Here is a 57,671-nt window from a genome sequence, read left to right on the forward strand (position 1 = left end):
GCGCCCATTGTGCAATATTCCCCACTGCTGCCTCCCGTAGGAGTCTGGGCCGTATCTCAGTCCCAATGTGGCCGGTCACCCTCTCAGGCCGGCTACCCGTCAACGCCTTGGTGGGCCGTCACCCCGCCAACAAGCTGATAGGACGCGACCCCATCCCATGCCGCAAAAGCCTTTCCCACACCCCCATGCAGGGGCGCGGAGCATCCGGCATTACCACCCGTTTCCAGGAGCTATTCCGGTGCATGGGGCAGGTTGGTCACGCATTACTCACCCGTTCGCCACTCTCACCCCGGCAGCAAGCTGCCAGGGATCCCGTTCGACTTGCATGTGTTAAGCACGCCGCCAGCGTTCATCCTGAGCCAGAATCGAACCCTCCACAAAAAACATTCATGGAGACATCCAACAGATGACTCACAAAAGAAAAAGACGGACCATCCAATAAGGAAGGACGGTCACACAAAAACCCCGACACCCATCAAACCCCCTCGGGTACCACACGGGCGGGCATCGGACTGGCAATCAAAGACCACCACACAACCAACACGAAGTCAGTCGCATGATGAAGTAGTACAGTACACACTATTGAGTTCTCAAACCACCACACACACCCACAACCCGACCAGTCAACCAGACCAGCAAGCCGTGAGCGGCAGCAAGAAGAAAACTTACACCACCCCAAACCAAAACACAAACCCACACCACCAAAACCCAACAAACACAACCCCTCCACGGCGTGTCACAAACCACCACAACCACACCCCAACCCGTCCAGTCCACCCACGCTACGCCCCACCCCAGCGAACGTCACCGGCGCCAACCTCACCAGCCGCGTTCACTCAGCCGGGCCCAGCGAACACCTCGGGCACGAACCGCGCAGGTCATGTTCGCCCGGGCGGCCCCCAGCGAACATCAGCGGGAAGGAACGCACCGGCGGGTATCGGAAACGGCGAAAATCAGGGCGCGACACGCCGAAGAGGCCATCGGATTTGGCAAATCGGCGACCATCGGGTAAGTTTACTTCTCGGCCCGGGCGGTTGGCGCAGTGGTAGCGCACTTCCCTGACACGGAAGGGGTCACAAGTTCGAATCTTGTATCGCCCACGAAACCGGTTTCCGGTTGTCTTTGCGGACATAGCTTAGTTGGTAAAGCGCGACCTTGCCAAGGTCGAGACCGCGGGTTCGAGTCCCGTTGTCCGCTCCACCACAAGCCCCCATTCGGGGGCTTTTCTCATATCCGGAACCGGCCGCCAGTCGCCCCCCCCCTCATTCTTCCCGCATCGCCACATGGCAGAACTGCGGAACCTTGTACCACTTGACCGGGTAGCCGGCGCCGTGCACGCAGAACACCGAATTGGGCGTATGCTCCAGGTCGGCTTCCGGATCGTAGCCGCTCTCCTCCACCACTTCGGCTTCGTTGTGGCATGCGCGGTACCCGGCGAAGGTCAGTGCCAGCCGTCCGCGTCCGTGCGAGTAGGCATGCACGTCCATCGCATAGTCGCGCATCGCGCTGACCGGTGCCACGCCTTCCAAGATCGCGTAGTCGCCGTCGGTCCGCGGCGCCTCGCTTTCGCCGCTCATCCGCTGCACGTCGCTCATCGCGCGACCGATCGATTCCTGCGGCAGCTCAAGACGGAACCGATACCACGGTTCGAGTAGCCTGCAGTTGCCGACTCCCCTGATGCGAGCGCCGCGACGACTAACACCCTCCGCACCGTCCGTACCAACACCATCGCCATCTCCCTCATCCTCGCGCACGTCGCCGCCGAAGCGGCGCGCCACATCGAGTTCGGTACAATCGGTCGGCACGCCGGCGCGCGATTCCATCAGTCCCATGCGCAGCGCGCGGTACGTCGCCTGCCTGAAATCACCGCCTTCGGTGTGCTTGAGATGGCCGCGTCCGCCGATGATCGTGATGCGCATGTCAGTGATCGGCGCGCCGACGAGCACGCCGAGATGTTCACGTTCGCGCAGATGCTGGAGGATGAGCCGCTGCCAGTTGCGGTCGAGTTCGTTTTCGCTCACGTCGCTGGCGAACTGCAGTCCCGCGCCCGCTTCGAGCGGTTCGAGCAGCAGATGCACTTCAGCGTAGTGGCGCAGCGGTTCGAAATGCCCGACGCCTTCGACCGGCGCGCCGATCGTCTCCTTGTACAGGATTGACCCTTCGCCGAATCCGACGTCGAGTCCGAAACGGTCGTGCATGAGCTGTTCGATGACTTCGAGCTGCACGGCGCCCATGAGCTGCACGTGCGCCTCCTGCAGCCGTTCCTGCCAGACGACGTGCAGCAGCGGCTCCTCGTCCTCGAGTTCGCGCAGCGCGAGCAGGCATCGGTGCACATCGTTGTCACCGGGCAGCAGCGTGTACGTGAGCACGGGCTGCAGCGTCGGGTCGCCCGCGTCCTCTTCGATGCCGAATCCCTCCCCCGGGAACGTGCGTTCGGGTCCGCTCACCGCGCACACGGTGCCTGCGGGCGCCGTGTCCGTCGTCGTGCTTTTCGCGCCGGACACGCTGCGCACCTCGTCGACCTTCTCGCCGTCCGCGTCGCCGTCCTTCGCCGGCAGCACCATCTTCGCCTTCAATTCGCCGCCGGTCACCTTCATCCAGCTCAGTCGTCGACCCTGCGCGTCGTGGGAGATCTTGAACACGCGCGCGCCGAAGCGCTGCGGATACCGCGGCTGGCGCGCGTAGTGCGCGAAGCCGCCGAGCAATGCGTCGACGCCGTCCATGTGCAGCGCGGCGCCTTGGTAGACGGGGAACACGCGACGCGCGGCGATGAGCTCGCGGATGAGTTCGACATCGACGACGCCGGTTTCGAGATATGCGTCCATCGCGCGTTCGCTCTGCATCGCGATGTCCTCGAAGCTCTGCGCAGCCAATGCGCCGACATCCTCGGCATCTGCGGGCGTGAAGTCGATGCAGCCGTCACCGAAGCGACTGCGCAGCTGCGCGAGCGTGCGCTCCACATCGGCGCCGGTCGCATCGCTTTTGTTGATGAAGACGAAGGTCGGCACCTCGTACTGTCCGAGCAGGCGGAACAACGTCTGTGTGTGCCCCTGGATGCCGTCGACGGCGGAAACGACGAGGATCGCATAGTCGAGCACCTGCAATGTGCGTTCGGTCTCGGCGGAGAAATCGACGTGCCCGGGCGTGTCGAGCAATGTGAGTTCGAGGTCGCCGTCCGTGATGATCGCCGGCTCCGTGTAGATCGTGATGCCGCGGGCGCGTTCGATCGCGTTCGTATCGAGGAACGCGTCGCCGTGGTCGACACGGCCGAGCCTGCGCGTCACACCGGACGCGTACAGCAGCGCCTCGGACAGCGTCGTCTTGCCCGCGTCCACATGGGCGACGACGCCCGCCACGATTCGTTTCATCCGCGTTCCTTCCATTCATGCCGCGTTCCGCGCGCCCGCCACATGATTCGCCGATCGTATCTGCATAGTCGATTGCGCAAATCAACAGTCGATTGTATGACGACGGCACGCCGCCGGCGTCATCACGCACCTGTGAACAGGCCGACGTGCAGCGTGTACAGCAGCCCGCACATGCCGCCCACAACGATGACGGCGAACAGCGCGCGCTCCTTCACGCTGAACAGCGCGCGCAATCCGACATCCGGAGCATGCTGGCGACGCGCGAGCGTGAAGATTGGCAATCCAGCGGCGAACAACGCGCAGGCGACCATCAGATATTCGAGACCGGCCGCGTAGACGAGGAACAGCGAGAACAGCGAGCCGAGTACGCCGGTCGTCAGGGCGCGCCGACGAGTGACGTCGGCGTGCGCGTCGAACAACGCGCGCTCGCGCACGGCAACCTTCCACAGATACAGGCAGCACAGCAGATAGCACGGCATCGACATGACCGACGTGATTGAGATCATCACGTTCCATGCGTCGCCGCGTACGAAACGGCACAGGATGAACAGCAGCTGGCATGTGCAGGCCGTCAGCAGGATGCCGCCCTTCGGCGCGCCGTGCTGGTTCGTCGTCAGGAACGCGCGCGGCCAGATGCCGTCGCGCGCGCCGAACAGCGGCATCTGGCTGATCATCAGCATCCACACGAGCCATGCGAACAGGACGCTGACGATGACGCCGACGTTGACCATGACGGCACCCCACATGCCGAAACGCTGTTCCATGATCATCGACATCGACGGATTCGCCATGCCGGCGATGCGCTGCTGCCCGTAGACGCCGAGCGGCAGCATCGACACGAGGAAATACAGGACGAGCACGGCGAGGTAGCCGGCGACAGTCGCGCGTGACACGGCCTTCGGCGATCGCGCGCTGCCGGAGACGACGACGGCGCCCTCCATGCCTATGAACAGCCACAGCGTCACGAGCATCGAATCACGCATCTGCGCGAACAGGTCGGAGGCGTGGAACGCGAGCGCCGTGCCGTCGGGCGCCTGCCCCCAGAAGTCGGCGCGCATTATCGCGGGGTTGAACACGGCGCACAGCGCGACGATGAAGACGACGACCGGCACGATCTTGCATATCGTGCCGACGACGTTGATGGCGGTGCCAGTGCGTGTGCCGAGCATCGCAACGGCCGTCATGATCCACAGGATCGCCGACGCGCCGATGATCGAGGCCGTGTTGTTGCCATCGGTGAAGACGCCGGGCATGAAGACGTCGAGCGTCGACATGATGAGTACGCCGTACGCGACGATCGAGAAGCAGTTGCACAGCCAGTACCCGTAGCCGACGAGGAATCCGATGAATCTGCCGAATCCCTGACGCGCGTAGGTGTACAGGCCATCCTTGAGTTCGGGTTTGATTTCGGTGAGCGTGCGGAAGGTGTCGACGATGAACCACATGCCGACGCCGGTGACGGCCCATGCGAGCAGCTGGCCGCCAGCCCCGGCGCGCGCGGCCATGTTCTGCGGGAGGCTGAAGACGCCGCCGCCGACCATCGCGGAGATGACGAGCGCGAACAGTCCGAGGAATCCGACCGATCCCGCCGATCCGCTCGCGTGTTCGGTGTCCTTGTGCATGTCCCGGTGCATGTTCCGCGCCCCGCGTTTCCTTCGACGACCGTTGTTACGCCGCCATCGTAGTGCATCGCGGGACGTTATGCCGACGGCGGGCGCGCAATCGCCGCCGGCGCGCGCCGTCAGTCGTCGACGACGATCTTCATGCGGTCGAAGGCGGCCTTCGCCGCATCCTCGGAGGCGTTGCCTTCCAGGAGGACGACGGTCGCGCTGTCCTTGACCTTGACGACGTAGTTGTGTTCGGTCGCGTCGTCGACGGCTTCCTGCCAGAAGATGAAGTCGTTGCCGTTGCGTTCGCCTTCGTTGAGGATCTCGGCGGTGTCGTCGCCGTCGATCTGCTCACGGTAGAGTTCGTAGCCCTCCTCATGCAGGAACGAGCCCTCGAAGATCTCCTCGCCGTCCTTCGTGACCTCGAAGGGCACCTTGCCGGTGATGTCGTAGCCGTCGGTGACATCGAGCGTGACCTTGATCGCGTCGCCGGTGTCGACGTTGAAGGTGTATGACTTGTCCGCGTGCGCCTTGACGCCGCACGCCCCCATCGTGACGACGACCGCCGCTGCCGCGCACATCGCCGCGATCCTCTTCGCGATCGTTCCGCCTGTGATACGCATCCCTCTGTCTTCCTTTCCTTGACGTCATGGACGTGCGGCCGCTCACGTCCGCGCATTCCGGCGTCGCGGGAGGCCACCGTGCCACCCTACGGCACGGCGCGCGCCTTGCGCCGCCGCGATTCCATCGCGTGGGCACCGCCCGTCCTCATCGCGGACACGTTCGCCCGTCGTGTCACCTATGTCGACGACGTCGCCGACTTCTGCGCCGTCATCTTCCGACGCTTCGCGCGGAGACGACTGAAGACAATCGCGGCGACGAGCAGCACGAGGAAGACGACGACGGCGACGGCCGCGGCGATGAGCCGTCCGTCCTTCTGCGTCGACGCCGGCGCTATCTTCGCCGGGATCGGCTCGCGCACGCCCGTCACGAGCAGCCTGTGCGAGTTGACGCCGAGCGGCGTGCAGGTGACGAGCGTGATCGTCGCCGGACCGTCGCGGTATCGCGAGCGCAGTTCGCGCAACGTCGATTCCATCTGCTCAGGGCGGATCGTGCGGATGTCGCTGACGCGGTAGCCTTGTTCGCCGCCGAGCACGTCCATGTAGAAGACGCCGCCCTTGCGCAGTTCGCCGAGCCGCGTGAACAGCATGCCCTGCACGCCTCCCGAATGCGCGGCGAGCACCGAGTAGGTGTGATCGTCGCCGATCGGCATTGCCGTGCCGTAGATGTGCCCGGCGCCTTCGTCGAGCACATCGTCAAGCGTCGTGTGATAGACGGGGATGTCCACCGAGATCTTCGGGATGAGCAGGCGCGCCATGCCGCCGCGTCCGTCCACGTTGAGCGTGTGCCGGTAGTCCATGTCGAGCGTTTCGACGGCCACGCCTTCCTCGTTTTCGGCGTCCGCCGGGATGCGGCCGTTGAATCGCGTTCCGAGCACGGCGTTGTAGCGTTGCGCGCGCTTGTAGGCGCCCTGACGGCTTTCGTCGGGCCATGTCGCCGGAGCGGATGCGATGTTGGCGGCCGCCTCGCGCGCGAGCATGTCGTTGTGCACGAGCGCGCCGACGACCCAGGCGAGCAAAAGCGCGGCGATGATGTAGCACACCCATCCGGCGATCGCGAAGGCTGCCGTGACCGGGTCGCGTCTGTCGAGGTCACGCCGGATACGCGGCGCGAAGGGAGCGCCGTGCCGCGCGCTACAGTGCCGTTCCCGTCGTCCCATCATCTGCTCCCGTCCGGTCGTCATATGTTGCCGCCGTGCTCCCCACTGTAGCTGCCGCGGCCACTGTAAGCTTCACGCAGCCGTCTGTGCAGCTGACCTGCACAGACGACCTATGCAGCCAATGCAAGGGAAACGGCCCCTCGCAGCGACCCTCGAAAGAGAGGTCGTGCACGAGGGGCCGTCCCGGCGTTTCTGGTAATCGGCTGACTCATGCGTGCTCACGCATGCCGGTCAGCTCTCCGACGCCGCTCGGCTCACGCCCTGTTGCGGCGCATGCGTGCCACGATGAGGCAGACGGCGCCGATGAGCGCGAGCGCGACGACGACGGCGAGCACGATCGTGATCTCACCGCCGGTCTTCGCGAAGTCGGAGGCGTTCGTCGTGTTCTCGACGCGGATCGTCGAACCTTCGAAGCGGGTCGTCGTGACCTGCGTCGTCGTGCCGTCGGCGGCGGTCTTCATCGTCGTGCCGGTCACGACGGTGCCGTTGAGCACGCCGGAGTCGGAGGAGTCAACGAAGTTCGTGAAGTCGGCGCCGCTTGTCGCATTGCCATTGATCTTGTAGGCGACGCCTGTCATCGTGTTCGCCGTGTACTGCGGCGTGACGGTGAGCGTGAACGTGACCGGCGTCTTGCCGAGGATGTAGCCGGTAGGCGCCTTCTGCTCGGTGAAGGTGTAGGTCGTCGGGGCGGTCGAATCGCCGCCGAGGCCGACGAGTTCGACCGATGACGTGTTCGACGTGATCTGGTTCGCGTTCGCGCGCGTTGACGTCGGGTCGACGCTGTAGACGGAGCCGTCGGCGTTCACGTCGAAGTTCACAGGGTTGCCGTTCGTGTCGGTCACGGCGAACACGGCGCCGGAGAGCACTGTCGCCGGCGTGGCGTACTTGATCTTCTGCAGCGGCAGGGCGGCAACGTAGATGTTCTTCGTGTCGTCGGCGCTGCCGTTGCCGTGCCGCGAGCTGTCGGAGGGGCTGTTCGAGAAGTTGACGCTCGCCTTGTTCGTCGTCGTGTCGACCGTCACGTCGGTGACGACGCCGGTGTAGGTGACCTTGATCGAGTCGCCGCTCAGATCAACCGGCTTGGTCAACGTGACGGTGAACCCACCGCCGTCGGTCGGCGTGACCGTATAGTCGGTGTCCTTCGTGAGCGTCGTGGTCTCCGGGGTCGAGCCGTCGGTCTTCGTTGCCGTCACCTTGATCGAATCAATCGCGAGCGTCAGGTTCGTCGGCGCATCGGTGATCGAGAACTTCGGGTTCGTCCAGTTCGTGTATTCGTCGTAGTTCGGCACGTTCGTCGTGATCGTGAACGTGCGTTCCGACTTGGCGCGGGCGAGCTCGTCCTTGATGGCCTTGCCGTCGGCGTCGGTGACGTCCTTGCCGACCACGACCTTTTCGGCCTTGAGGTAGAGCTCACCGAGGTCGTAGGTCGTTGCCGGCGTCGTGGACGTGTCCTCGACCTGATTGATCACCGTACCGTCGGCGCTGTATGCCGTGCCGGTGACCATCGCGCGCGCGATGGTCGATTGGGACTGCGCCGTCGTGGAGGCTTCGGTGATCAGATAGAGGCCTTCGGCCGGGAGGTTCGTGAAGACGACCTTGTCGTCGGAGGTGCCTGTCACCGTTGCGCTCGGGGTCGTGAGCTTGCCGGCTGCGGCCTGCGCGAAGCGGCGCATGAGCGGCTGGTTGGCGTGCGTGTTGCCGTACGCATCGGTGCCGCTGCCGTAGAAGTAGCGCGAGACGAACTGCAGCGGCGTGAGGTTGGCCGCGTTCCCCTTGAACGTGCAGGAGGTGGCGCTCCCGCTGCCGGTGCAGCTCATGACGTCCTTGAGCGTCGAGTCCAGATTGATGCCGGCCACGGACTGGTTGATCCATCCCATGACGTCGCTGTCGCTCACGCTGTTGGCGTTTTTGAGACTGTAGCCGCTGATTGCCGTCTTCGCGGCGTTGAGCGTCACATCTTCGTAAGAGCCGAGTTCGTAGGCGTTGAATGTGCGTCCGTTGACCGATGGGGCGATCATGTTGTTGCCGTTGACGGCCGTAGGCGAATTGATCGTGATCTGAGCCGCCCCGTCATCGGCGGCATAGGCGGTCGAAGCCGTCACGGCTCCGACCGCGAGCATCGCGGCGGCCGCGACGATTGCGGCGGCCGACCTTGCCATTGAATGAGTGTTCATCATGCACCGACTTTCTTCCCGTTATCACTACAGGGTTTCCTCGGCAAATGATGGCCACTCGGCCGTGCGGATTTCTCGTCATCCCCCCGCGGCCTCGCAACGCACACCTTCCGGTGATTCCCATGGTGTCTCCGATGGAGTTCCATCGTTGATTCCAATCGTAGGGAGGTTTGCGTCGGTTTGGGAAACTTGCGGCGGGAGAACAAACTCACCTATTCCGCCGAAAAAACGGCACGATTTCGCCGTTTTCTCACCTGTGGGTGGAATCTGCGGGCACTGTCCGGACATTTCGTCGTCCGGTATCTGATAACGCTGAAGCGTGTCCTCGCGCGCCCCAGAGCACGAGTACGCAAACGGCGAATCACGGCACACGTGCGCCGATTTTCTGCTCCTGCGGCCACGCGCGCACGGCCCGGATATGCGGGCTATGCGGACGGCGGCCCGCATGCACGCCCCCCATCGGGCATGCGCGCGGACCGCCGTCTTGTGGTGGCGATCAGGGCTCAGGCCTTGCTCACCTCGGCCTTGAGGACGTCGCCTTCCTCGAGCTTCATCGATGTGGCGAGCGTCTCGGACGTGATGAGGTCCTTGAACGCCTCGACCTTCGCGACATCGTCCTTCGGCACGCTCAGCGTCAGGTCGATGCGGTCGGTCACGTCGAGTCCGGCGGCCTTGCGCGCGTCCTGCACGGCGCGGATGACGTCGCGCGCGTAGCCTTCAGCGATGAGCGCGTCGTCGAGCGCGAGGTCGAGGATGACGAATCCGCCCGACGGCAGGATCGACGACGCCGAGTTGGCGCGTTCGGACGCGTCCGCCTCCTCGACGCGGCGCGTGATGTCGTATTCGTCGCCCTGCAGCGTGATCTCACCGTCCGGCGTCTCGATGACCGGGTCGCCGGTCTTCGGATCAGCATGCCATGCGCCGCTCTTCGACGCCTTGATTGCGAACTGCACCTGCTTGCCTAGACGCGGGCCAGCGGCGCGCGCGTTGACTTTGAGCTCCTCGACGATCTTGAGGCCGTGTTCGGCCGCCTCGTCGAGCATCAGGTAGTCGATCGCCTTGATGTTGAGCTCGCTCTTGAGCAGCGCGTCGTAGACGTCGACCTGCGACGGTTCATCGACGACGACGGTCAGTTTCGCGAGCGGCTGGCGCACGCGCATCTTGTTGGCCTTGCGCAGCGACAGCGTCGACGAGACGATCTCGCGCACCTTGTCCATCGCGGCGACGAGCGGGCCGTTCTCCTGCAGCACGCGGCCGAGCTCGGTGTCGGCGCCGGTATCCGGGTTGGTCAGGTACGGCCAGTCGCCCAGATGCACCGATTCACCGCCGGTCAGGCCGCGCCACACGGCTTCGGCCTCCATCGGCGCGAGCGGCGCGAGCACACGCATGAACGCCTCAAGGGCCGTATACAGCGTGTTGAACGCGTTCTCGTCCTCGTTCCAGAACCGGTCGCGCGAATTGCGGATGTACCAGTTCGTCAGCATGTCGATGTAGTCGGCGACCGCATCGCAGGCGTCGGAGATCGCGAAGGCGTCCATGTCGCGGGTCACGTCGGCGATGAGCTGGCGCGTGCGGGCGAGCAGGTAGCGGTCCATCTGCTCAAGTCCTTCGACCTCGTCGGCGCGCACGCGGCGCGCGTCGTAGCCGTTGCCGTCGTTCGCGGCGTTCGCATACAGCGTGAAGAAGTAGTACGAGCTCCACACCGGCAGCATGATCTGGCGGACCGTGTCTCGGATGCCTTCGGAGGTGACGATGAGGTTGCCGCCGCGCAGGATCGGCGAGCTCATCAGGAACCAGCGCATCGCATCGGATCCGTACTTGTTGAACACGCCGTTGACGTCCGGGTAGTTGCGCAGGTGCTTGCTCATCTTCTGGCCGTCGTCGCCGAGCACGATGCCATGGCAGATGACGTTCTTGAACGCAGGCTTGTCGAACAGCGCCGTCGCCATGACGTGCAGCAGGTAGAACCAGCCGCGCGTCTGACCGATGTACTCGACGATGAAGTCGGACGGGAAGTGGTGCTCGAAGTACTCCTTGTTCTCGAAGGGGTAATGGAACTGCGCGAAGGGCATCGAACCGGATTCGAACCAGCAGTCGAGCACGTCGGTGATGCGGTGCATCGTCGACTTACCGGTCGGGTCGTCCGGATTCGGACGCGTCAGGTTGTCGATCCACGGGCGGTGCATGTTGATGTTGCCGTCGTTGTCGCGCGGATAGTCGCCGAAGTCGCGCTTGAGCTCGTCGAGCGAGCCGTAGACGTCGACACGCGGGTACTTCGGGTCGTCGCTCACCCACACCGGGATCGGCGAACCCCAGAAGCGGTTGCGCGAGATCGACCAGTCGCGGGCATTCGACAGCCACTTGCCGAACTGGCCGTCCTTGACGTTCTCCGGGATCCAGTTGATCTGCTGGTTGAGTTCGAGCAGGCGCGGCTTGATCTTCGTCACGCTCACGAACCAGCTCGAGACCGGCTTGTAGATCAGCGGCGTGCCGCAACGCCAGCAGTGCGGGTACGAATGCACGTAGCTCTTCTCCTGGAACAGCAGCGCGCGCTCGTTCTCCGGGCGCTCGGCGAGCGGTCCGTCGCCGGCGCGCAGGTTGCGCAGGATCGGCAGGTTCGCGTCGAAGACGAAGAGCCCTTCGTAGTCCGGGCACAGCGACGTGAAGCGGCATGCGGCGTCGAGCACGTCGACACTCTTGATGTCGTGCGCGTTGAGCGTGTTCATATCGTCCTCGCCGTAGGGCGCCTGATGCACGAGGCCGGTGCCTTCGGTCGTGTCGACGTAATCGGCGGTGAGGATCTGGTACGCGTTCGGTCCCGGCGTGCCACCCTCGCCGGTCGCGGCCGCGTCGGCGAAGTACGGGAAGATCGGATAGTAACGCCAGCCGACCATGTCGCGGCCCTTGAGCTCGCGCACGACCTCGTAGTCCTCGCCGAGCTCCTTGTTGTAGGAACCGAGCAGCGCCTTCGCGAAGTAGAACTTCTTGCCGGCGAACTCGCCTTCCTTCGGAGCGACCTCGACGTAGTCGATGTCGTCGCCGACAACGACGGCGAAATTGGTCGGCAGCGTCCACGGCGTCGTCGTCCAGATGACGGCGTAGGCGTCGTCCTCGTCGCGCAGCTTGAGCGCGACCGAGACGGTCGTGTCCTGACGGTCCTGGTAGACGTCGGCGTCCATGCGCAGCTCATGTGCCGAAAGCGGCGTCTGATCCTTCGGGCAGTACGGCAGCACGCGGTAGCCCTTGTATGCCAGTCCCTTGTCGTACAGCGTCTTGAACGCCCACATCACCGACTCCATGTACGGGATGTCGAGCGTCTTGTAGCCGTGCTCGAAGTCGACCCAGCGCGCCTGACGGTGCACGTAGTCACGCCATTCGTTCACGTATTTGAGCACGGAGGCGCGGCAGGCGTCGTTGAACTTGTCGATGCCCATCTTCTCGATCTGGTCGACCGAGTCGATGCCGAGCTCCTTCTGCGCCTCTAGTTCGGCGGGCAGGCCGTGCGTGTCCCATCCGAAGACACGGTTGACGCGGCGTCCCCTCATCGTCTCGTAGCGCGGCACGACGTCCTTCGCATAGCCGGTCAGCAGATGGCCGTAGTGCGGCAGGCCGTTCGCGAAGGGCGGGCCGTCGAAGAACACGAACTCGTTGTCGCTGTTCTCACCGGAGGGATTCTCATCGATGGATTTCTGGAAGGTGTCGTTCGTGTCCCAGTACTGCAGCACGTCCTCTTCGAGCTGGGGAAAATCCGGGTTTGGCGCTACATTGGCGCTCTGTTCGCCGGCTGCTGCCTTGGGGTACACGTGCTTGGGTGTTTCGCTCACCGTTGCTCCTCGTTCTTGCAGACTTCAGTTGCCTGCGAGGACGATGGACGCCTGCGCGGCCATGCGCGTCGCGCGCACGTCCGTGGGGTCGCCACCGCGGTACCACCTCGCTTGCCGCATGCGCGACGCGTTCCGCGACGTGCCTGCGACCGCTTGATTCGGCTATGTCGGGCCGATCCCGTCGGTTCTACTGAGTCCTGCGCACGCGCCGGACCGTTCTTCCGAAGGCTCCCCGCTGATGACGGATCGTCGCCTGTCGTGTGTCACTATAACACCGACGTACAACACCGGCGCGCAATGCCGTATTCCCTTGCGAGATTCCATTGTGAGATTCCCTTATGAGATTTCATTGCGCGCCGGTGTCGTCTGTCATTCTGTCAGTGTCATCGTGACTGTGTCATCATGACCGTGTCATCATGACTGTGTCAGCATGACCGTGTCATCATGACCGTGTCATCATGACTGTGTCAGCATGACCGTGTCAGCATGACCGTGTCAGCATGACCGTGTCAGCATGACCGTGTCATCATGACCGTGTCATCATGACCGTGTCATCATGACTGTGTCAGCATGACTGTGCCGTCGGGGCTGCCCGACGGCACGCATGTCACTGCTGGGCGTCGTCGCCGTTGAGCTCGGCCTTGAGGCGGGCGAGTTCGTCGTCGACCGACGCGCTGCCGCCGGCGAGATACTTGTTCGCGAGTTCCTCCTCGCTCGCCTGCGTATTGAGTTCGGCTGTCGCGTTCGCCTCGTTGAGCATCTGGTCGGCCTTCGCCTCCATGCGGTCGAAGGCGGCCTGGCTGCGCGAGCTCTTCGCCGTGGACTCAGTGGCCTTGTTGACGGTGTTCTGCGCCTTCGCGACGGCGACCTTCGCGTGCACGGCGGCGCGGCGCGCCTGCAGCCCGTTGATGTCGTTGACGAGCTTGTCGTGCATCTGACGCATCTTCGCGGCGTTGTCCTCAGCGACCTGCGCGGCCTGCTCGAGCGACGGCAGCGTGCTCTCGTACTGCTGCTTGCGCGTGAGCAGCTGGCGGGCGTCGTCGTCGGCGCCGGCCTTGACGGCCGCCTTTGCCGCCGCCTCGTACTTCGCGATGTCGGCCTTGCATTCGTTGACCTGCTGACGCGCGCTCGTGGCCGCGGCCATGACGCCGGCGGTCTCCTTCTTGACGGCGGCGAGGTCCTCGTTGAGGTCGAGCAGCATCTGATCCACCATCTTCGCCGGATCCTCCGCCTTGTCGAGCAAAGCGTTGATGTTGGCGCGCATGATGTCGCCGAATCGTTTCAGGATAGCCATTATTGTTGTCCTTTCTGGTCGTCCTGACTATATTTTTTCAAAATCGGGTCCTCCGCCTCCTCAAGCGGGGTGTTGACCATGCGTTCCACGTACTGTTCGTGTTCGCGCCGGCGTTTGAGCACTATCCATACGATGATGCCGGCGATGACGAGCACACCGATGATGATGACGGCGATGATGACCCATCTGAGCACGTCGTTGGTCGTCGTCGTCTTCGTCATGATGCGGTCGGCCGTCGAGTCGAAGGTCTTGACGATCGCGTCGTCGGTGCTCAGTTTGGAGTACCAGTACTGGTCGAAGTACGCCCAGAAGATGTCGATCGCCTGCGCGTCCATCACCGTCGAGATGTCGCGTCCGTTGATGAGCACGCTGTGGCCCATCACGTTCTCAGAGTCCTTGTCGGCGAAGTAGACGAGCAGCAGCGTGTCCTGGTTGTCGATGTGCTGCTTGTACCAGTCGCGCGCCCAGTTCTCGCGCTGTTCGTCGTTCGTGAGGTCCGCGTTGTATTTCGCGAGCAGCACGTAAGGCTGGATGCCGGTCTTGTCGTAGAACGACTTGAGGCCGCGTCCGGTCGCGCGTACGTCCTCGACCCATCCGAGCTCGTCGTCGACGTCGTCGGCGTCGTAGGCGATGCCCGACTTGATCTTCTCGCGGTTGTAGGTGCTCGTCGGAATCGCACCGTCGGAGTCGTTCGAGCCGCCCGAGCATCCGAGGAAGCCGAGCAGCACGACGCAGACGATTGCGATGACGACGGCGACCGCCGTCAGCCAGCTTGGTCCCGATTTCGGGTTGCCCGCGCCGCCGGAGCCGGGGAACGGTCCGGAGCCTGAGCCGTACGAGCCGCCTGAGCCGTACGGGGTGCCCCCATATGGGGCGCCACTGTTGTATGCGCCACCGTTGTAGGCATCCCCGCCGTAGCCGGCGCCGGCCGGCTGCTGCGGCATGCGCATGCTGTCCTCGCTCATATGCGGCACTTCGACGCGCGAGCGTTCGCGCGCACGGCGCTCCTGACTCCTGCCATAGGCGACGCCGATGCCGAAGTTGATCAGATCCCCCAGATCAATGCCCGAACGATGCGGCGGATGATGGCCGTGTCCACGCGGCGCAGGTCCGCCGAAGCCACCGAAACCGCCGAAGCCTCCGAAATCGCCGCCTGTGTCCATGCCCGGGCGTCGTCCGGTGCCACGTGGGCCGTGCGAGCTTGCGCGCAGTCCGTCGTCATGGCTGCTTGCCGACGGTCCTGGACCGTCGCCGCTGCCCGGTCTTGGCATGGCCACCTCCTTCATGGGTTGCCTCTGGATGAGTCGTCTCCGACTGCCCTATCCTCGTTCAGCCGCCTCGCCTGACGCCCTCATCGACGCCGCCGACCGGCCGCATTGCGTACCAATATACGGCAGTTCGCCGCGGCGCGCCCGTGTCACGCGTCGTTTTGAGACCGAATCCGTCAGCGATGCAGACGAATCAGCGATCGATACGGACGAAATACGACAGACGAAATACAGACGAAGAGGCCATGCGCGGATACGCACGGCCTCTTCGTCATTCATGGTTCGATGTCTCGGTCAGCGGGTGACTTCGCGGTCCTCGAGTTCCGGATCCTCCCACTCGTTCGCGTTCTCGGGCTCCTCGGCGACCTCGGCGGCGCGCTCGGTCTTGGCGTCGCCTTCGGCCTTCTTCTCGGCGGACTTGAGCGCGACGCCCAGATCCTCGTGCGGCACGTCCTCGTTCGACTTGCCGGTGACCGGATCGGTGTACGGATGGTCGGTGTCGCGCACGATGTTCTCGAGGTTGTCGAGCTCGGTCGTGCCCATGTCGTCCAGATCGTCGCCGACGTTCTTCTTGTCCTGTGCCATGTCGTCTCCATTCGTGGGTCTTCCATGCGACGTCCTTCGCCGCAGCCGCTATCCTCAATATAACCGTTCGGTGCCGCGCCGCGCCGCGATTTTCCCCCATCGGGCGAATGATTCTCGTTTCATTGGAAATGCCATGTTTTTCATCGCCCGGCACCCACTTGCTCGGCGTCCCGCCCCGTCGCAAGACGTTGGATGAACGTGTAATGAAAACAGGTAGGGGCGCATGTCTCCTACCTGCTATGAACTTGGTTCACAAAGGGTTGGAATACCAACGATTGTGCGAGATTGGCCGTGGTGGTCACACCGTTTGGGAGGTCAGCGAGGCACCTCCTCCATGTTCTCCCACGTATTCGCCGTGTTGAACAGCAGCGATTCCTTGGCGTCGGTGCGCGTCTTCTCTTCCTTGAGCTCCTTGGCGTCCTCGTCGTCCTCGACGTGCTTGTCGAAGCCGTCGTCGGAGTTGCCGTCGGACTTGCCGTTCACCGGGTCGGTGTGCGGATGATCGGTCTCGTCGACGATCTCCTTGAGCGCGTCGATCTGTGCGGTGTCCAGAGCCTCGAGGCCCTCTTTCTTTTCTTCGTCTGCCATATGGGGCTCCTTCCTATCGATGGTCCGTCTTCGACGACGGTACCGTCCATCATAGGCGGATTCCGTCTCCGACGCGCGCAGCGAAAGCACCTTTTCCCAATAATTCCAAAAGCATAAGCGCTTCAGTAACTTCGGACCCGGACGACCGTTTCGCGCTCGCCGTCACGCCCTATGCACGCTCTAACGATGCTCGCGCAGATACTGCCGGTACCATTGACCTTCGTCTGACAGGTCGGATTCGATCGGGTCGCGCGCCTCGTTCGTCGCGAACAGCGCGCTGCCCTCATGCTTGTCGGACATGTTCCAGATGATGTACGAGACGTCGTACCTGTCGAGCATGTCGAGCCATGCGTCGGCGGATTTGACGTCCACGCCGCCGTCGCCGTTCGCTGCGGTCGCGCCGAATTCGCTGACGAATACCGGCGTGCCCGCCTTGATCGCGGCGACGACCTTGTCGCGCAGCCACTGGCCGTGGTCGGCGGCGTAGAAATGCACGGTGTGCATGACGTTGTCCACGCTGAGCGGATCGGCCGTCACCGCTTCGATGTCCTGGCACCAGTTCGGCGTGCCGACGAGCACGACGGCGTCCTTCGCCCGCGCGCGCACGACCGGGATCACCTGCTCGGCGTAGCGTTTGACCTGCGCCCACGTCGTGCCGCCGTTGGGCTCGTTGCAGATCTCGTAGAGCACGTTCGGCACGTCGGCGTATTCGTTGGCGATCTCACCGAAGAACTCCTTCGCCTCGTCGACGTGCATGTTCGGATCGTTGTCCGAGAGCGTATGCCAGTCGACAATGACGTACATGTCGTTCTTGACGGCCGCGTCGATGCCGTCGCGCACCGTCTTCTTGAGCTGCTCCTTGTTGCCATCGGTGCAGTAGCCGCCGCTTTCCGCGCAGTACATCGCGATGCGCGCGGCGTTGATGCCCCAGTCGCGTTTGAGATTTTCGAACAGATCGGCGTTCACGTACTGCGGATACCAGGCGATGCCATGCGTCGACACGCCGCGCAGCTGCATCGTCTTGCCGGCCGAATCAAGCAGTTTCGTGCCTTCGACGTGCAGCGGCGAGACCGTTGTCGTCTCCAGTTCGCCGGCGCTCATCGATGTCTCCGGCGTCGCCTGCCTTGTCTCGCCTTTGCCGCTCGGTGCCGTCGTGATCTCCGATTCGCCGCTCGGCTGCGGCTCCGTGTGCGTCGCAACGCCGCAGCCGGCAAGCAATGCCACGCAAGCCACCAACGTCACGACGGCCGATACCCATTTCCTCATCATCGTCTCGCTTCTCTTCGCGCTCTCACCACCACCGCGCAAGACGCCGCCGTCCCCTAAGACGCGGGCTCCCATTGCGGGCATGGTGTGCGCGATATGGACGACCGGCGCCCGGTGCACCGCTTCCCCGATGCGCCATGCGGGCGTATATGCGTTACGCTAACAAGCGCCCACGCATCCCCTGCCGCACTTTCAGCCCACGGCTGATATGGCTGATATACGAACAGGGCGCGTCGCACAGTGTCCTGTGCGACGCGCCCTGTCATACCCCATGCAAAGGCCCGTCGGCGATACGCCCGACGGTTCGGGAACGGTCAGTGGGTCTGGTGGGTTTCCTCGTCCTTGGCGATCTCGTTCTTGTCGCCCTTCTCGGCACGGGCGGACTCCCAGCCTTCCTTGGCATCCTTGAGCTTGTCGGCGAGCTGCGTGGCCGAATCCCTGATGCCCTCGAAGTCGTCCTTGTGCTCGTCGATGCGCTCCTTGATCTCCTCGAAGTTCTTCTTCATCTGCTCGGTCATGTCGGTCATGATAACCATCCTTCGTTGCGCGGTTGAATATTGCTGTCTTCCATTACAGCACGTCCGGCGCCTGTTCCGCACAATTGCGCAGTTAGGCGAATCGGCGCCCGCCGTCCCGCCGGACAATCAACGGCTCAGTCGGCGCACGTGTAGCGTTCGCGCAACCGTGCGAAGTCGGCGTCCGAGAGACCCACCTTCGCGCGCAGGAAGCCGACGAGGCCGCCGTAGCGCGCCGTCGCGCCGATGAACGCGTGAATGTAGGCGGGCGCCGCCGTCAGGAACTGGTTGACGTCGCCATCGAAACGCGCGCCGAGGACCTCTTCGAGCTTCTGCGCGAGCTTCGACGAGACATGCGGCATGAAACGGTTCGTCTCGAGGTAGTCGTCGACAATGAGCGTCTCACCGACGCCGAGCGAGGCGAGGATGAGCGCCGCGAGCGCACCCGTGCGGTCCTTGCCCTGCGTGCAGTGCCACAGCGTACCACCGTCCTCGTCGAGCAGATGACCAAAGCACTCCTTCCAGCAGTCGACCGCCATCGGCGAGGCGACCATCTGCGGGTACAGGCTTTCGATGAACATGCCCGGATCGGTGATGATCCCCCTGAGCTGCTTGCCGAGCTCCGCGCCCTCATCGAAGACCGGGATCGGCAGGTAGCGCCAATCGGGCAGCAGGCGATCCTCCTCCATATGGCGTTCCTGACGTGTGCGCAGATCGATGACGTTACGCACGCCGAGCCGGTCGAGCGTCGCGAGGTCGGCGTCGCTCGCCTTGTGCAGATTCGCCGAGCGCAACAGCATGCCGGGACGGATCCGGCGCCCGTCCTGCGTCAGGATGCCGCCCATGTCGCGAATATTGCTCACCCCTTCGAGCTCCAGCGGCTTCGAAATGATCCGCCAATCGCCGTCGTCGCGCTCGTTCTCGGATTCGACGTGATTGATCTGCTGGATGATACGCACTTCGTTCTCATGCATACCGCACCATCCTACGCGACCGCACCTGCGCGACACCGGCGCTGAGCCGAGAGGGAAGCACCCGTCGACGGAGGCGGCCGTCTCCGCGCGTCGCGCGGACACGGCCGCCTCCGTCGAAACGGCTGCACGCCAAGGTTCACTCGAGCTCGAGCGAACCGGTGTATAGCTGGTAGTATTCGCCCTTCTCGGCCATCAGCTCGTCATGCGAGCCGCGTTCGATGATGCGACCATGGTCGAGCACCATGATGACATCCGAGTTCCTGACCGTGGACAGGCGGTGCGCGATGACGAACACCGTGCGCCCCTTCATCAGGTTGTCCATGCCGGCCTGCACGACCTCCTCGGTGCGCGTGTCGATCGACGACGTCGCCTCATCGAGGATGAGCGCCGGCGGATCGGCAACGGCGGCGCGCGCGATCGAAATCAGCTGACGCTGCCCCTGCGACAGACCCGAGCCGTCGCCCGACAGCACCGTCTGATACCCGTCGGGCAGCATGCGGATGAACGAATCGGCGTTGACAAGCTTCGCGGCGGCGATGCACTCCTCGTCGGTCGCGTCAAGCTTGCCGTAGCGGATGTTGTCCATCACCGTACCGGTGAACAGGTTCACGTCCTGCAGCACGATGCCGAGCGAACGACGCAGATCCGGCTTCCGGATGCCCTTGACGTTGATGCCGTCATAGAGGATCATGCCCTCCTGCACATCGTAGAAACGGTTGATCAGGTTCGTGATCGTCGTCTTGCCGGCGCCGGTCGCGCCGACGAGCGCGATCTTCTGGCCCGGCTTGGCGAACCACGTGATGTCATGGAGCACCGGCTTGCTCGAATCGTAGCCGAAGGTCACATCGGTGAAGCGCACATCGCCGCGCAACAGCGTGAGCCTGCCGTCCGGCGACGTGACCGCTTCCTCATGCGCCTTCTGCCACACCTCATAGGCGCGTTCGCTGAGCTTCTTCGCGGCCTCGCGCGAACGCGTGCCGTCGTCCGAAGCCTCACGCTTCCACGCCCAATGGCCGGTCTTCTTCGACGTCTCCGTCATCGTACGACCATCCGAGGCGAGCTCGACGTTGACGAGCGTCACTGTGCCGTTGTCCTTCTCGGACGGCTCGTCCATCAGCGCGAAGATGCGCGACGCGCCCGCCAGCGCCATCATGACCATCGTCATCTGCTGCGAGACCTGGCCGATCGGGTTGACGAAGGACCTCGACAACGTCAGCAGCGAAATGATCGTGCCGATTGTGAACGCCGCGCCCGAGAAACTCAGGTTGCCCCAGTTGCCGAGCGCCGCGAGACCACCGAAGATCGCCGACAGCACATAGAGCAGATAGCCCATGTTGCCGACGACCGGCATCAGCACGTTGCCGTAGGTGTTCGCGCTCGCGCTCGCCTGGTAGAGCCGTTCGTTGCGCTCGTCGAAGTCCGCCTGCGTCGCATCCTCGTGGTTGAAGACCTTGATGACCTTCTGTCCGTTGACCGATTCCTCGACGAAGGCGTTCACGTCGCCGAGCTCCTGCTGCTGCACGACGAAGTAACGGCCGGAGCGGCTCACGATCACGCGGATCAGCAGCAACAGCAGCGCCGTGAACACGAGCACAAAGACCGTATACGGAATCGACAGATACAGCATCGAGATGAGTGCGGCGAGCGCGGAGACGCCCGAGGCGAACATCTGCGGCAGCGACTGGCTGATCGCCTGACGCAGCGTGTCGGTGTCATTCGTGTAACGGCTCATGACGTCGCCGTGCTCATGCGTATCGAAATAGGAGATCGGCAGCGTCTGCATATGCTCGAACATCTCGTCTCGGATCTGCTTCATGACGCCCTGTTCGACTCCGACGAGCAGATACGAGTACAGCCACGAGCAGAGGGTGCCAAGCGCGTAGAGGACGCCCATGAACAGCAACGCCTCGATGAGCGGCGCCCACGCCGGATTGCTTTCGCCGACGAGAGGCATGATGTAACGGTCGATCAGCGCCTGCAGGAAGAGCGCCGACCCGGCCTGTGAAATCGCGGACACGATGATCGCGATGATGATGAAGACCATGCGCGCCCGGTATGCGAACACGTATTTGAGCAGTCGCTTGAGCGTGCCCTTCTTCGCCTTCTGACGCGGCATGCCCTGCATGCCGTTCGCGTTCGGCTTGCGCGCGTCGTCGTTGAGTGTCTCCTTGTCGGTGACCTCAGTGCGCGCCGTCGTCGCTGCTGCTGCGCTCATCGTTCCTCACCTCCCTTGATCTGTGCGATGTCGTCCTTGATGTGTTCCTCGCGTATCCGTTCACGTTCCCGTTGCCGCGCGATGATGTCCGCGGTCGACGTGTCCTCGTCGTAGTCCTTGCGGTAGTCGCTGGCTTCCGCCTCCTCCTCGTGCAGGTCTTGCGATTCCTTGCCGAGATCGCGCTGTGTGTGCTGCTGCGTCTGCGACTCGTAGATGCTGCGGTATTCCTCGCAGCGTGCGAGCAGTTCGTCGTTCGTGCCCTGGTCGAGGATGCGTCCCTCGTGCATGACGACGATCTTGTCCGACTCCTCGACGGACGCCACACGCTGCGCGATGATGATCTTCGTCGTGTTCGGGATCTCGTGGTGGAACGCTTCGCGAATCAGCTTGTCTGTCTTCGTGTCCACCGCGGACGTCGAATCGTCGAGGATCAGGATCTTCGGCTTCTTCAGCAGCGCGCGGGCGATGCACAGACGCTGGCGCTGGCCGCCGGAGACGTTCGTACCACCCTGCTCGATGTACGTGTTGTATTTGTCGGGGAACTCCTGGATGAAGCCGTCGGCCTGCGCGAGTTCGCAGGCGTGGCGCAGTTCCTCGTCGGTCGCGTACGGGTTGCCCCAGCGCAGGTTCTCGGCGATTGTGCCAGCGAACAGCACGTTCTTCTGCAGCACCATCGCGACCTCGTCGCGCAACGCCTCGAGTTCGTAGTCGCGCACGTCAACGCCGCCGACCTTGAGTGCGCCGGACGTCACGTCGTACAGTCGCGCAATGAGCTGCACAAGCGACGACTTCGCCGAGCCGGTGCCGCCGACGATGCCGATCGTCTGCCCGGAGCGGATGTGCAGGTCGATGTCGTCGAGCACCGGACGCTCCGAATGTTCGGAGTAGCGGAAGCTCACATGGTCGAAGTCGATCGAGCCGTCGGCGACGGTCGTCACGGGTTCGGCGACCTCGCGGATCGTGCTCTCCTCGGTCAGCACGCCGCAGATGCGTTCGGCGGACGCACGCGAGATGATGACCATGACGAAGATCATCGACAGCATCATCATCGCCATCATGATCTGCATCGCATAGGTGACGAGCGCGGTCAGGTCGCCGGTCGTCAGACCGAACGCGGCGTTGTTGCCGGAGGCGACGATCTGACGGGCGCCGATCCACGCGATCGTGATCAGCGACGCGTACATGCAGACGTTGAACAGCGGCGAATTGATCGACAGCAGTTTCTCGGCCTTGCAGAACTGGTCATAGATTTTCTGAGAGATGCGCCCGAACTTCCTGTCCTCGAAGTCTTCGCGGTTGAAGGATTTGACGACGCGGATGCCCTGCAGGTTCTCGTCGACGACGTTGTTGAGCTCATCATAAGTGTGGAAGACGCGTTCGAAGATCGGATGGACGACGATGATCAGGCCGAACAGACCGACCGCAAGCACCGGAATGCACGCGAGGAACACCATCGAGATCTGCGGGCTGATACGGAACGCGAAGATCCAGGCGACGACGAGCATGACGGGCGCGCGCATACCGACGCGGATGATCATCTGATAGGCGTTCTGCACGTTTGTCACGTCGGTCGTCAGTCGCGTGATGATCGAACCGGTCGAGAAACGGTCGATGTTCGCGAAACTGAACTCCTGCACCTTCCTGAACTCATCGTGACGCAGATTCTTCGCGAAACCGGAGGACGCGACCGCCGCGTACCTACCGGAGAGGAAGCCCGCGCCCAGCGAAACGGCGGCGCAGCAGATCAGAATCAGGCCGTACTTCCAGATGTCGGGCATCGATTTGCCGGTGATGCCCTTGTCGATGAGCACGGCGATGACCGACGGGATCAGGATCTCGATGATGGCCTCGACGATGACGAACAGCGGCGAGAGGATGCTCGCCTTCTTGTATTCTCGCAGCGATTTGCCGAGCGTGCGGATCACATGCTTCTTGCTCGGCGGCCGCTGCGGCTGCTGCGACGACGCCGGCCGCTTCGTGGCGGCGTCGGCCGTGGTGGCGGTTGCGCTCACTGCTGCACTCCTTTCTTCTTCGGTGATTTCTGTGACTTTGGTGATTGGCATTGATGTGGTCGGGACGATCGAGATGCCTAAACCGCTTCATCCGGTTCGGAGGGCCGTTGCGGACACGGACCGGCGGGCGCCACGTGCGTGGGTGCGCGATCGCCGTCCTCTCGGCCCTTGGAGTCGCCCTGCGGCTGCGCGGATGCACATCCCGACGTCTCCCTGCCGACCAATCCGGTGGCATACAGGTTGGCCTTCATTCGTTCGAGGTCGGTGAGGAAACGCCGCTGCTCATCATCGGAGAAGCCTTCGAACAGCGTGCGTTCGAGCTGCCGCGAACGGCGTTGCAGCTCCTCGACGATGCCGCCGGCGGCAGGTGTGAGCTCGATCTTGCGCACGCGCGCGTCCCATTGGACGCCCGTACGGGTGATGAGTCCCTTCTTCTCCATCAGCGCGAGCACACGCGACGCCGTGGAACGTGTAATCGAGAACGCGCGTTCGATGTCGTATTGGAACACGTCCTCATTGCGGTGGTCGTGCAGATACAGGATGATCGGCATGTTCGTGCCTGAGCCAGTGGACTCCGGTGGCGTGACGACGTTCCAGTAGCGCGCGATGAGATGATGCACGGCGCGGATCTCCAGACTCGGCTTGAGCCACGTCTGCGCGTGCCCGCCGTCCGCATTCCCGATGACCACGATCCGCTTCCTTCCCTGCGTCGATTGCCGATGGTGCAGCCGACCGTCGCTGCGCATTGTCGCGTGCATCGATCCGTCGCTCGGCCAGTCTAGAACGTCCAGCATACAACTGTTGCAGATGCAATTGTTGTATGCCAACGGCGTAAGGACGGCGGGACGCGCGGTGGCGGCCTGTATGGATGTGCGCCACGCGCCCCATAGGGCCGCCCCGTGTCCCGTTTCATCAGCGGAATCGACGAACCTGGACGCAATCAGGACCGTCCGCGGGTCAGATCGTCGACGACATCGGCAAAACGGGACGCAGACGGGGTCGTTTGCGGGATGGTTCGTCGATCACGTCGACAAAACAGGACACAGACGGAGGCGGGTGCGGATCGCAAGATATGGGACGACCCGCGCAGCTCGGCGGGAGATGCGCGGGTCGGCGTCGGAATCAGTCATCCGCGACAATGCGCGGACAGGAAGTTCACTTCACTTCGTTTTCGGAGATGAAGGTCAGGAAGTCCTCGGCCTGCGTGCGCAGCGCCTCCTGATCGGCGGAGGTCATCGCCCAGTCGCCGGTCTGCACGGCCTCAGCCGGGACGGACAGGCCGACCTCGACCGGGAAGAGACGCATGCCGGCATCCTCAAGCAGGTCGCCGACCATGATGCGCGGGTGGAGCTCCTCGAAGCCGCCGACACCGGAGATCGCGACCGGCTTCTGGTTGAGCACGTTCTCGCCTTCCTCGTCCTTCGTGGACGGCAGCGACAGCCAGTCGAAGAGGTTGCGCAGCGAATCCGGGATCGTCTTCTTGTACTCGGAGACGACGACCCAGACGGCATCCGCGTTGCCGAGCTTGTCACGCACGGCGAGCGCGGCCTCCGGCAGCGGGTACTCCGGGGATTCGCCGGCGAGCGGCAGATCCTCGTAGTCGAGGGTGATCGTCTCGGCGCGATCGCCGACGATGCTCATGATCTCCTTGGCGAGGTCCGCCTCGAACGAACCGTCGGTGAGCGAAGTCTCGACGAATGCAATGGTTGGCTTATCTGCCATGGTGTCCTCCTATTGGTGGTTCAGGCACGGAACACGTGCGGCGCGCGCCGCCGCTTCCGTCTTGCTGAGTACCATCTTCGTGCCGCCGACGATGTTTGGGAACCGGAAATAGCCACCGGTGAACAAATGCGGCGCACGGTATGCGGAAGGTGGGCGCTGCGCACGCTCACGCACCGCGCATCAGTCGCTCGAGGGGTCACGCAGACGTTCGTCGAGCGCCGCCACGAGATCCCCGTAGCCCTCCTCGGCCATCCTCCCGCGCGGCACGAACCGCAACGACGCAGAATTCATGCAATACCGCAGGCCGCCGCGCTCACGTGGACCATCCGTGAACACATGTCCCAAATGGCTGTTGGAGTGCACGGCCCGCACTTCGACGCGTGGATGCAGCGGCAGACTGTCATCCCTGACGCCGCGCACCGCATCCTGACTGATCGGCGCGCTGAACGACGGCCAGCCGCATCCGGAATCGAATTTGTCGGTGGAGAAGAACAGCGGTTCGCCGCTGACGCGGTCCACATAGATGCCGGGATCGAACAGGCGGTCGTATGCGTTGGCGAACGGCGGTTCGGTGGCGGAGCGCTGCGTGACGGCGTATTGCTCCGGCGTGAGTTCCCAGATGCGCTCGATGTAACGCTGACGCTCCCGCATATGGTTGATCGCATCCATCGGGATATGGCAATATCCATTTGGATTGACGAGCAGATAGTCCTGATGCTCGGGCTCCGCAGGTGTGAAATCGCGCAGTTCCTCGATCTCGACGGCCGGGGTCTCTCCCACCCGCCGCCCGAGGTCCTTCAACGCCTGTTCATACACCGCACGCTGTTCGTCTGCGTCTTCGCCGGACGGATACAGGCCGGAACGGTACTGCCGGCCGACGTCATTGCCCTGACGGTCGACGCTGAACGGATCGATGACGTCAAGGAACAACAGCGTCAGCGTCCGCAAGCTCACCCGGGTCGGATCGAAATCGATGCGCACGGTCTCGACGGCATCGGTCGCCCCGGAGCACACCTGACGGTAGGTGGGGTTCGGCGTGCGCGACTGCGCATATCCCACCGCCGTGTCGACGACCCCATCGACGTTCTGCATGGCGCGCTCAAGCCCCCAGAAGCATCCTCCGGCCATGTACGCCGTCTGCGTTCCGACTCGCGGCGTAGCCTCCTCTTGCCCGGTACGGCCCACCGGCTCTCCCTCTCCCGCGGCCACGTGCGGCGCGCCGGCGACATCCTGCGAACCATAAGCCGTGCCACGTATGGGATCGATGTACTGCTCCTTCGTCATCATCCGCTCCTTCGACGCTATCCACAATTACGACAATCACAAATTGCCATACACAGCGTACGCACGCGCGATGCAAGACGCCGACGGCACAAAATCAGCGTCGCGCATACACTTCACGATACGAAGCGTGGATGCCGTCGTCGGCTTCGTCGGCATCCACAACAGGTCCCTATAGCAGCATGCCGAGGACCAGCATGCCCAGCTCGGGTGGGTAGACCGGCCAAGTGGCGCCTCGTTCATTGCTTCTGGCCTCGACGCCCAGCTTCCTGCCGTAGTCAGTGGGAATCCAGTAGCCCTGCTCCGTATGGATGATCAGCCCTTTGGCGGCCAGAATCGGATTGGCCTTCTGCGCGGTCATGGATTTGTCCAGAAGACCTTCATCATGAAGAGGTTGCAGGAGACGGGTCAACGCGACCTTCCCATCAGCCTGTACAGCGGACTGCGCAGGGGGCGTCGAAGGTCCGGCCGGCGCGACCGCGGCGGCAACGGGCCCGGTTTGGACAGCAGGGGCCGAAACCACGGTCGGATTCTGCCCACCATGGTTCCCCTCATCCTCTTCCGTATTTGCGGATGCATCGGAAACGGCCATGCTCCTCTCTTCGACAGAGACGACTTGAGCCGACTCCTGCATCCGCTCCGCCGTTTCGGCAACCGCACCCGGGTTGTCCACGCGCTTGCGAGGAGCACAAATCGGTGAACGCCTTCATGAACCCGCTCAGGGGATCACCCCCGCGATTGCGGGGGCAAACGACGTGGCTAACTCAAACAAGCGGCGTCTGTTCGGATCATCCCCGCGCGTGCGGGGCAAACGTGCGATTGCCGACCGCCGCGGCCACGACTGTTTGTGTTCAATTGGGGATTGAGGTTTTGAGGTGATGCCGATTTGACAAAATACAAACATAATCTCGACCGGGATCATCCCCGCGCTTGCGGGGAGCGCCAATCCGGCACCTTTTCATCATGGATGATTCATCCGAAGGACTGTGGGAGATGACACTGGAATGAGAGAAGGGAGCCAATCCCGCGCTTTCCAACTGTTATTCCAAGCCAGCACGGGGACTCCCTTTACTTCAGAGTATACAACACCCGGTGGATTGCCCCAGTAGCCGACCGGAGCCGACTGTAAATCGGCCGCCATTGAGCCGCGCAGGTGCGAATCCTGCATCCACCACGGGATCATCCCCGCGCTTGCGGGGAGCACAAGCACGCCAATCTCGCCAACTGGCTCGGGTGGGGATCATCCCCGCGCTTGCGGGGAGCACGCCGTCGCGGTGCCTGCCGGTCGTGCGTGGCGGGGATCATCCCCGCGCTTGCGGGGAGCACGGCAAGGATGGCCACCTTGTCACAGTGGGAAAGGGATCATCCCCGCGCTTGCGGGGAGCACGTGGGAGACGCAGGTCGATGATTGGAGCCTGCGGGATCATCCCCGCGCTTGCGGGGAGCACGCCGACATCTTCGACGTGAGCGTGGATTACCTGGGATCATCCCCGCGCTTGCGGGGAGCACGGCGTGGGCGACGGCGCCGGCGTGGGCCGTACGGGATCATCCCCGCGCTTGCGGGGAGCACCCGAACACCACGGCCGCCGTCGCGAATGGCGCGGGATCATCCCCGCGCTTGCGGGGAGCACTTCCAGCGCGTTATCGACCGCGCGAACCAACTGGGATCATCCCCGCGCTTGCGGGGAGCACCAGACCGAGACCGGCCGGCAGGCATGGCAGTCGGGATCATCCCCGCGCTTGCGGGGAGCACGCGTCCTATGTGGGCAAGCGTGGGGGGCGCATGGGATCATCCCCGCGCTTGCGGGGAGCACACGGTCACGGTTGATGTGCCGCGCGGCGCCAAGGGATCATCCCCGCGCTTGCGGGGAGCACACGACGCGACGTTCGGTCATGCACCCATGCCAGGGATCATCCCCGCGCTTGCGGGGAGCACCGAAACTGTGGTACGTGTGGCTCGCGTCCAATGGGATCATCCCCGCGCTTGCGGGGAGCACGGCCGGAATTCCCGTCACGCTGACCTCGAAGAGGGATCATCCCCGCGCTTGCGGGGAGCACGTCATGGCGCTCGGGTCGAGGAACACGGCCGTGGGATCATCCCCGCGCTTGCGGGGAGCACCAGACACAAACGCCCCCGCAGTTCGCGAGGGCGGGATCATCCCCGCGCTTGCGGGGAGCACACGGCGGACGACGTCCACGTCGCCGTATCGTCGGGATCATCCCCGCGCTTGCGGGGAGCACCATACGGCGTGTTTGATTGCGTTGAGGTCGTTGGGATCATCCCCGCGCTTGCGGGGAGCACTTTTGAAGCGCCGCAAAGCCGTTGACATTGCCGGGATCATCCCCGCGCTTGCGGGGAGCACCATTCGGCCTTGCGGGTGCGTTCGCCGTGCACGGGATCATCCCCGCGCTTGCGGGGAGCACTCGGCAGAATCGGCGGCTTCTTCAGCGGCCTCGGGATCATCCCCGCGCTTGCGGGGAGCACTTCAACTATTGTTTCCGTGGCGCGTGGGAGACGGGATCATCCCCGCGCTTGCGGGGAGCACGGTCATGATGCCTCCTGTGTGTGAATGAATTGGGGATCATCCCCGCGCTTGCGGGGAGCACGGCTCAGGTCACGCACTATCTGGCTGTCACCGGGGATCATCCCCGCGCTTGCGGGGAGCACCAGACCGAGACCGGCCGCGAACAGTGGGCCACGGGATCATCCCCGCGCTTGCGGGGAGCACCCGGCGATGCGGTCGGGCACGCCACTGAACCAGGGATCATCCCCGCGCTTGCGGGGAGCACCGCATGCCGCATCCGCGTCCGCATCCGGCGTTGGGATCATCCCCGCGCTTGCGGGGAGCACCACGCCGCTCGCCGGCTACCCGCTCATGCAGAGGGATCATCCCCGCGCTTGCGGGGAGCACCACACCCAACTGCTCCGACAAGGTCCTTGTTTGGGATCATCCCCGCGCTTGCGGGGAGCACCGCTCGTTCGCCGCGGAGCATGCGCAGGCCGCGGGATCATCCCCGCGCTTGCGGGGAGCACGTTCCATGCCATGGCCGCCCCCTCGATGTTCGGGGATCATCCCCGCGCTTGCGGGGAGCACGCCTGTTCGCCGCTCTACGGGTCGTTTGAAACGGGATCATCCCCGCGCTTGCGGGGAGCACCTAACCGTTTCCAACGGAACGTCTTGCTCGATAGGATCATCCCCGCGCTTGCGGGGAGCACTTCGATGCCGAACGTGTCGAGCATGACGGCCAGGGATCATCCCCGCGCTTGCGGGGAGCACGGCCGTTCGCTGACTACTATTGCGCTGACTGAGGGATCATCCCCGCGCTTGCGGGGAGCACGTCAAGGCTGAGCAGGCGGGCGAACCGGTCGAGGGATCATCCCCGCGCTTGCGGGGAGCACTACGCACGACTGCAACAGCTGGGCGTGAACTGGGGATCATCCCCGCGCTTGCGGGGAGCACGTGGCCGTGCCATTCAATCGCGAATACGTGATGGGATCATCCCCGCGCTTGCGGGGAGCACCGCGGACATATCGGCATCGCCAACGACAAGTCGGGATCATCCCCGCGCTTGCGGGGAGCACGTCGTATCGGAAGCTGCCCGTCGTTTCGTCGAGGGATCATCCCCGCGCTTGCGGGGAGCACATCGACACGCGCATCAGGCCCAAGACGATCACGGGATCATCCCCGCGCTTGCGGGGAGCACTCGGTGCGTTCGAGCAGGTCGTGCAGCGGCGCGGGATCATCCCCGCGCTTGCGGGGAGCACAACGGCCGCCGGCCACCAAGACCCCGCGCCCAGGGATCATCCCCGCGCTTGCGGGGAGCACACTAAGAAATCCCTGTGTTTCCAACATATCATTGATCAGCGAGAAGCATTTTCATTCACTTTTCACGGCGCACTTCGCATCTCCTCCTCCGCTGTATCATTCTCCCGGTCTCTTCCCATATCGTCGCGCACGTCGGTATTTCGCAGCATTGCTCCAGCCGCGTCGCGGTTTGCCGGCAAATGTCTCGAGGGACTCCTGCTCATCAGACTCATTAGGATGCTTGATCAGCTGCAGACCGTCACAGTCGACCGGCTGCCAATCCGATCTGAACACGCGAAAATCCATATGCTGTTCGTTGCGCGCAGAGAAGACCATGATGGCTCGCCCATCCTTCAGTGTATCCACTATGCGTTCCCATAACCGATCACGAACACGAGCAGTGACATGTCCCACGAACACGCCCGGTGCGATTTCCAACAGCCATCTGCTCACATCGCCGCGTAAGCCGGTCGGGCAAGCGGTCAACACGATAACTACCATTGCGACCCTCCCCACTCATCATCGATGACGCCATACGCCTTCCCCGCTTCCACTTCCTGCAGTTTCTCATCCCACAGTCCTACATGATCCCTCGGCTCTTCGTCTTCGCCGTCTTCGCCGCCAACGTCGAGCAGTATGCGGATGTCCTTCACCATCCGATCCAGAATCGAGAAATCATACACCGCATCCCGCATCGCCTTCCTCACTGCGGAACCAATGTCCTCCGGCTCATCCGCCGCGGTTCGAAAAGCAATCGGTATCGATGATTCCGCCTTATACAAATCGGCGACATCATAGACGAACGAACGTTCATGCCCCACATGCACGAACCCCAATCCCGGCGAACATCCCAATGACACAATCGCCGCATGCGCCAACGCATACAAGCATGTGTGCGCGGCCGACAAAGCCTTGTTGATTTCGTTTCCCGCGTCATAATCATCCGGATTGTACGTTCGCTTGTCCCATGCGACTCCGGTTTCCTGCGACAATGTGCGGTAGACCTTGCGGATGCGCGCTCCCTCACGGCCACGCAGCTGCTGCATCGTCAGCGCGCTCACGTCCTCCCCCGGGAAGCGCATCTGATACATCTCCCGTGCCACGGCAAGCCGCGACCTCGTGTTGCTGACAAGTCTCGCCTGCTGCTGCAGCAATCTCGATGAATGGGTGAGCGGCTTCCCGAATGCATACGTCCGCACGCCGCGCTCACCTACCCATATGACCGTCGCCCCGTTCTCCCCGATGACGGTCATCGCCTGATGCGTCACATTCGTCCCCGGACCGAGCATGAGCACGCTGAGCGACGCCGCAGGCACGAAGACCGTCCCCGTACGATCCGTAACGGTGATCGCGTTGTCTTTCCGATTGATCACGCAGTGCTCGAAGTACGCGAATGATATTCGGTCCTCGAAGCGAACGAGCTCACCGAGTTCGGGTGCTTTGGCACCCTTTCCTGGCCTTCCTGCATTCCGAGAGCGGAGCTTTGCCCCCGAACCCGATGAGACCTCATTCATGCGAGACACTCCTCTCTTGCTATTCCTCTGCTGACGATACGATCATCGGCGCTATCGTCATCAGACCGCAGCCGAAGCCTTTTGCCGGGCCGATTCCGTGACACAGCGCATGGCGGAACCGGTCTGCGTCCGTGATTCGCAGACAACCATCGAACGCTGCCGTCGACAGCGTGACTTTGGAGCCACCCCGATTGAACTGTTCGCGTTTGCGTTGCGTCACTCGCAGCGCAGGTCCGCTCTCCTCCTCCAACACTTCGAATCCGTTGGCTTCGGCGCGGCGCAACAACCAATCGATTTGTTGGCTGACCGTCACATATCCCTGTCGTTTCCCGATGATCTGTTCAGGCGTCCTTCGGCTGTGTTCCGCGCGATCATGGGCGGCTTTGCGCACCGGATTCGCACGCAGACGGAAATTCCATTGCTGTCCAACGGCAAGTCGGTCAAGCAGCTTGGAGTACTCCCGTGTTTCCCATTTGCATCGGCTGGGCCATCCCGCCTGTTCGACGAGATGCGTGAAATCAGGCGTCTCGGGACTGACCACGTACAGCACCGTACTATGACTCTGCTCGTTATGGTCGATGCGCCACAGCACACGTCCCCGCTCGTCGTTTCTGACCGCATCCGGCGGGAACGCATGTTCTACGGCCGCATGCATGCGGTACGGCGAGGCGATGAGCTGCTTCGCCTCAAACCGCGCCAGATTCAACTGCATTCGTGATAGGTACATATCCTTCTCCTTTAGAAGAACATCGGATCATGCGCGTCCAACACATCCGCGTCAACGTCATGCATTGCGGCACTTGGATTATCGATGTAGTACCGATGCACAGGACGTCCGCTGTATTCACGATGACGCTGGCTGAAGGTCACCGGCAGATCATTCTGCACGTCGCCGGACTCTCCGGCAAGCGCATCACGCACGATTTCCAATCGCTCGCCGGAGTGGCTTCTGCGATACCAATCGGATGCCTGCCATGGATGCCGTTCGAGCGCATCTTCAATGCTCTCGTATTCATCGTGCACGCCAAGGTTGAATGGGTATGCGGGCGGGCACGACCGGCGTCCGAGATACAACGGCCAGCGGGGATGCCGCAGCGCATCGTCGAGCGCATCCAATGTGTCCCTCGGCGCACCGACCGCCACCAGAAACATCGCATCGGCAAGATAGAACCGATTCGTCACCGGTAGCACCTTCGCGAAGCTTGTCGAGTTGCGTTTGCGATCGAGGGACTTCTCGGTCTGATAATCCCTCATGACGAGTCCTTTTTGCTCGATGCGCACGCCGAAGGACAGTTGGAGCAGATCCTCGATCGGATCTTCCCTTGTCCGTCCCTGAGCGCTGGCCAGCAACCCTATTACCGCGCTTTTCGTAGGTTCCGTTCGCGTCTCGCGCCGGTTGAATCGCGAGGCGTCGCCCCATGATTGCATCGGCCCCGCGAGGCGAAGCAACAACACTCCAGAGCTCATGGCAATCTCATCCTTCAAACATCTCGGTGAGATACCGCTCAAGGCGATCATGGAGTTCTGGAAGCGTGACAGCCTCCCCCAGATCGCCGACCTTGTCCGCAAGATCACCGACTCCCATGACCCAGCTGCGTTCCGGCGTTTCCCCATAGGTGTCCTGCAGGTCACGCAGATGGGCGCCCAGCCTGACGGCCGCCTGTTCGGTAATCGAGGCATCGTCCTTCGGATACACAGGCTTTTCAAAAGCGTTGACGGCGTTGATCGGCTGGTCGTCACGGATCATCGCCACGCATACGCTCGGCAACGTCCGGTTCGCGAATGTGTTCTGCTTACCTGTGGGCATTGAGCGAACGAATGCCTCGACGAATGCAACGATGCCCTGCACCGCCGCAGCATCGTCCCCCAGCTGCTTGCGCAGCGAGTCGATGTTGACGTTGGCGTAGCGGTACAGCGTCGACGAGTTGAAACCCACCGTATCAAGCATCGCCGCGCCCGCGTTATCTTTCGACGCGCAATCGTCGATTGCCGTGTAATAGTCGTATTCCGGAGTGATCTGATCCACCGAGATCGCATGCGCGACCTGCGAGGACGCATCGGTGTTCAGTGCCGGCGCATCGGCGAGCATACGGCCGAACAAGGCGATGTCGATGGCCTGCTTGCCATGGAACGCCGCTTGCGATTCAGCCTTCATCTCCTTCGTGGGTTTACCGATCGGCTGCCCGTCGTCCGCCCACTGTATTGCGAGATCGGCGAGCGCCTGAATTTCCGAATGGGCGATGAAAATGAGGTAGCTCGTCGCATCACGTCCCGCGTCGGCGCCGCTACGCTTGGATTCCTTGATTTCCACGCCGATGGAGCCCAGCACGGCCTTTGCGAGCGTTGCCGCATCGGATGCCAGATCGGGGCGTTTCTCGCCGATAGCCTCTGCGATAAGCGATGCGGCCATCTTGGTGCGTACGCCGAGTTCATCCGACTTGAGCATCGTGGGGAACATCTCGCGCATCGCGCGCTTCCAGGACTGGCTGGAGACGCGTGCGCGCAGCTTGCCGCCGTAGTGGCCCACCTTCGGATTGCCGGTGTCGTCGCGGTTGATATTGCTTGCAGGCACGTTCTGGATGATGTGCACATCGAGATAGGACATGGTGATTAATTCCTCTTTTCTTAATTATTTGATTGTTATCTATTGTTTGACTGTGTTATTTACTTGTGTTGCGCGTGGATGCTGGCCGATAGTAGAAATCGCAGCTCCAGCGTTGGAACACCTGATTGGCGTATTCGGGGAACTGCAGCAGATACAGATCCTGCGCAAAACGCCGATAGTCGAGGCTGATGTCGCGGCCGGACGCGCGCATGAGCATGATGAGCGCTCTGAGGAACCACACGATGCCTTCGAAGGTCGGCGCGCTTTCCGCCGCGCTGAGACGTCGCACGATGCCTTTGGCCGCGTCGTCGTTCATGCCGCTATCGGGGTCCGTCACGATTTGCCTGCATGCGGCGCCGAACGAGATGGAGCGCGTTTCCAGCGTATCGACCTGCGCGACCGCGGTCGTCTTCGATTGCTGGTGCAACGCGTACAGCCCCAGCGCCGTACTTACGGCCGCGACCGCGCGCGGGTTGCGATCGGGATCGCCCAACGATTCAGTCGGCCAGTCGCCGTACAAATCATTGCCGATGTCCATCCAATTTGTCCCCCTGCCGTCGATATCGGCACGCAGCCGCGCCAATGTCGCTTTCGCGGCAGGGTTTTCCGCGAGGACGCCCCGTTGCAGCGGCATGATTTTCCCGTTGACGTAGCAACCGATTGCGGCGGTCATGTCACTGGCCATTGTCGTCTCCTTCCAGTTTGTTGTCGTCCGATACCGTTTCGGAAACGGCGATGGCGCCAAGGATGCCGTTCAGCGCTCCCCTGAGTTCGAGGAGGGCCCTGCCTGACGTCATAGGGCTGCCTTTGCCGCCTCTGTTGTCCGGTATGTGCACTCCGAAAGCCTGCGCCGGCGATTGGTCAAGATATCGCTGCGCCATCGCCAGCAATGACCGGTGCACATCATCCTGCCATCGTTTTCCATAGAGCTCCGCATCCCGGTCCTCGGTGAACCGTGCGATGCGGTCACGGAACATCGCGTCCATCTGGGCGTAGGCCATTTCGACCACATCATCTCGGGCCGCTTGGGAGTTCGTACATTGACCGGACGCGATATGCAGATTCCTCACGAAATCGGCAAGCGTCCTGACGGATTCCTCTGTTTTATCGATGACTTCGAGCAGCACTTTCACACCGTCGTAGTCATGGCGGAACATCACCGAGTCAATCCGCAGGGAATCATCGACGCTTGCGTCGAATATCGAACTCTGCGTGCCATAGGTCATGCCTTGGGCGTGCAGGGTCACCCGTCCCAGCAAATGCTCATCGGAACGCCAACCCGCATACCGCTGCATCTCCTCAAGCCAGCCGATAACGCCGGGACGCAATTCACGGTGCCGTCCTCCGGACGCCTGCAGCACCGGGGCCAATCCCCGCCACAAGTTCCTGCTTGCAATATGGGTCCGAGGCATCATCGGTTCGTTGCCGTTGTTCCGTCCCAGCTTCTTCGCCTGGTTCGCGCTCAGATACCATGCGGTCATCTGCTCGCTCCTGTTGTTGTCATAGGCGCGCACGATATCGCCGTAGCAGACCACGCATCCTGTGACGCGACCGTGTTCCTCGTCAACGACGAGTCGTACGCGACGCGCCTGCAGCGTCAAGGCATCGACTACGCCGTGGAAAGATCCCTGCAGCACCATGTCGGTCGTCGGCGCATCGTCCTTTTGCCAAGGTGCCTCATCGCCGTCCCTGCCCAGCAGCACATCCGCGTCGTCGCCAGTCGACGGATCATACAGCACCCAGTTGAGCACGAGAGTCTGGAAGAGGTTGTCCCCTTCCACGAAGATGCCGCCGATGGCTCCGAGCCATCCGGTGCCTACGGCTCCTTTCGGTGCGTAGACCTTGCTGTTCGTCACATGCGTGTTGCCCACGACCGGCGATTTGATGCCCGCCGTGTCGTACGCTTGCACAAACGCCAGCCAGCGTGCCGCTTCGGCGAACGACACGGAAGCGACACCGCTGCCCGACCTCATCGAGAACAGCGTGCGATCGGCCTTCGGCACATCGGCGATGATCGCCTCGAGCGGATCGACATCCTTCGCCGTGTACTGCAAATCAGGCGTCTGGAAGAACGGCCTGCGTTCGTCGAGCAGATCGAAGCGGTCTTCATATCGGGACAGGTAGGCATCAATACGCGCCATGTCGAATCCGTCGCTCTCCCATACTTCCATCCACAGCTCGCACATCTCGTCGCAGTCTCCCCGACGATCCGCATACGCGCCGTACAGCACCGCCAAGGCGATGCGCAGCATCGGCATGACCTGCTGCGGAATATCGCCGGTGACACCTCGGATGGCCGTAGCTTGCGCGAACAGCTCGCGCAATGACAGTTCGATCGGTTCACCGTCGGCGGCCACGCATGGAATCCAAGGTTCTCGGATCAAATTGAAATGGCACACAACTTCTCCTTTCTTGTTTCATCGAATTGTTTCCTCATTGAGATTTATCGTCTCTCGATATGACGCTCAGCCCCTCCCTCCTTGAATAGACGACGTTCCATTGATTGATGCAAGCCGAATACGACACATCCTCGGCGAGCGCTTCATCGGATGCCCCATCCTGTGTCAACACAAGCGCAAGACGTCCGGCAAGCCACGGGGATTCCTGCCATTGCGCGACGATGTCCTCACATTGCTTCTCCAACGCGTCGATCAACGCATCAATGTCCCATTGTCGGCACATTTTCGCCGGCAAGCGTACCGAGGAGCGACTTACCGTTTTCGCGAGCGCGGCTCTAGGCGTCGATTGGATCGGTATGGATGCGCCTTGGTCGACGCCATGCGCCGTGTCACCGATCCAAGGCAGCAAGTGGATGACGTCCCCCTGTCGGCATACCAGCATGACTTCGATGGTCTCCTGGGTGTCGCGTACGGCCCGGTTGCCCGCGTCGTCGCTGAGCGAATGCGCATCGTCTATCTTCATGTCGAAGAAATCGAGCAGCGACGCGCGTCTGCCACGCATCGCGCTCAACGACTTCATCAGATAGGTCTGTGCTCGTTCCCTTTGATCGGACTCCTTATGGTCGCGTTCGACGGCCAGCTCATCGTAGGTATCGACCCACCGCTCCGGAATAAGCCCTCGGATCAAATCGGAATCGTAGGCGGTACGCACGGTGCGCGCGATGTCCTCCGGCAGATGCGCGACGCAGCTCGTTCCCGCTCTTGTCAATCCCAACACGGCGAGCGCATCCATCAACGACGCACTTTCGTATACCCGATCGACGTTGCGCGCGAAAGGGGGACCGTCCGGCGTCCATTCCTCGATGCCACGCACATAGCAGACCGCCTGACGCATCCGTTCGGGACGGTCGCATTGGCCGTCGCCACGCATATGTCGATGCACGCGTCCTACGCGCTGCATCAATAGATCGATTGGCGCGATGTCGCTGACCATGACATCGAAGTCGATGTCCAGCGATTGTTCGAGCACCTGCGTTCCGACGACGATCAACCGTTTCGGACGTTTGCCGTTCGCTTTCGTCGCCCGAGGTCCCAACAGTCGGCGCAGGCGTTCCTCGTTGTCCATCCGGTCCTCGTCGACGAACCTCGAATGGGTGAGGATGACGTCATCCGCGCCGAAACGGGTGCACGCGCATCTCGCGAGCGCCTGCGCCCTGTCCACGGTGTCGCAGACCACGCCCGCACATCCGCCATCAACGAGCAAACGGTCGAGCAATGCCATGATGGATTCGTCGTCATCGTCGACGAGGCGGAACTCCATATCGACTCGCCGCACCGACGGATGCACGTCCTTATGACGGACCGTGCCGGAATCGGTATAGGTGATCAGCGGATAGGACTCATCGACGACGCTCTCCCCCATATTGTCGTCGTCCATGACGGTGGTACGAGCAGCACCGTCACGCCCCTGCATATAGGCATCGACGAAGGAATCGCGAATGGCGCGCGGCAACGTCGCCGACAGCATGACGACCGGCACATGGAAGCCGCCCAGCCATTCGAGCACACGCTTGAGGTATTCCCGCATGTACGAGTCATAGGCGTGGCATTCGTCGATGACGACGACCTTGTTCGCGAGCGCCAACTGCCTGAGCATCACATGCTTGACGCGGAGTGCGCCCATCAGCACCTGATCCACCGTGCATACGAGGAAGTTTGCAAGGACTCCCTTTTTGCGCCCTTGCAGCCATTCGGACACCACCGTCTCCGCTGCGACGCGCTCCTCGAATCCGTTGCCGCCGTCACCGTCGTCGATGGAGGACAGGCGCATGCTCGACGTGCGGATGATGTCGGAGAATTCGTCATTGAGCTGCGCTTTGCCGTGTGAGAGCCAGATGTTCTTTTCGGTCTCTCCCCGCTCCTGCGGGAGCGCGTCGAGCCATGCACGCACGCGGCCGAACATCGCGTCGGTCGTCGCCATCGTCGGCAGCGCGACGCATACGCCGCCTCTGCCGGTACGCACTCCCAGAATTTCGGCGGCGGCGAGTGCGGCTTCGGTCTTGCCTTCACCCATCGGAGCTTCGATGATGAACAGACCGGGGTCCTTTGTTTCCGCGCACAGGCGGACGATGTCCCGCTGGACGGGTCGCGGATGCGCACCTTCCGGAAGACGGAAACGCGCTGCGTAGAACGCGTTGGCATCGGCGGCGTCCCGCAGCGTACTCCCGTCGCTCGTCCATGCTGACGGCAGATGCACATGGCGCCATCCGCGCTCGGCACGCCGGATCAGTCCCGCTTCCGTGGTGATGTCCGTTTGGGCGCTCCCCTCAGAAGGCAGCACGGGAACCAACGGGAATAGATCGTCATCGCTGTTGCTGGCGATCCAATCGGCCATGATGACAATCGCGGTGATCAGCACCTGCGACTGCGCACTGAGCGGATGGCGTCCAAGCCATGCGAACAATGCATCGTCGATGCCGGCGATATCGGCGACATAAGCGATGAGCTCATGCTGCACGTCGGACCATGCGGCGTCGTCCGCGCCGATGCGGCGTCTGGTGATGCCGCTGCAACGCGCATCCTGAAGCGCATGGTGCGTCAGCGGTTTGCCGTGGTGCGAACCCACGACGCCTGCGTATCCTTCGCTTACGCGCGCCTTCCAATGATGACGGGTGGCCAGATAGCGATCCAAGAGGAATGCGCCGGCTTCGGGATGCGTCGGCGTGGCGTGATCGGTCATCACCGGAATCTCAAGTCCCACCTCCCGCACGATCCATGACATCGACGCCCCATCACCGTAGCGAATCGGCTTGTCCTGAAATACGGGTGTGGCTTTGCCTAAGTCATGAACACCGGCGAGAAACATGACGATTTTCTTCGCGACGTCCTCACGTCCCTCCAAGTCACAAGCGATGATCTCACGCGTCCCCTCAGGAAGCCAATCATCCCAGATATGTGCAGCCACACGTGCGGAATCTGACATATGCACATAGAGCGGCAGCCACTCCTCGCCGTCTTCCCTGTCTGTTTTCCCCCAAATCGAACATGCAGCCCGTGAAAGCCGCGTGTCTCCTATCTTCGGATGTTGTCCTTCTCTCATCGCCCCACCCCTTTTGGTTGTCATCGCCTATGATGGTTAGCAACCATAGCGTGCGGGAAATAAGAAGTCTAGAATCGTCTCAGAATGTGAGATATACTAATTTTGTTATGTTCTCTATTTTAAGTTCCATGATTCAACCATGAGAGTCTTTCTCCATAACCAATTCTTCTGGTACGCTCGTGTGTGTCGGCCTCATTCCCCTTCCACATGAGACGCGGCCAACGCCCCATCATCAAGGGGATGATCCGTTAAATTAGGCCACATAACGGTGCTCCCCGCAAGCGCGGGGATTCTTGCCCCGGTATGATTTCCACCGGTGTAACGACAGGGCATCCTGCGCCACCACTACACGCGGGATGCCCTTTATCATTCCTCAGATCGCACCGATATAAGTACTCCCCTCACCCCTGCCTTACCTCCGGCCTTCTCGCATCTCCGGGCACCTGCTCGAGCGTATCCTCAACGCCCAAGACCTCCGCCCAGTACTCCATCGGCTGATCATACGGCTTCGCGTCTCCCCCGCGCGACTGCAGCACGGCCTTCGCGGCGTGCACGTCCTCGCCGGTCAGTCCGCTGAAATACGATTCGAGCCTGCCGCGGCGCTCCGGGTCGTAGAACAGGTCGCCGACGATCTGCGTGAGCCGCTCGGCGCGCTCCACCGGCAGCGAATCCCAATGCCGCATCTCGATGAAGTTCTTCAGACGCACGTCGTTGAAATGCGTCGAGAGTACATGGTTGATCTCATAGGCGTTGAGCTCGCGGTCCGGGTAGACGTCGGCCGCGTTCGAGGAGAACGCGGCGAACTCGAGCTCGTGCTCCGGTCGCCCCTTGTATTCGGGCGTATGCGTCAGGTCGGCGAACATGAGCGGCGTGCTGAGCACGTCCGCCGCGTAGTCCTCCCAGCCGAAACGCTCGTCGTAGAGTCCCGGCGTCACGTTCGTGCGCTGCACGTCGAGATAGTCCCACATCCGCTGGCGGCACAGCGGCCATGGGTTGCGTTCGCCTTCGAAATACGGGGTATTGCGGAAGAACCATGCGAGAATCGGGCCGATCGCGGTGCCGAGCCGCATCTTCGCGATCGCGTCGCGTTCGCTCGTGTAGTCAATGCTCACCTGCGTCGACGCCGATGCGCGCATCATGCACGGCCCGAACTGGCCGATGCGTCCCAAGTATTCGTTCATCGCCGCATAGCGCCGTTTCGGGTTGAGCGGAATATCCGCGTACGACGTCTTCGGCTGGTACCCGTAGTTGACGAGGCGGAAGCCGAGTTCGTCGAGGATCGGCTGCGCCTCCTCGATAAATCGTCCGTGCAGCGCGAGCAGATCCTCCGGCTTGCGCAGGATGCCAATCGATGTTTCGATCTGGCCGCCGGGTTCCAAAGACACTGCAAGTCCCTCACGGCCCAATCCGACCAAATGGTCGTCCTGCCAGTATTCCTGATCGGCGTCGTAGTACGGCCGCAGACGCCGAAGCAGCTCCTCGACGCCGTCCGGCTCACCGTAGGTGACGGCCGTGTCGTCGGCGTTGTGCACCGGCAGATGCTCGATCTCCACGCCGAATCCCCCGGTTCCCGGCGCGGAGCATCCCTGCTCAAAGAAACGGACAAGACTGCGCACATGCTTCGGATTCGGCTCGACGAGCAGATGCGCGTATGAGACTCGTGGTGTTGTCATAAGTGCCCATAGTAACGCGCGCGACCCGTGACACGACGTCGATGTTCTAAAACTTCCTGATAACCTGTACAAATTGCCGAGCATTGCGAGCGCGGGCGCCGTCGTCCATCCGTCCGTGCGTTACGGCGTCCGGTCCGCGCGCACGGTTTCATCGACCCGTCCGCCGCCGACGCGGAGCGGCGGCAACGGCCGCGCGTCAGCGACGCGCAGCCTTCTTCGCCGCGGCGATCATCAGCTTGATTCTGTTGAGCTGGTTCGCCTCGCTCGCGCCCGGGTCGTAGTCGATCGACACGATGTTCGCCTCCGGGTACATCCTGCGGATCTTGCCGAACATGCCACGTCCGGTCACATGGTTCGGCAGGCAGGCGAAGGGCTGCGCGCAGATGACGTTCGGGCAGCCGGATTCGATGAGTTCGACAATTTCGCCGCTCAGCAGCCATCCTTCGCCGGCCTGCACGCCAATCGACGTGACGGTCGCCGCCTTCTTCACGAGCTCGTCCATCGGCAGATCCTTTTCGAACTTGCCGCCGCTGAGGTCGAGCGCGTCATGCACCGGCTTCATATACATGTGGATGACGCCCTTGAACGCGCCCATCAGCGCCTTGTTGCGTCCCATGCCGATGTTGCGCTCGTTCCATTCGTTGATGTACGGACGCATCGTCATGAAGTCGATGATGCCCGGCACGACGGCCTCGCAGTCCTGCGATTCGATGACGTCGACGACGTGGTTGTTCGCGTCCGGATGGTATTTGACGAGGATCTCGCCGACGACGCCGACACGTACCTTGCGCGGCACGTCGCGCAGCGGCAATGCGTCGAAACTGCGCACGATGGCCTTGACGAGCGCCGCGTAGCTCCAGTGCCCACGCCCGTAGAGCATCTTCGCGGTCCTTGAGTTGCCGTGGTTGAGCAGCGTTTCGCGCACGATCGTGTTCCACCGTTCGTACAGCCGGTTCGCACTGCCCGACCGCTGTTCGTACGGGCGCACACGGTAGAGGCATTTCATCAGCAGATCGCCGATGATCAGCGCCTTCGCCGCCCGATGCAGCAATGGCACCGTCGGCGTGAAGCCGGGGTTGTCGACGAATCCCTGCGTCGAGATCGCGAGCACCGGGATCTGCGGATATCCGGCGTCGATGAGCGCCTTGCGAATCAGGCCGTAGTAGTTCGTCGCCCTGCACATACCGCCGGTCTGCGAGATCGCAAGCGCCGTCGTGTCCGGATCGTAGCGTCCGGATTTGATGGCTTCGACAAGCTGACCGACCGTCATGATCGCCGGGTAGCAGGCGTCGTTGTTCACGTATTTGAGTCCGGTTTCCACGTCGGCCTTGTCGGCGTGTGCAAGCACATCGAATTTGTATCCGCTGGCGCGCACGGCGGCTTCAACGAGGCTGAAGTGGATCGGGCTCATCTGCGGCGCAACGATCGTGTGCGTCTTGCGCATCGCCTTGGTGAACGGCGTGTGCTGCGCGTAGTTGCTCATCGTGGCCTTCTGCGTGCGATGACCTTGCTGATTGCGCTTGCCGTCGTCGCGAGCGCCCATGATCGCGTCGAGCATCGCCTGCCGTCCGGGCGTCGGCGCCATCATGCCGGTTTTGCGGAATGTCGTCGACGACGTCGCCACAGTGGTCGCAGAGGCGTCGGCTGTGGCCGCCGCGGCGGCTTCGCGCGCGTGCTGGTTGCGTTCGCGTTCCTCGACGGCAGCCTTGAGCGAACGCAGTCGTATCTTCGCGGCGCCGAGGTTGCTCACTTCGTCGATTTTGAGCATCGTGTACACGTCGGCCTTGTCGGCGAGGATCTCGGCGACCTGATCGGTCGTGATCGCATCGAGGCCGCAGCCGAAGGAGTTGAGCTGCACGAGTTCGAGTCCGGGCCAGTGTGCGACAAAGTCTGCGGCCTTGTACAGGCGCGCATGGTAGGCCCACTGGTTCATGACGCGCAGCGGCAGTTGCGTGACCTTGCGGTCGTCAACGTGGCGGAAGCCGTCGGCACTGCACGCATGCGGGTCGGCTTCCCCTTCGGCAAGGTACGCGGTCAGGTCGAGCTTGTCGGCCGGATCGATCCAGCTGACGGAATCCTCGGAAAGGACGACCATGCCGAGCGAGCAGATCGTCTCGGGGATGCCGTGGTTGATTTCGGGGTCGACGTGGTAGGGGCGGCCGGCGAGCACGATGCCGCGGCAGTCGTGCTCCTTCATGTAGGCGAGCGCGCGCAGACCCTCCATCTGCACGTCGTGCTTGAACACCTTGTCCTCGGCATAGGCAGCGGCGACGGCCAGTTCGGCCTCATCGCGCGTGACGCCCGCCCAGGCGAACTCCTCGACGATGCGGTTGACCATGAGATCATGCTTGGACAGGTTGAAGTACGGTTTCATGAACCGCACGCCGTCCTCGCGCAGCCGCGGCATGTTCGCATCGACGACGACCGGATAGTTGGCGACGATCGGACAGTTGAAATGATTGTCCGATTCGGGCACGAGATCGTCCTCGAAGCTCACGCATGGGTAGAAGATCGTGCGAATGCCCTTGTCGAGCAGCCATGTGATGTGCCCGTGGACGAGCTTCGCCGGGTAGCAGATGTTCTCGGACGCGATCGATTCGATACCGCTTTCGAACAGTTCGTGGTTGCTGCGCCCGGAGATGACGACCTTGAAGCCGAGCGACGTGAGCAATGTGAACCAGAACGGATAGTTCTCGTACATGTTGAGCACGCGCGGAATGCCGATCTCGCCGCGCGTCGCCTTCTTGTCGGTGAGTCTGCGGTAAGCGAAGGCGCGCTTGTACTTGTAGTCGTAGAGGTTCGGACGGTCGCTGCGCTTGCGTTTCGCGTCGCCGCCGCGCTCGCAGCGGTTGCCGGTCACATAGCGTGAACCGTCGTGGAACGTCGTGATCGTCAGTTTGCAGTGGTTCTGGCACAGCTTGCACACATCGCGTTCGGTCGTCATGCTCAGCTCGTCGAGCGCGGCGCCCGACAGGATGCTCGAGACGGTGTGCTCGACGCCATTGACCTGCACGACATGCGCCGCGGCGTCCGCGGTGTCACCGTCGGTATCGTCGGCGACGTCGTCGTAATGCATGCGCGCGGTCAGGGCGGCGCCGTACGCGCCCATCAGGCCGGCGATGTTCGGACGCGTCACCTCGCGCTCGGTGAGCAGTTCGAAGGCGCGCAGCACGGCGTCGTTGAGGAAGGTGCCGCCCTGCACGACGACGTTGTCGCCAAGCTCGCCCGAGTCGCGCAGCTTGATCACCTTGTACAACGCGTTGCGCACGACCGAATAGCATAGGCCGGCGGCGATGTCCTCGATGCTTGCGCCTTCCTTCTGCGCCTGCTTGACGGACGAGTTCATGAACACGGTGCAGCGCGATCCGAGGTCGACGGGAGCCGTGGAATTCAACGCGGCCTGTGTGAACTCCTCGATCGACAATCCCATCGACTGCGCGAAGGTCTGCAGGAACGAGCCGCAACCCGACGAACAGGCCTCGTTGACGGCGATCGAATCGATGACGCCGTCGCTGATTGCAAGGTACTTCATATCCTGGCCGCCGATGTCGATGACGGCGGTGACGCCCGGGCACGTCATCTCGGCACCGCGGTAGTGCGCCATTGTCTCGACGACGCCCTCGTCCAGATGCAGACCGGTCGTGATCAGGCCCTCGCCGTAGCCGGTCGCGCAGCTGCGCGCGATCCACGCGTCCTCGGGCAGATCGCGCTGGATGCGCCGGACGATGTCGATCGCCGCGGTCAGCGGCGAGCCGTCGTTCGTCGCGTATGAACTCCATACGATCTCGCGGTCGTCGTTGACGAGTGTCGCCTTGATCGTCGTCGAACCGGCGTCGATGCCGAGGAAATGCGGGCCGTGCGCGCCGTCGAGCGTGCCGACGTGCACATGTTCGCGGTGGTGGCGCTCGTCGAAGGCCTCACGGTCTGCCTCGGTGGCGAACAGCGGCGGCATCGTCGCCGTGTTCGCACCCAGGTTGCTCAGCTCGGCGAGCGCGGCGATGATCTCGTCGAGCGTGCGCGGCGGATAATCCTCGGCGTGTTCGATCTGGTCGGGTTCGCCGACGGCGAGCGCGGCGCCGTACGCGACGTACAGGTGGGCGTCCTCGGGGGTGACGAATTCGTCGACCTTGCCGTCAAGCGCACGGCGGAACGCCTCGCGCAGCTCCGACATGAAGAACAGCGGGCCGCCGAGGAAGACGACGGTGCCGTGGATCGGACGGCCGGCGGCGAGGCCGGCGATCGTCTGCGTCGCGACGGCCGTGAAGATCGACGCGGCGAGGTCGGGTTTCGCGGCGCCGTCATTGATGAGCGGCTGCAGATCCGTCTTCGCGAAGACGCCGCAGCGCGACGCGATCGGATACAGGTGTTCGTACGCGCGCGCCATCTCGTTGAGGCCGGCGGCGTCGGTGTCCAGCAGTGTTGACATCTGATCGATGAACGCGCCGGTGCCGCCTGCGCACGAACCGTTCATGCGCTGCTCGGGCGTGGGCTTGAGGTAGGTGATCTTCGCGTCCTCGCCGCCCAGCTCGATGATGACGTCGGCCTGCGGGATCTGCTCGTCGATCGCACGCGTCTCGGCGATGACCTCCTGGACGAAGGGCACATGGATCGCGTCGGCGAGCGCGAGGCCGCCGGAACCGGTGATCGCCAGACGCACCGGCTCGTCGGCGCGGCCCAGTTCGGCGAGGCGTGCGCGCACGTCGCGCAACAGCTCCTCCATCGTGGCGCGCACATTCGCGTGGTGGCGGCGGTAGTCGGCGAACAGCGGTGCGTCGAGCGCGTTGGAATTGTCGAGGACGACGGCTTTGACGGTCGTCGAGCCGATGTCGAGGCCGATGCGCGGCACGGAAGGCTCCGGACGCGCCCCGGTCGCGGATGCGAACTGCGATGCGGCCGCCGGCTTGCGCCTCCCCCTCGTCGCATCGTCGTTCGGCATCTGCTCCTTCGGATGAACCATCGTTACCTCACTCGCTCATGGTGCCCGGCAATGGCGGAATTGCGCCGCTGCCGCAGTGGACGTCCGACTTCGCGCCCCTGCAGGACCTGCATAGGGCAATCACCCCAGCATAGTCAGGCCTCGGTACGTTCGTCGCGGTGCGCGCAGGGCCGGTTCGGGGCGCCGCATACGTGTGCAACGCCCCTTTGCGGATGTATCTGCTGAGGGAGAGCGTCTTCTCGGCATTGGGTGAGTATCCGCGGTTTTCGGCGTTGGAACCATGCGGTTCCCCGGGCACATACTCGCCATATTCGTACATGTTGCTCTCCCTCAGCGCAGATACATGCCGGCAGGGGCCGTCGATGGCCCTGCATGCCGGCAATTCCATGCCGATGGCCAAGCGGCGCTGCTAGAATCACCGGTATCGCGCAGCCAGGCATCGGTCCGGGCGGCGGACAGGCACGCTACCGACGCGGAGACGCCGGGCGATGGCGCGCACAGAAGACGTACGTAGACCACATAGACATAGATAGACAGCAGACTGACAACAGACCAGCATACGGGGGTGCCCATGTCCGAACGCAGATACGAACCGACCGAGCAGGAGGCGCCGACGGAGGCTATGCCGCAGTCGATGCCGACGACGCGCATCGACATCGAGACGCAGGTCAGCGAGGGGCCGATCACGGCCGCATTGCCGCCGCGCCCCGCCGCGCCAACCCCCGCCAGCTTCCCGCCGACGCAGCCGCCGACATCCCACGACGGCGACAATGCCGACACAGAGGGGGACGACGACGGGAAACCCAGGAAGACGGGCAGGAAGTGGCCGATCGTCACGGCGGTCGTGGTCGTCGTCGCGCTCATCGCCGGCGTGTGCGGCGCGATCGTCTACAGTAACAAGCATTCCGAAGCGCTGGTGCGGTGCCGCGCAGCGGTCAGCGATTTCAGCGCCGCACGCAAGAAACTCGTCGACACGACGCAGAACCTGTCGTCGGCGCAGCAGTGGGTGCTCGACGCGCTCGGCGTCAACGGCATGATTGACGCGGTCGCGGATGCGGCGGCCGCCGCCGAACAGACCGTCTCGACCGAGGGTTGCGCGACGAACGCGACGATCACGCAGCTCAACCTCGTCACCGACACCGTCAACAACACGACCGCTTCACTCAACAAGTCGGTCGACGAAATCACGAAACAGCAGAAGGCACAGCGCGATTTGCTCGGCAGCGGCGACTGGAAGAAGAAGGCGATGGAGTGGATCGGCGGCTCCGCCTCGAACGAGTCGAGCAGCACGAAGACCGACGGCTCGATCACCGACGGGTCGGCCGGATCCGACGGCGGCGAGGCCGGTGACGACACGACCGCGGCGAAGAAGGGATTCAAGGATTCGCTCGAACATGCGAAGGGGCTGCTCGCGTCCGTCAAGCAGCAGTTCGGTTCCTCCGAGGCGGGCAAACGGATCTGCGATGGCCTGCAGTCGGCGATCGACGCAGCTGAGAAGCTTGACCTGTCGCCGATCACGAATTCGAAGATCTACAAGGCCGCCAAGGTGACGCTCGACGAGGCAATCTCCACCGTCAACCACTGGATCGACTCGCAGGCCGAGAAAGCGCAGTGACGGCGGACACCAAAACCAGAAGCCTCATCCGTCCGCCCGCACACGTCAGCTCGCGTCGCCTTCGCCGGCGGCGCGCTCCTTGCCGTAGATCTCCGGGATGAAGCGCTCCTGGTCGTGCAGTTTGCTCCAGATGACGACGTCGCCGCGCTTAAAGCTCGCCGGTACGTCGATGATCCGCTGGTTGCGCGAGCCGCGGAACTGCAGCAGCGAATCGTGCTGATCCTTGAGATACCGGCCGTCGACGAGGATGTCGATTTCGCGCAGCAGCGCCATCTTGTCTTCGCTCTCCCCTGCGCGCATCAGTTCCTCCCATGTGTATCCGGTCCAGCACCAGATGTCCTTGCTGTGCCCGAAGCGTTCGCGAATCTTGCGCGCGAGCGGCAGCAGCACGCCGGTGTTGAGCAGCGGCTCGCCGCCGAGGAACGTGATGCCCTGCACGAAGCTCTGCGCAAGATCGTCCATGATCTGCGCCTCGAGACGGTCGTTGTATTCGTGCCCGGCCTGGAAATCCCAGATCGACGCGTTGTAGCACTGCTCGCAGTGGAACGGACATCCGGAGACGTACAGCGAGCAGCGGATGCCTTCGCCGTCGGTCATCAGGAAACGCTTGTAGTCGGCGATCATGTTGTGGCTCATCCGCTCGCTCGTCCACTGTCCAGCCTTCGGATTGTTCGCGAGCGCCGTCGGAATCCCCGGCCCGCGTCCGCTTTCCCCTGCCGCGAAGTCATGCACCCGCGGCCTCCTGTCGGCCGCCGCGTTCGTCGGGACCGTCTGCGGCGCGTCTTCCGCGGGCGTTCCGGGGAGCTGCGTCATCGGTTCCGTCGATGATTCGACGACGCTCGCCGAACCGTCCGCGCTCGTCGTGCCTTCCGTCCTACGCCATTCCTGCGTCATGTTTCGTCCTCCATTGCGCGTCCGCCGCGCATCCCAACCGATTGTAGACCGACCGATTGCTGACCGACCTGTTTTCCGCTGCCCGATTGCCGCTGCCCGATTGCCGCCCGTCGTCGGCCGCGAAAAAGGGGCGGCCGTGCAGCCGCCCCGTTGTGTTTCCTGTTTCAGCCGATGCCGTCCGTGCGCGCCGATGTCACCGGCGCGCACGGCATCACAGGTTTACTTGACCTCTTCGAACCATTCGCGCGTCTCGCCGTCGGCGAGCGTGACGTGGCCGGTTTCGCCGGACATGTGCTTGACGCGGTGCGCGATCTCCTCGTGGCGGCCGTGCACCATCGGACGCTGCACCGGGTTGCCGAGATAGCCGCAGGTGCGCTTCGTCACGTTGCACTTGTCGGGGTCGGAGTTGCCGCACTCGGGGCACTTGAAGCCCTCCTCGGTCGGCTCGAAGTCGCCCTGGAAGCCGCATTCGAAGCAGTGGTCGATCGGCGTGTTCGTGCCGAGGTAGCCGATGCCGATGTTGTACGCGTAGTCCCACACCGCCTCGAGCGCCTTCGGGTTGGCCTGCAGGCACGGGAACTCGCAGTAGTTGATGAAGCCGCCGGACGCGTAGTACGGGAAGTCCTTCTCGTAGTCGAGCTTCTCCATCGGCGTCGGCTGCAGCCACACCGGGTAGTGGAACGAGTTCGTGTAGAAGTCGTGGTCGGTGACGCCTTCGATCTCGCCGAACTTCTCGCGGTCCATGCGGTTGAAGCGGTCGGTGAGCGATTCCGCAGGCGTCGAATAGACCGAATAGTGGTAGCCTTCGGCGGCCGACCAGTCCTTGCACAGCTGGTTCATGCGGCGCACTATCTCAAGAGCGAACTCCTTGCCCTGCGGATCCCAGCCGTGGTCGCGCATCCAGTTCTTGCCGTAGAACACGGCCGTCGCCTCGTACAGTCCGATGTAGCCGAGCGACACCGTTGCGCGTTCGTTGCGGAAGAGCTGATCGACGTTGTCGTTCGCGTCGAGGCGGCCGAAGGCGCCGTAGCGGAACAGCGTCGGCGCGTTGACCGGCGTCGCCTGCTTGCAGCGCATGATGCGGAACTGCAGCGCCTGATGCGCGGTCTCCATGCGCTCGTCGAACAGTTTCCAGAAGCGTTCGATATCGCCGTGCGATTCGAGCGCGATGCGCGGCACGTTGACGGTGACGACGCCGAGGTTCATGCGGCCGTCCTCGACGTCCTCGCCGGTCTCCGGGTCGATCCAGCCCTGCAGGAACGAGCGGCAGCCCATCGGGGCCTTGAACGAACCGGTGATCTTGACGATGTTCTCGTAGAACACGACGTCCGGGTACATGCGCTTCGTCGAGCATTCAAGCGCAAGCTGCTTGAGGTCGTAGTTCGGGTCGCCCGGGTCGGCGTTCACGCCGTGCTTGATCGTGAAGACGAGCTTCGGGAAGATCGCCGTGTGGCGGTCCTTGCCGAGGCCGCGGATGCGGTTGAGCAGGATCGCGCGCTGGATCTCGCGGGCGAACCAGCTCGTGCCCAGACCGAAGCCGACGGTGACGAACGGCGTCTGCCCGTTGGAGACGCGGTTCGAGTTGATCTGGTATTCCATCGTCTGCATCGCGTCGTAGATGGCCTTGCGCGTCATGATCTTCGCGTAGATCTCACGCAGCTGGTCGATCTCGGGCAGATCCTCGTCGAAGGCCGTATCCGCCGGCAGCGGCTCGCGGTTCTCGAAATGCAGCCAGTCCGGCTCCTGCGCCTTGAGTCCCTTGACCATGTCCTCGGCGACCTCGATCGGCATCGAATCGGGGATGAGCGCCTGCGCCATGTTGAGGTTCTTCGCATAGTCGCGGCGCGCGTACTCCTCGAGCATCTCGTCGGCGCGGTTGACGGTCTGGCCGCCGTACTGCGCACCCGCGATGTCCTTGATGATCTGCGTGATCTGCGTGGCCGCCGTGCCGATTGACTTCGGGGAGTCCATCATCGCGTTGCCGAGCGCGAAACCGTGGCGCAGCATGTCGCCGAAGTCGGGCAGCGAGCAGTTGTTCATCGACGTGAACGGCGAATAGTCGGCGTCATGGAAGTGGATGTCGCCCTTCATGTGAGCGTTGGCGACGGCGTCCGGCAGCATCGAGAACGCCGACGCCTTCGAGACGGCGCCCGCGAGCAGGTCGCGCTGCGTCGCGTAGACATTCGAGTCCTTGTTCGCGTTCTCGCGCACGAGCGACTCGTCCTTGTTGACGAGACGCTTGACGGCTTCGTTGATGTCGGTGGCCTTCGCGCGCTGGATGTCCTTGTTGAGACGGTAGGTCGTGTAGGTGCGCGCAACCTCGTAGAGATGGTCGTCGATGAGCGCATGCTCGACGAGGTTCTGGATGTCTTCGATGCGCGCCGGACCGTTGTAGCGTTCCTTGATCTCGCCTTCCACCTGATCGGCGATGTCGGAGATCATGCGCTCCTCTTCGGGGCCGACTTCCTTGTTCAGGTCGGCGAACGCGGACTTGACGGCGACGATGATGTTGACCGGATCGAAATCGACAATACGGCCATCGCGCTTCTCGACAAGTACCTTCGCTGCGGTCTTCGGCTGCGTCATCGGCGCCTCCAGAACCTCTGCTTCCATTCGCTGCTCCTTGTTTCGGGGCCGGCCTAGCCGGCTCGTTTCGCGCGTCCGAACGATGCCGGACGTCTTGCTGACGGATAAGACTGTACGCCTTTCCGCCGGGCGACGCGCCGCTATATGTAGTGCGAAGTACGTCACACAATCACTAGATATAGAACTTTCGTTGATACGACGCCGAAAATCCACGGTGCGCCGCGGCGGTGTGGCCTTCATCACTCGCCACCTTGTTCGCCGAGCGGGAATCATCATAGCGACACCGTCGCCACGCTCGCCGTGAAACGCCATCGAGACGGCGGAAAACAGCCCTGACACGCCGTACGCCATGAGCGCGATGTCCCTTCGCTGATGGAACCTAGAACCATGTCTTGGAACAACGGATATGGCATGGGAGGACAGCCCTCAGGCACCCCGTGGACAGGCTCGGCCGACGGCGCCGCCGGACCCCGCCCGCTCGACCAGCTGCCGAAGTATGCGCGCGAGACGACCCCGGAGAACCCGTGGCCGGTCAATGTGCTGAGCCGCAAATGGCACGACGTGATCGAACGTTGGCCGACGGTGTGGATCGAAGGGCAGATCGTCGAGATCAACGCGCGCCGCTCGACGTCGGTGTACATCACGCTGCGCGACAATTTCGAGGACGTCTCGATCTCGGTGAACGGCTTCGGCGCGTTCGCGCAGATGGCGCGCGGCTTCAAGCAGGGCGACCGCGTCGTCGTGCACGGCAAGGCCGACCTGTGGGTCAAGCAGACGAGGCTGAGCCTGCGCGGCGACGACATCCGCAAGGTCGGCGTCGGCGACCTCAAGGAGCAGATCGACGAGCTGCGCCGCAAGCTCAAGGGCGAGGGTCTCTTCGACGAGTCGAACAAGGTGCCGCTGCCCGAATTCCCGAAGAACATCGGCCTGATCTGTGCACCGCAGGCGAGGGCGGAAGGCGACGTCATCACGAACGTCATGCTGCGCTGGCCGACCGTCGACTTCACCGTGCAGCACGTGCACGTGCAGGGTCCGCAATGCCCGCCCGAAGTCATCGACGCGATTCGCAGACTCGACGCCGACCCGAACGTCGACGTCATCATCGTCGCGCGTGGCGGCGGCAGCTTTGAGGATCTCATCGGCTTCTCCGACGAAGGCGTCGTGCGCGCGACCGCCGCATGCGTGACGCCGATCGTTTCCGCGATCGGCCACGAAGACGACTGGACGCTCATCGACCTCGCCGCCGATGTGCGCGCGTCGACGCCGACCGACGCCGCCAAGCGCGTCGTGCCCGACGTGCGCGAACAGCAGCAGCTCATCGCGAACGCGATCGGCACGATGCGCATGCGCATCGGCGCGATGGTCGACAACGAGACACGACTCGTCGAAGGCTACGCGAACCGTCCGAGCCTGACGCGCCCGCAGACGATGCTCGACCCGTATCAGCGGCAAATCGACGACGCCGTGCGCACGATGCGCATCGGCCTGACGAGAATCGTCGACGACGAACAGCTGCGCGTCGAGAAACTCGAGGCGACGCTGCGCGCGCTGAGTCCGCAGTCGACGCTCGACCGCGGCTACGCGGTGCTGCAGAGCGCCGACGGACACGTCGTCGACGATGCGGCGACGCTCAAGGTCGGCGATGAGATCACCGTCACGCTGCGGCGCGGTGCCGTGGTTGCGCAGACGACGAAGATCGTCGAGCCGTGACGCTCGGGCGGTTCACCACACAGCTCACCGCACACAGTTCACACAGCAAACATCAACCATAAATCATTGATTCATTCATCAATCAGCACGAAGGAGCAGCCATGGCGGAGGAAACCATCGAAGTCACCGAAACCGAGACGAGCGAGGACACGGCGGCCGAGCAGCCGCAGATTGCGTCGAGCCTGACGGCGAAGGAACGCGAGATCATCGCGAACATGCCGTACGAGGAGGCGCGCGACAAGCTCATGCAGGCCGTGCGCGCGCTCGAGAACGGCGGCCTAAACCTCGATGAGTCGATGCGGCAGTGGGAGATCGGCGAGGCGCTCGCCCAGCGTGCGCAGTCACTGCTCAACGCGGTGCGCGCGAAGCTCGACGCCGCACAGGCGCAGCAGGCGCAGACCGCGGCGACGGCAGGCACGCAGTCGAATCTGCGGTAGAACGACGTTCGCGCAGGAGAGCGTAACGCGGCAGGGGGCGCATACGACGATCGTCGTATGCGCCCCCTGCCGCTGTTTGCCGTTGTGTTCCGCGCTTCTACTGCGCGAATTCGAGGGTCGCGAGCAGCGCGTCGTGGTCGGCGCCGGGAATGCGGATCGTCTTGATCTGCCCAACGCGCACGTCGCGTTCGGTGACGATATGGTCGATGCCGACGGCGGCGGGCGCCGGACGCTTGTCCGACGGCCAAGTGAAAACGATGCCATGGCCGCTCGTCATCGTCGCATCCTGAAAACGTTCGCCGAGCAGTCTGCGGAATGCGGCGTGGTCGGTCGTCGCGTTGAAATCGCCCATCAGCACGTACCGCACGTCGGTGCGCGAGCGCAGCGTGTCCATCTCGTTGAGCGAACGGCGCCACAGGTCCCAAGTGGACGCGCTCGGCGACGTCGTGTGCACGCTGACGAAACGGACGGGCAGGCGACCGCCGTCGAACGCGACGGTGCCGGCGGGCATGTCGGATGCGCTCGAATCGAATTCGGCGTCCGTCGGCGAGTCGAGCGGCGCCGCCGAGAACAACGCGTTGCCGAAATAGTGGTCCGCCGAGCCGACCGTCGAATACGGCAGATAATCGTAGATTCCGGCGTTCGCGAGCTCCTTGAGGAACGGTTCGGTCGTCTCCTGCAGCGCGAGCACCTCGACGCGTTGGTCGCGCACGGCGTCGACGATGTCGCGCGCGTTCGCCTGTCCTTTGTATACGTTGCACGTCATGACGCGCGCGTAGGCGTCGTCGGTGGACGGCTTGACCTGAGCGACGGCGGACGTTGCGGCGCCGCTGAGCGGACGGCCGGCGCGGAAATACGGCAGCTGCCACCACACCTGCAGCGCGATGCACGCGCAGGCGACGATCGCCGTGAACCAGCGCTGCGAGATGCAGGCGAGGATGAAGGCGATCAGCGCGACGAGCGCGAACCACGGCGACAACGCAATCACATACGGCACGTACGGCAACGTTTGCATGTCCTCGGGCAGCAGCCGCGCCACACAGCCGAGCAACGCGACGATCGCGAGCAGTGCCGCGAGTGCCGCCAGAATCGGATGCCTGTGTCGTGTCATGCGTCTCCTTCGGTGTGGGTGGGGTCGGTGAATCTGTTGATGTTGATGCCTGCTGGTGTCTGCCGCGTTGCTTATCTGCGCGACGTGTTCCACACTATTCGAGCGCAGGACGTGCGCGTATCGTTCGCACGGTTGATTTTTCCGCGTGCCCCGACGTCCGGTTGTACCGCGTGCACGATGGTGTGTATAATGTCGGGTTGTTCGCCCTGGTAGCTCAGTGGATAGAGCACCGCTCTCCTAAAGCGGGTGTCGCGCGTTCGAATCGCGTCTGGGGCACCATCAGCCGCGTCGGCCCATTCGCCGGCGCGGCTTCGTCGTCTCCGTCCCAATCCTCGCCAACTTCAGCGAACGCAACCGCCGCGCCCCACACCCGCGACGTTCGCAAACGACGACACCAGCGAACGTAACCGGCGCCTCCCACACCTCCGGCGTTCGCAAACGACGACACCAGCGAACGCGACCGGTGCACGATACGGCCGTGATGATCGCGAACGAGCGGGCGGTGGGTGTTCGCGAACGCACTTCGAACATGAGATGCCGCGGTCCGCCGCTCCCGCACGACGGTACAGTGGATGGCAGCATCCGTTACGCATCATCCGTTACGAAAGAAGGCCCACGATGACGATGGCCGCATGTGGTTCACTGACCGCCGAGACGCTGGGGCTCTCCCCCGCTACCGCGTTCCCGGCGGCCAAAGGCGCCCTGCCGAAGGGATTGTTCGCCGCGAAGGCGTCCGCTCCCCTCTCCGCGAAGACGAAGCAGCATCTGGTGCACGCCGTCGGCGCGATCACGATGCTCGCGCTGCTGCGCCCGTCGAACACCGGCCTGGATGCGAGCGCGCGCATGCCGGAGATCCTCGTCCTCGGTCTCAAGCTCGCCGACGGTGTGCATGAGACGCCGGATGACATCGTCGAACTCATCGCCGCGCAACGCAAGTCGGGCATCGTCTTCGCCGTCGTGCGCACCGTCGACTACGAGGGCATGACTCGTGAGGAATGCCAGTTCGCCGTGCGCCGGGCATTGCCGGGCCGCGCCGGCCACACGCCGACCTTCCGCGTCTTCCATGGCCCGTGGGAGCCGTGCGGCGAAGCCTTCCTTGACGTCAACGGCTCGACGATGGACGAGCTGTGGGCGTCGCTGTGCTCGCAAATCATCCTCGGCTCCACCGATTTCGACGACGTGGACGCGCGCATCGCCCGCACCGAACGGATCCGTCAGCTTGAGGCGGCCGTCGTGAAACTGTCCGCCGACCATGCGCGCGCGAAGTCGCCTGCCCAGCGCAACGAGATCTACGCCAAGCTGCACAGGGCGAAGAACGAACTCGCCACGCTCACAAACTGAGTCGTCGGACCGCCGCGCCGCCAACGCGCACTGTGCATCACCTCAGAATCCGAGCCGCGTGCGCCCGTACTGGTCGAGCCACCGCAGGATCGCGCCTTCGCGCAACGCCCACGGGCACACTTCGATTTCGTTGATGCCGAGCGCGTCCATGATTTCGACGGCAACGATGCCCGCGCCGACGATCGACCCGGCGCGGTCCTGCGTGATGCCCGGCAATGCGGCACGCTGTGCCGGCTCGATGCTCGCCAGCCGCGGCAGCCAATCCTCGAGCTGTTCGCGTTCCACCGACAATGCGTCCTCGCGTCCCGGCTGATGGATGACCGACCCGGCGAGCCGCGCGAGCGAACGAATCGCCTTCGACGTGCCCACCGCGTGGCTTGTGTAGTCTTCGGCCGGAATCGCGGCGACGACGTCGGCGATGCGTTTGCGCACCTTCTTGCGCGCCGTTTCGAGTTCCTTCGGCGTCGCCATGCCGCCGGGAAGATAGTCGCGTGTGACGATGCCGGCGCCGATGCGCGCACTCGTCGCGACCGACGGCTCCTCCTCGGAGCCGAGTGCCACTTCGAGCGAGCCGCCGCCGATGTCGATGACGAGCAGCCGTCCTGCGTCCCACCCGTACCAGCGGCGCGCGGCGAGGAACGTGAGCCTCGCCTCGTCGTCTCCGGAAAGCACGGTGATGCGCTGTCCGACGATCTCCTCGATCCGATGCAGGATCTTGTTGCCGTTCGGCGCGTCGTGGATCGCCGACGTCGCGAGCGCGAGCAGCTGCGAGATCTGATACTGTTCGGCGAGCTGCATTGATTCGTCGACGGCGTTGAGCAGCGCTTCGATGCCGGCTTTCCTGATTGCGCCGTCCTCTTTGACGAAGTCCATAAGCCGCACCGTCGTCTTCGTGCTCGCCTCCGGTTCCGGCCTTGAGCCGACGGCGGCGTCGACGATGAGCATGTGCACGGTGTTCGATCCGATGTCGAGTACGCCGAGTCGGGTGGAATGCGTTTTCAGATGCGCCATGCGTCCTCTTCTTCGTTCATATATTTCATATATTTGCTCTTCTCTTCCGATCGATTCTTCCTAATCGATGTTCCACCGATTTTTCTGCCAATTCGTCGTCGCCGACCTACCGACCGTCGGCCGTCGCTTTCTGCAGCCCGTCGACGAATGCCTTGAGGCGCTTGAGTCCCTCGCGCAGCGCATCGCGCGACGCCGCGTACGACAGCCGTACATGGGTGTCTGCGGTCGCCTCGCCGAAGTCGGCGCCCGGCGTCAGTGCGACGTGCGCTTCCATGAGCGCACGTTCGCAGAACTCGGTGGCCGTTAGTCCCGTCGAACTCACGTCGAAGTACGCGTAGAAGGCGCCGTTGGGCGCGACGTCGACCGGCAGTCCCAGATCGGCGAGTCCGTCGACGACGATGCTGCGCCGTTCGAGCAGCTCAAGCCTGCGCTGTTCGCCGACCGCAAGCGCCTCGTCGTC

The 57,671-nt window shown here is 63.2% G+C and carries 38 protein-coding genes, 4 tRNA genes, 1 rRNA gene and 1 CRISPR repeat array (1 of these 44 running past the window's edge); of the genes, 8 read left to right on the plus strand and 35 right to left on the minus strand.

All coding sequences use genetic code 11. The annotated features are described in order from the left end of the window. Window positions 1–381: ribosomal RNA gene (locus tag CGZ88_RS04355) — 16S ribosomal RNA — on the minus strand; the annotation flags it as partial. A 647-nt stretch (window positions 382–1,028) separates the two neighbouring features. Here CGZ88_RS04355 and CGZ88_RS04365 point away from each other — a divergent pair. Both CGZ88_RS04365 and CGZ88_RS04370 read left to right on the plus strand, forming a co-directional pair. Then, window positions 1,029–1,100, plus strand: a tRNA-Val gene (locus CGZ88_RS04365). 24 nt (window positions 1,101–1,124) lie between these two features. Beyond that, window positions 1,125–1,200 (plus strand) — tRNA-Gly (locus tag CGZ88_RS04370). Between the two features lie 62 nt (window positions 1,201–1,262). Here CGZ88_RS04370 and CGZ88_RS04375 read toward each other — a convergent pair. The 19 genes from CGZ88_RS04375 to CGZ88_RS04475 form a co-directional block, all read right to left on the minus strand. Further along, window positions 1,263–3,368 (minus strand): elongation factor G, encoded by a 2,106-nt coding sequence (locus CGZ88_RS04375; protein ID WP_101671198.1) that lies wholly within the window; start codon window positions 3,366–3,368, stop codon window positions 1,263–1,265. Window positions 3,369–3,490: 122 nt separating this feature from the next. After that, complete coding sequence (locus tag CGZ88_RS04380) at window positions 3,491–4,990, minus strand: basic amino acid/polyamine antiporter (protein WP_243390068.1); 1,500 nt, start codon at window positions 4,988–4,990, stop codon at window positions 3,491–3,493. Window positions 4,991–5,109: 119 nt separating this feature from the next. Further along, complete coding sequence (locus tag CGZ88_RS04385) at window positions 5,110–5,598, minus strand: hypothetical protein (RefSeq protein ID WP_024540490.1); 489 nt, start codon at window positions 5,596–5,598, stop codon at window positions 5,110–5,112. Window positions 5,599–5,774: 176 nt separating this feature from the next. Next, window positions 5,775–6,779: a class C sortase gene (locus tag CGZ88_RS04390; RefSeq protein WP_051198764.1), complete on the minus strand. Its 1,005-nt coding sequence runs from the start codon at window positions 6,777–6,779 to the stop codon at window positions 5,775–5,777. Between the two features lie 230 nt (window positions 6,780–7,009). Then, window positions 7,010–8,914, minus strand: coding sequence for a SpaA isopeptide-forming pilin-related protein (locus tag CGZ88_RS04395; protein ID WP_101671200.1), 1,905 nt, complete (start codon window positions 8,912–8,914; stop codon window positions 7,010–7,012). Between the two features lie 518 nt (window positions 8,915–9,432). Continuing rightward, the gene (gene ileS, locus CGZ88_RS04400) at window positions 9,433–12,753 is read right to left on the minus strand and encodes a mupirocin-resistant isoleucine--tRNA ligase (protein WP_101671201.1); all 3,321 of its coding nucleotides are present in this window, start codon (window positions 12,751–12,753) and stop codon (window positions 9,433–9,435) included. Window positions 12,754–13,360: 607 nt separating this feature from the next. Further along, window positions 13,361–14,047, minus strand: a complete 687-nt coding sequence (locus CGZ88_RS04410) for a PspA/IM30 family protein (protein ID WP_101671203.1) — start codon at window positions 14,045–14,047, stop codon at window positions 13,361–13,363. Further along, a complete protein-coding gene (locus CGZ88_RS04415; protein WP_101671204.1) occupies window positions 14,047–15,318 on the minus strand; it encodes a hypothetical protein in 1,272 nt (423 codons plus the stop codon). Before CGZ88_RS04415 ends, CGZ88_RS04410 begins: the two co-directional genes overlap by 1 nt. A 291-nt stretch (window positions 15,319–15,609) precedes the next feature. Beyond that, the gene (locus CGZ88_RS04420; RefSeq protein WP_026645588.1) at window positions 15,610–15,900 is read right to left on the minus strand and encodes a hypothetical protein; all 291 of its coding nucleotides are present in this window, start codon (window positions 15,898–15,900) and stop codon (window positions 15,610–15,612) included. A 315-nt stretch (window positions 15,901–16,215) separates the two neighbouring features. Continuing rightward, window positions 16,216–16,488, minus strand: coding sequence for a hypothetical protein (locus tag CGZ88_RS04425; protein WP_101671205.1), 273 nt, complete (start codon window positions 16,486–16,488; stop codon window positions 16,216–16,218). Between the two features lie 180 nt (window positions 16,489–16,668). After that, the gene (locus CGZ88_RS04430; RefSeq protein ID WP_165778707.1) at window positions 16,669–17,712 is read right to left on the minus strand and encodes a glycoside hydrolase family 5 protein; all 1,044 of its coding nucleotides are present in this window, start codon (window positions 17,710–17,712) and stop codon (window positions 16,669–16,671) included. Between the two features lie 356 nt (window positions 17,713–18,068). Further along, window positions 18,069–18,281, minus strand: coding sequence for a hypothetical protein (locus CGZ88_RS04435; RefSeq protein WP_026645590.1), 213 nt, complete (start codon window positions 18,279–18,281; stop codon window positions 18,069–18,071). A 125-nt stretch (window positions 18,282–18,406) separates the two neighbouring features. Further along, entirely contained in the window at window positions 18,407–19,243 is an 837-nt protein-coding gene (locus tag CGZ88_RS04440; protein ID WP_101671207.1) for a tyrosine-protein phosphatase, read from the minus strand. A 136-nt stretch (window positions 19,244–19,379) separates the two neighbouring features. Further along, window positions 19,380–21,368 (minus strand): ABC transporter ATP-binding protein, encoded by a 1,989-nt coding sequence (locus tag CGZ88_RS04445; RefSeq protein WP_207761156.1) that lies wholly within the window; start codon window positions 21,366–21,368, stop codon window positions 19,380–19,382. Between the two features lie 86 nt (window positions 21,369–21,454). Beyond that, entirely contained in the window at window positions 21,455–23,470 is a 2,016-nt protein-coding gene (locus CGZ88_RS04450) for an ABC transporter ATP-binding protein (RefSeq protein WP_423734409.1), read from the minus strand. A gap of 77 nt (window positions 23,471–23,547) precedes the next feature. Further along, entirely contained in the window at window positions 23,548–24,159 is a 612-nt protein-coding gene (locus CGZ88_RS04455) for a MarR family winged helix-turn-helix transcriptional regulator (RefSeq protein ID WP_231371473.1), read from the minus strand. Window positions 24,160–24,625: 466 nt separating this feature from the next. Then, window positions 24,626–25,192: an NADPH-dependent FMN reductase gene (locus CGZ88_RS04460; protein WP_026645593.1), complete on the minus strand. Its 567-nt coding sequence runs from the start codon at window positions 25,190–25,192 to the stop codon at window positions 24,626–24,628. Window positions 25,193–25,372: 180 nt separating this feature from the next. Further along, window positions 25,373–26,320 (minus strand): peptide-methionine (R)-S-oxide reductase MsrB, encoded by a 948-nt coding sequence (gene msrB / locus CGZ88_RS04465; protein ID WP_051198769.1) that lies wholly within the window; start codon window positions 26,318–26,320, stop codon window positions 25,373–25,375. A 325-nt stretch (window positions 26,321–26,645) separates the two neighbouring features. Beyond that, window positions 26,646–27,065, minus strand: a complete 420-nt coding sequence (locus tag CGZ88_RS04475; protein ID WP_133120896.1) for a hypothetical protein — start codon at window positions 27,063–27,065, stop codon at window positions 26,646–26,648. A 499-nt stretch (window positions 27,066–27,564) separates the two neighbouring features. On the opposite strand from CGZ88_RS04475, the gene CGZ88_RS04480 reads away from it, so the two are divergent. Then, a tRNA-Tyr gene (locus CGZ88_RS04480) sits at window positions 27,565–27,647 on the plus strand. A 1-nt stretch (window position 27,648) separates the two neighbouring features. Next, window positions 27,649–30,300: direct repeats of the CRISPR family, unit length 29 nt; unit sequence GGGATCATCCCCGCGCTTGCGGGGAGCAC. Window positions 30,301–30,396: 96 nt separating this feature from the next. Here CGZ88_RS04480 and cas2e read toward each other — a convergent pair. The 10 genes from cas2e to CGZ88_RS04530 form a co-directional block, all read right to left on the minus strand. After that, window positions 30,397–30,780, minus strand: a complete 384-nt coding sequence (cas2e, locus tag CGZ88_RS04485) for a type I-E CRISPR-associated endoribonuclease Cas2e (RefSeq protein ID WP_081664144.1) — start codon at window positions 30,778–30,780, stop codon at window positions 30,397–30,399. Next, window positions 30,774–31,793, minus strand: coding sequence for a type I-E CRISPR-associated endonuclease Cas1e (gene cas1e, locus CGZ88_RS04490; protein ID WP_026645595.1), 1,020 nt, complete (start codon window positions 31,791–31,793; stop codon window positions 30,774–30,776). Before cas1e ends, cas2e begins: the two co-directional genes overlap by 7 nt. Window positions 31,794–31,812: 19 nt before the next feature. Beyond that, entirely contained in the window at window positions 31,813–32,520 is a 708-nt protein-coding gene (gene cas6e, locus CGZ88_RS04495; protein ID WP_026645596.1) for a type I-E CRISPR-associated protein Cas6/Cse3/CasE, read from the minus strand. A gap of 11 nt (window positions 32,521–32,531) precedes the next feature. Then, window positions 32,532–33,260, minus strand: coding sequence for a type I-E CRISPR-associated protein Cas5/CasD (cas5e, locus tag CGZ88_RS04500; RefSeq protein ID WP_034524146.1), 729 nt, complete (start codon window positions 33,258–33,260; stop codon window positions 32,532–32,534). A gap of 7 nt (window positions 33,261–33,267) precedes the next feature. Next, the gene (gene cas7e / locus CGZ88_RS04505) at window positions 33,268–34,383 is read right to left on the minus strand and encodes a type I-E CRISPR-associated protein Cas7/Cse4/CasC (protein WP_243390069.1); all 1,116 of its coding nucleotides are present in this window, start codon (window positions 34,381–34,383) and stop codon (window positions 33,268–33,270) included. Window positions 34,384–34,453: 70 nt separating this feature from the next. Next, the gene (gene casB / locus CGZ88_RS04510) at window positions 34,454–35,083 is read right to left on the minus strand and encodes a type I-E CRISPR-associated protein Cse2/CasB (protein WP_026645599.1); all 630 of its coding nucleotides are present in this window, start codon (window positions 35,081–35,083) and stop codon (window positions 34,454–34,456) included. Beyond that, entirely contained in the window at window positions 35,073–36,797 is a 1,725-nt protein-coding gene (gene casA / locus CGZ88_RS04515; protein WP_101671211.1) for a type I-E CRISPR-associated protein Cse1/CasA, read from the minus strand. The genes casB and casA overlap by 11 nt, the downstream gene beginning before the upstream one ends. A gap of 34 nt (window positions 36,798–36,831) precedes the next feature. After that, window positions 36,832–39,921, minus strand: coding sequence for a CRISPR-associated helicase Cas3' (gene cas3 / locus CGZ88_RS04520; RefSeq protein ID WP_341476315.1), 3,090 nt, complete (start codon window positions 39,919–39,921; stop codon window positions 36,832–36,834). A gap of 377 nt (window positions 39,922–40,298) precedes the next feature. Continuing rightward, entirely contained in the window at window positions 40,299–41,570 is a 1,272-nt protein-coding gene (locus tag CGZ88_RS04525; protein ID WP_101671213.1) for a glutamate-cysteine ligase family protein, read from the minus strand. Window positions 41,571–41,766: 196 nt separating this feature from the next. Then, a complete protein-coding gene (locus tag CGZ88_RS04530; RefSeq protein WP_243390070.1) occupies window positions 41,767–46,527 on the minus strand; it encodes an acyl-CoA dehydratase activase-related protein in 4,761 nt (1,586 codons plus the stop codon). A 550-nt stretch (window positions 46,528–47,077) separates the two neighbouring features. On the opposite strand from CGZ88_RS04530, the gene CGZ88_RS04535 reads away from it, so the two are divergent. Beyond that, on the plus strand, window positions 47,078–48,121 hold the full coding sequence (locus CGZ88_RS04535) for a hypothetical protein (protein ID WP_101671215.1): 1,044 nt from the start codon (window positions 47,078–47,080) through the stop codon (window positions 48,119–48,121). Window positions 48,122–48,166: 45 nt separating this feature from the next. Here CGZ88_RS04535 and nrdG read toward each other — a convergent pair whose 3' ends face one another. Both nrdG and nrdD read right to left on the minus strand, forming a co-directional pair. Further along, window positions 48,167–48,934, minus strand: a complete 768-nt coding sequence (gene nrdG / locus CGZ88_RS04540; protein WP_081664167.1) for an anaerobic ribonucleoside-triphosphate reductase activating protein — start codon at window positions 48,932–48,934, stop codon at window positions 48,167–48,169. Between the two features lie 300 nt (window positions 48,935–49,234). Next, the gene (gene nrdD / locus CGZ88_RS04545) at window positions 49,235–51,628 is read right to left on the minus strand and encodes an anaerobic ribonucleoside-triphosphate reductase (protein ID WP_101671216.1); all 2,394 of its coding nucleotides are present in this window, start codon (window positions 51,626–51,628) and stop codon (window positions 49,235–49,237) included. A gap of 360 nt (window positions 51,629–51,988) precedes the next feature. On the opposite strand from nrdD, the gene xseA reads away from it, so the two are divergent. Together xseA and CGZ88_RS04555 are read left to right on the plus strand one after the other, a co-directional pair. Continuing rightward, window positions 51,989–53,311 (plus strand): exodeoxyribonuclease VII large subunit, encoded by a 1,323-nt coding sequence (gene xseA, locus CGZ88_RS04550; protein WP_026645604.1) that lies wholly within the window; start codon window positions 51,989–51,991, stop codon window positions 53,309–53,311. A gap of 101 nt (window positions 53,312–53,412) precedes the next feature. Next, a complete protein-coding gene (locus tag CGZ88_RS04555) occupies window positions 53,413–53,748 on the plus strand; it encodes an exodeoxyribonuclease VII small subunit (RefSeq protein WP_101671218.1) in 336 nt (111 codons plus the stop codon). Window positions 53,749–53,845: 97 nt separating this feature from the next. On the opposite strand, the gene CGZ88_RS04560 is transcribed toward CGZ88_RS04555, so the two are convergent. Further along, on the minus strand, window positions 53,846–54,859 hold the full coding sequence (locus CGZ88_RS04560; RefSeq protein WP_101671219.1) for an endonuclease/exonuclease/phosphatase family protein: 1,014 nt from the start codon (window positions 54,857–54,859) through the stop codon (window positions 53,846–53,848). Between the two features lie 203 nt (window positions 54,860–55,062). Here CGZ88_RS04560 and CGZ88_RS04565 point away from each other — a divergent pair. Continuing rightward, window positions 55,063–55,138, plus strand: a tRNA-Arg gene (locus CGZ88_RS04565). Between the two features lie 339 nt (window positions 55,139–55,477). After that, entirely contained in the window at window positions 55,478–56,200 is a 723-nt protein-coding gene (locus CGZ88_RS04570) for a DUF4391 domain-containing protein (protein ID WP_026645607.1), read from the plus strand. 42 nt (window positions 56,201–56,242) lie between these two features. Here CGZ88_RS04570 and CGZ88_RS04575 read toward each other — a convergent pair whose 3' ends face one another. Together CGZ88_RS04575 and CGZ88_RS04580 are read right to left on the minus strand one after the other, a co-directional pair. Then, window positions 56,243–57,211: a Ppx/GppA phosphatase family protein gene (locus tag CGZ88_RS04575; RefSeq protein WP_026645608.1), complete on the minus strand. Its 969-nt coding sequence runs from the start codon at window positions 57,209–57,211 to the stop codon at window positions 56,243–56,245. A 106-nt stretch (window positions 57,212–57,317) separates the two neighbouring features. Beyond that, window positions 57,318–57,671, minus strand: the 3' portion of a protein-coding gene (locus tag CGZ88_RS04580) for a pyridoxal phosphate-dependent aminotransferase (RefSeq protein WP_101671289.1). 882 nt of this gene lie beyond the right edge of the window; the window shows 354 of its 1,236 coding nt (coding positions 883–1,236); its start codon lies beyond the right edge, outside the window — the gene reads right to left on this strand; its stop codon occupies window positions 57,318–57,320.

Source organism: Bifidobacterium anseris (genome assembly GCF_002860345.1).
Lineage (GTDB): Bacteria > Actinomycetota > Actinomycetes > Actinomycetales > Bifidobacteriaceae > Bifidobacterium > Bifidobacterium anseris.

What these genes read in the sequence shown, in the direction of transcription:
- cas2e (WP_081664144.1), bottom strand. Translation starts at nt 30,780, where the DNA reads ATGGTAGTTATCGTGTTGACCGCTTGCCCGACCGGCTTACGCGGCGAT.
- CGZ88_RS04415 (WP_101671204.1), bottom strand. Translation starts at nt 15,318, where the DNA reads ATGCCAAGACCGGGCAGCGGCGACGGTCCAGGACCGTCGGCAAGCAGC.
- CGZ88_RS04560 (WP_101671219.1), bottom strand. Translation starts at nt 54,859, where the DNA reads ATGACACGACACAGGCATCCGATTCTGGCGGCACTCGCGGCACTGCTC.
- cas1e (WP_026645595.1), bottom strand. Translation starts at nt 31,793, where the DNA reads ATGAATGAGGTCTCATCGGGTTCGGGGGCAAAGCTCCGCTCTCGGAAT.
- CGZ88_RS04535 (WP_101671215.1), top strand. Translation starts at nt 47,078, where the DNA reads ATGTCCGAACGCAGATACGAACCGACCGAGCAGGAGGCGCCGACGGAG.
- casB (WP_026645599.1), bottom strand. Translation starts at nt 35,083, where the DNA reads ATGGCCAGTGACATGACCGCCGCAATCGGTTGCTACGTCAACGGGAAA.
- CGZ88_RS04435 (WP_026645590.1), bottom strand. Translation starts at nt 18,281, where the DNA reads ATGACCGACATGACCGAGCAGATGAAGAAGAACTTCGAGGAGATCAAG.
- CGZ88_RS04420 (WP_026645588.1), bottom strand. Translation starts at nt 15,900, where the DNA reads ATGGCACAGGACAAGAAGAACGTCGGCGACGATCTGGACGACATGGGC.
- CGZ88_RS04575 (WP_026645608.1), bottom strand. Translation starts at nt 57,211, where the DNA reads ATGGCGCATCTGAAAACGCATTCCACCCGACTCGGCGTACTCGACATC.
- nrdD (WP_101671216.1), bottom strand. Translation starts at nt 51,628, where the DNA reads ATGGAAGCAGAGGTTCTGGAGGCGCCGATGACGCAGCCGAAGACCGCA.
- CGZ88_RS04475 (WP_133120896.1), bottom strand. Translation starts at nt 27,065, where the DNA reads ATGGCCGTTTCCGATGCATCCGCAAATACGGAAGAGGATGAGGGGAAC.
- CGZ88_RS04460 (WP_026645593.1), bottom strand. Translation starts at nt 25,192, where the DNA reads ATGGCAGATAAGCCAACCATTGCATTCGTCGAGACTTCGCTCACCGAC.
- xseA (WP_026645604.1), top strand. Translation starts at nt 51,989, where the DNA reads ATGTCTTGGAACAACGGATATGGCATGGGAGGACAGCCCTCAGGCACC.
- CGZ88_RS04530 (WP_243390070.1), bottom strand. Translation starts at nt 46,527, where the DNA reads ATGGTTCATCCGAAGGAGCAGATGCCGAACGACGATGCGACGAGGGGG.
- nrdG (WP_081664167.1), bottom strand. Translation starts at nt 48,934, where the DNA reads ATGACGCAGCTCCCCGGAACGCCCGCGGAAGACGCGCCGCAGACGGTC.
- CGZ88_RS04525 (WP_101671213.1), bottom strand. Translation starts at nt 41,570, where the DNA reads ATGACAACACCACGAGTCTCATACGCGCATCTGCTCGTCGAGCCGAAT.
- CGZ88_RS04390 (WP_051198764.1), bottom strand. Translation starts at nt 6,779, where the DNA reads ATGACGACCGGACGGGAGCAGATGATGGGACGACGGGAACGGCACTGT.
- msrB (WP_051198769.1), bottom strand. Translation starts at nt 26,320, where the DNA reads ATGGCCGGAGGATGCTTCTGGGGGCTTGAGCGCGCCATGCAGAACGTC.
- CGZ88_RS04445 (WP_207761156.1), bottom strand. Translation starts at nt 21,368, where the DNA reads ATGCAGGGCATGCCGCGTCAGAAGGCGAAGAAGGGCACGCTCAAGCGA.
- CGZ88_RS04570 (WP_026645607.1), top strand. Translation starts at nt 55,478, where the DNA reads ATGACGATGGCCGCATGTGGTTCACTGACCGCCGAGACGCTGGGGCTC.
- CGZ88_RS04380 (WP_243390068.1), bottom strand. Translation starts at nt 4,990, where the DNA reads ATGCACAAGGACACCGAACACGCGAGCGGATCGGCGGGATCGGTCGGA.
- CGZ88_RS04425 (WP_101671205.1), bottom strand. Translation starts at nt 16,488, where the DNA reads ATGGCAGACGAAGAAAAGAAAGAGGGCCTCGAGGCTCTGGACACCGCA.
- CGZ88_RS04375 (WP_101671198.1), bottom strand. Translation starts at nt 3,368, where the DNA reads ATGAAACGAATCGTGGCGGGCGTCGTCGCCCATGTGGACGCGGGCAAG.
- CGZ88_RS04440 (WP_101671207.1), bottom strand. Translation starts at nt 19,243, where the DNA reads ATGCATGAGAACGAAGTGCGTATCATCCAGCAGATCAATCACGTCGAA.
- CGZ88_RS04555 (WP_101671218.1), top strand. Translation starts at nt 53,413, where the DNA reads ATGGCGGAGGAAACCATCGAAGTCACCGAAACCGAGACGAGCGAGGAC.
- CGZ88_RS04395 (WP_101671200.1), bottom strand. Translation starts at nt 8,914, where the DNA reads ATGGCAAGGTCGGCCGCCGCAATCGTCGCGGCCGCCGCGATGCTCGCG.
- CGZ88_RS04385 (WP_024540490.1), bottom strand. Translation starts at nt 5,598, where the DNA reads ATGCGTATCACAGGCGGAACGATCGCGAAGAGGATCGCGGCGATGTGC.
- cas3 (WP_341476315.1), bottom strand. Translation starts at nt 39,921, where the DNA reads ATGACAACCAAAAGGGGTGGGGCGATGAGAGAAGGACAACATCCGAAG.
- cas6e (WP_026645596.1), bottom strand. Translation starts at nt 32,520, where the DNA reads ATGTACCTATCACGAATGCAGTTGAATCTGGCGCGGTTTGAGGCGAAG.
- cas5e (WP_034524146.1), bottom strand. Translation starts at nt 33,260, where the DNA reads ATGAGCTCTGGAGTGTTGTTGCTTCGCCTCGCGGGGCCGATGCAATCA.
- CGZ88_RS04410 (WP_101671203.1), bottom strand. Translation starts at nt 14,047, where the DNA reads ATGGCTATCCTGAAACGATTCGGCGACATCATGCGCGCCAACATCAAC.